This is a genomic window from Helicobacter pullorum NCTC 12824, from assembly GCF_017979475.1.
Lineage (GTDB): Bacteria > Campylobacterota > Campylobacteria > Campylobacterales > Helicobacteraceae > Helicobacter_D > Helicobacter_D pullorum.
On record NZ_JAERIT010000005.1, the window covers coordinates 114284 to 171954 of the forward strand.

Genomic DNA, 57671 nt, shown 5'->3' on the forward strand with positions numbered 1-57671 from the left:
AGGTGCTACAATTAATGCTCTTTGTCCTTTGCCAATAGGTGCAAAGAGATCTAACATGCGTCCTGTTATTTTTAAGCCATTGTATTCTAATTTAATTTGCTCTGTTGGAAAAAGAGGGGTGAGATTATCAAAAAGAGGGCGATTTTTCATTTCATCGGGAGATTGATAGTTGATTGCTTCAACCTTTAGTAGTGCATAATATCTTTCTTGATCTTTTGGAGAACGCACTTGTCCTGTTACAATATCCCCATTGCGAAGTGCAAATCTGCGAATTTGTGTGCTACTTACATACGCATCATTTTGTGAGCCAGAGAAATTTTCATCAATCGCACGCAAAAAGCCATAGCCTTCACTTGTAATTTCTAAAATGCCAGTAAAAAGAATAAAGCCACCTTGGCTAACTTGTGTTTTTAAAATTTCAAAAATCAAATCTTGCCGTAAAAATTCTTGAGGATTTTCAATCCCTAGAGATTTTGCAATATCGGCTAATTTATTGATAGATTTTGAACGTAAATCTTCAATAGTATAGCCTTCTACTGGGGTATGGGTACGCATTTTTTCTTTTTTGTTTTGAGACATTTTAAACCTTTAAAAGCAAAAACTTTGCAAATCAAAAAATAAAATCAAAAAGAATGGGGGATTTATCAATCTAGGGTTCCCTTAAAGCAGTTTTCAAAGTTTTGCAGAAATTAAAAGAGAATTTTATTCTAAAAGCTAAAAGTTGTCAAGTCAAAATAATATTAAAAACCTATATTAATGCTGTAAAAAAGCCTTTTAAGCCCAAATAAAACAACCAAGACCCAAATCCTAAGAAGATTATGCTGCAAACTTTATCGATTTTATCAAAAAGGCTGTTGTTGATAAAGCGTCTAAAAAAAGTCGCCAAAAAAATAACAAAAATAAATGCCAAAGATAGAGAGCTAAGCAAAACCAAAAAACTATTTTCTAGGTTATCTTGCATAAAAGGTGAAATGATTGTAGCAAAAAATAGTATTGCTTTGGGGTTTGAAAGATTGATAAATAAGCCTTTAAAATAGAGGAGAATATTTTTTTGCTTTTTTTGTGTGAAATTGATTTGATTTTTCTTTTTTCTAAAAAGCTCATAGCTAATATAAATAAGATAAATTCCCCCAATAAAGCTTAAAGAAGCTTGGATAATATCCCCTTGAATAAAGCTTGAAAAACCAAAATAAATAAGGCTTAAAAAAACTAACCAGCCACTAAAGATTCCAAGGAATCCTAAGAATCCTTGTTTGAAACCAAGACTTAGAGTGTTTCTTAATACAAATAAAATATCAGGACCCGGGATTAGTGCAGTAGTAAATCCCAAAAGAAAAAGCATTCCTAATTCCATAGTTGTTGCCTAAAAATAGGGAAAATTTTGATAGTTTTTGGGAATATTTTGTGTAATAAGAGTTTCTAATACTGCCATTCTTATGGCTACTCCATTGGTAACTTGTTCTAATACTTTAGAGCGAGAATCTCTTAGCATTTCATCGCTAATATCGATATTTCTATGAACAGGACCGGGGTGCAATAAAATAATATTGCGTTCTTGCAACATTTCTTTGGTGATACAATAATCGCTTGCATAATCTTTAAGGCTAGAATAAATGGGGGAATTATGCCTTTCTGTTTGAGTTCTTAGACTCATGATTGCATCGACTTCATCAAGCACCTCTTTGAGATATAGGCAATGCCTTAGCGAAGTTTTGGGGATAAAATGAGGGGGACCTACCAAAATCACTTCCATTCCAAAACGACTTAAAAGCTCCATATTGCTATTAGCCACTCGAGAGTTTTTAATATCTCCTACAATGGCAATTTTTTTCCCTTCTAAATTCCCTAAATGCTTTTTTAGTGTCAATAAATCTAAAAGGGCTTGAGTAGGGTGTGCGTGCGCTCCATCTCCACCATTGACAATAGAGCAAGAAACATAATGTGAGAGAATATTTGGCACTCCTGCGCTTTTATGTCGCACTATAATGGCACTTGGTTGCATAGCATTAAGATTTGCTGCGGTATCAAAAAGTGTTTCGCCTTTGGAAGTAGAGCTTCTTGAAACATCAAGCCTAACAACATTGCCACCAAGCCTTTTTGTGGCAACTTCAAAACTAGAAAGTGTGCGAGTGGAATTTTCAAAAAAGATTGTTATGATAGTGTGATTTTTGAGGGAATTGCGTGGTTTTCCATCAAGAAACTGCTCTGCTAATTCAAGCAGTCTTTCTATCTCTTGTTTGCTAAAATCTTGCGTCTCAATCAAGTGTCTTGGCATAGTGTTTCCTTGAGTGGCTTTAATTGAGTTTAAATTATAATTTTAATTTCCTTTAAGCTTGCTTTTGTTTTGTATAAAGTTTTATGATAGAATCTCAAATTAAATTGATATTGATTGTAGAGAGTAGTAAAATATGAATATTGCAGTTATTGGGACAGGCTATGTAGGTTTAGTGAGTGGGACTTGCTTTGCGGAAATGGGGAATGAGGTTTATTGTGTAGATGTAATTCAATCTAAGATTGATGCTCTTAAAAATGGGCAAATTCCTATTTATGAACCGGGATTAGAAGAGCTTGTGAGTAAAAATTATAAAAGTGGGAATTTGCATTTTACTACTTCTTTAGAAGAAGCATTGAAAAAAAGCGAGATTGCTTTTATCGCTGTTGGGACACCTATGGGTGAAGATGGCAGTGCAGATTTACAATATGTTTTGGCGGTTGCTAAAGAGATTGGAGCAAAAATGCAGAATCCTCTTATTGTGGTTGATAAATCCACCGTTCCAGTGGGTACTGCCCAAAAAGTAAAAGAGGTAATTTTGCAAGAATTGCAAAAAAGAAATAAAGAGATTCAATTTAGCGTAGCAAGTAATCCAGAATTTCTAAAAGAGGGCGATGCAGTTAATGATTTTTTGAAGCCAGATAGAGTGGTTATTGGTGCAGAAGATGAATGGAGCAAAGATAAACTAAAAGAGCTTTATTCCCCTTTTAGTCGTAATCATGATAGGCTTATTATCATGGATATCAAAAGTGCAGAAATGACGAAATATGCTGCAAATGCAATGCTTGCAACTAAAATTAGTTTTATGAATGAAATTGCAAATATTTGTGAAGCAGTGGGAGCAAATGTCAATGATGTGAGAGTAGGAATAGGGAGTGATAAACGCATTGGATATAGTTTTATTTATCCGGGTTGTGGTTATGGTGGAAGTTGTTTTCCAAAAGATGTGAAGGCATTGAGCAAGATTGCTTATGATGCAGGGGTGAATCCAAAAATTATTAATGCTGTAGAACAAGTGAATTTGGAGCAAAAAAAGATTCTAGGTAAGAAAATTGTCCAGCATTTTGGGGAGGATTTAAGCGATAAAAGCTTTGGTATTTGGGGACTTAGTTTCAAGCCAGAGACTGATGATATGAGAGAGGCAACCTCTCTTGTTTTGGTTAATGAATTAATAGCGCGTGGTGCAATTATCAAAGTTTATGACCCAAAAGCAATGGAAGAAGCAAAAAGGTTTTATTTCAAAGAAACGCCAAATATTATTTATTGTAAAAGCAAATATGAAGCTTTAGAAGATTGTGATGCTTTGGTATTGGTAACAGAGTGGAAAGAATTTAGAAGCCCAGATTTTTTGGAAATTAAAGAAAGATTGAAAAATCCAGTGATTTTTGATGGTAGAAATCAATACAATGCAAAAAAATTGCAAGAGATAGGCTTTGTTTATTATGAAATTGGAGTTGGAAAATGTTAAAACAAATCTTGCTTTTTTTGGCTGTTTTTATGATTTTTGGTTGCCAAAAAATGTCCAGTGGTCTTGCGCCATTAAAAACTGATGAATCTTATTTGCAAGCCACAAGAAAAACCGAATTGATTGTGCAGGGAAATACACAAATTGTCGTTATTGCAACCCATCTTAATGAATTTGATTGGATTAAATTCCCTAGAGAAGAGGGGGAGATTTTCTTTCTTGATGTGTATCAAACCCGTAAAAATAGCAAAGGGTTTTTGAAAAATGGCTATGAGATAAGATTGGCAAATGGCACAAAACCAAGCAAAATAACTCGACTTAAAAAAGAAGATTTAGAAGGAATGATTGCTCAAAATGCAACACAATGGGGAGAATATTATTGGGTAGAATTTCCTAAGCAAGATAAACGCACACAAGATAGAATGATTTTGGTATTATCGCATAAAGATTTTGGTGAAAATACCCTAGAATTTGGTTTTAAGAAAATTAAAAAATATTAATGCGTTTAGATTTGTTTTGTGTGGTACAAGGATTGTTTGATTCTAGAAATAAAGCTCAAGAATCTATTCAAAAAGGCTTTGTTTATGTAGATGAAAAACAGATTCTCAAACCCGCTTATGAAGTATCTTTGGATTGCACTATTGCTTTAAAAGAGAGGCAAATATTTGTAAGTCGTGCAGGAGAGAAGCTTTGGAATTTTTTGGAAAAAAATCCCATTGATATACAAAATGCAAAAGCGTTAGATATTGGCTCTAGCACGGGTGGCTTCACGCAAGTGTTATTGCAAAAGGGGGCTAGGGATATTTATTGTGTTGATGTTGGCACAAACCAACTCCACAAGAGCTTAAGAGAGAATCCTAAAATTCATCTTTTTGAAAAAACAGATATTAGAGATTTTATCTCTAAAGTATCTAAAATAGAATTTGATATAATTGTCTGTGATGTATCTTTTATTAAGATTGAGCAGATTTTTTATGCCTTTAATCCATTGATTAAAAAGTGGTTAATTTTGCTTTTTAAGCCACAATATGAAGTGGGTAGAGAAGCCAAACGCAATAAAAAAGGTGTGGTGCTTGATGAAAAAAAGATTCAAGCATCACTCCAAGAGCTATTAGAGTTTTTAGAAAATCAGGGCTTAAAAGTTCTAATACAAGAAGAATCTTCAATCAGAGGAAAAGAAGGGAATGCAGAGTTTTTTATCGCTTGTCAAAGAAGCTAAAAAGGCTAATAGTTTTACTAGTATTGCTTTGGGAAAATTTGATGGAATGCATATTGCGCATCAAGAAATTTTTAAGGCTTTGGATTCTAATGGAATGGTTTTGTGTATTGAATCTAATAGAGGAGAATTGCTGCCTAAGCCTTATCGGGATTTTTATTGTGAGTTTCCTATTTATCATTTGGCACTAGATATTATCAAAGAGAAAAGTGGTGAAGATTTTGTGCGGTTTATTTGTGGGATTTTGCCTAATCTTAAGCGGATTGTTGTGGGGTATGATTTTCGCTTTGGCAAAGATAGGAATTGCTATACTTTTGATTTGCAGAAATATTTTCAAGGCGAGGTTGTTGTTATTGAAGAAGTGTTTTGTAAAAAACTCTCTGTGCATAGTGGCTTAATTAAAGAATTGCTTATCAATGGGAATCTCAAAGAAGCTAATAAGCTGTTGGGAAGAAATTTTGAGATTCATGGCAATATTATTAAAGGGCAGGGGATAGGCAAAAGCAAATTGTATGCAACTATTAATATTGAAAATGATGGTTTTATTTTGCCTCAAGAAGGCGTATATGCAGGATATATTCAACTAGGCAAACAAAGCCACATAACACCAAAATACCCTGCGGTGATTTTTGTTGGAAATCGTCTAAGTACCGATAAGGCTTTTGCGATTGAGGGGCATTTATTGGGAGTGGAAATAGAAGTCAAAGATAAAGAAGCTGGATTTTATTTTTATAGAAAAATTAGGGAAAATTATTATTTTGATAATCTTGAATCTCTCAAAATGCAAATCAAGCAGGATATTCAAAAAGCTTATAAAATACTCAAAATAGAAATTCCAAAAGAGGTGGAGAATGGATAAGATTTTTATGGAATCGCCCCAAAAGCAATTTGAATTTGATGAAAAAGTGGCTGGCGTTTTTGATGATATGGTAAATCGTTCTATTCCGCATTATAAAGAAGTGTTGGGGCTTATTGCAGATTTTGCTTTGAAATTTACCAAAGAAGATTCTAATATCTTAGATTTAGGGACTTCCACAGGCTCTATGTTGATAGAAATCGCCTCAAAAGCGAGTTTTAAGGTCAATCTTTTTGGGATTGATAATTCTAGCTTTATGTTAAAATCTGCTAAAAACAAACTAGAAGCCTATGGAATGGAGGCTAAGCTCATTTGTGGAGATATTTTAGAAGAATCTTTTATGCAGTGTGATTGCATTATTGCTAATTATACTTTGCAGTTTATCCGTCCATTACAAAGGGAAAAATTGGCAAAAAAGATCTTTGATTCGCTTAATCCAGAGGGTGTATTTATTTTTTCTGAAAAGGTGATTTGCGAAAACAAAAAACTTGATTTTGAAATGATTGATTATTATTTGCAAAGCAAAAAAAAGCAAGGTTATAGCGAGTTTGAAATCACCAAAAAAAGAGAAGCATTAGAAAATGTACTCATTCCTTATAGCGAACAAGAAAATAAAAAAATGCTAAAAGATTGTGGTTTTTCACATATTGAAACGCTTTTTAGGTGGGTCAATTTCGCAACCTTTATCGCAATGAAATAACTTTATTAATATACTTTTTTGGGGATATTGCTATAAAATTTATTTTTGCAAATACAATATTAAGAAGAATCCATCATGCTAAATTATAAATTTGTTATCACAGGGGAAATGGCTTGAGAAATTGAGTGATTTTAGAGGCTTGTTATCCTTGTGTTATGAGCGTTTGATGGATTTGAGAAGTTTTTGTAGTGGGCTAGGGTGCATGGAGATTATTATATTTTGCAAGGTTGCAAAATCAAAATTTTATATTTGACTTTGCTTATTCCATTCCTTTTTTAATATTGCAAATTGCATTGTGTTTTCATATAAAGGTGTGCCATCAGGATTGTTAATAAATGAAATAAACTCTCTAAATAAGCCTTCTTGTCGCATACCTAATTTTTCACAAAGACGCTGTGAGCTTATATTGTAATCTTCAACATAGACATAAATGCGTCTTGCATTCATATGATTAAAAAGATAATCCAAATATGCCTTAGCAGATTCATAGGCATAACCTTTTCCGCAGTAATTTGGCAAAAAATTCCAGCAAACACTAAAGGTATCTTTTTCCCAAAGCCCAAATAAATTGCCGATAAATTCGTTGGTATGTTTTAGACATACAGCCAATTCTCAAACCATCATTCTTATCTTTTTTGACGAAGATTTCATTGCGCGCTTCCTCAAGATTTTCTATTTTATCTTGTTTGAAACAGTGCACTTTTGGGTTATTGAGAAGTTTGAAATATGCTTCAAGATTAGTTTGCACAATTACCCAATGATTAATCTTTTTACCTAAAATTCAATTTTTCCCATTTTGATTCTGCTTTCAATTAATATAGCTTCAATCATATAAATACAAAATTATTTTTGGTATGGCTCACTCCCATTCTATCGTGCCCGGTGGTTTTGAGGTGATGTCATAGACTACGCGATTTATGCCCTCAACCTCGTTTATGATTCTATTTGAGACAGATTCTAAAAACTCGTGTGGCAGATGAGAAAAGCTTGCTGTCATGCCATCTAGTGCCTCCACTGCTCGTACGCAAATCGTATTATCATAAGTGCGGTTATCGCCCATTACTCCGACACTCCTCACATTAAGTAGCACACAAAATGCCTGCCATACGCTATCATATAGCCCCCACTTGTGTAATTCCTCGATAAATATAGAATCTGCCTCGCGTAACAAATCCAAATCCTCTTTTGTAACCTCGCCCATTATACGTATAGCTAGTCCGGGTCCGGGGAATGGGTGTCGCATAAGCATAGATTCTGGCATTCCTAATTCTCGCCCCAATGCCCTCACTTCATCTTTGAAAAGCTCCCTTAGCGGCTCGATAAGCTCAAACTTCATCCATTCTGGTAGTCCGCCTACATTGTGATGAGATTTTATCGTCTTAGAAGGTCCTTTTACGCTCACAGATTCTATCACATCAGGGTAGAGTGTGCCTTGTGCTAGGAATTTTATCTCGCCATTTGTGTTGTGCTTTTTTGCTTCCCTTTCAAAAACCTTGATAAAGGTCTCGCCGATGATTTTGCGTTTAGTCTCTGGGTCTCTCACGCCTTTGAGTAGCCCCAAAAACTCCTCACTCGCATCTACTGTTATTAAAGGCACTTTGAGATTGTCTCTAAACATCTTCTCTACCGCCTCTCTCTCGCCCTTACGAAGTAATCCGGTATCGACAAAAATCGGGATAAGATTCTCCCCGATAGCTCGGTAAAGCAAGGTCGCCACTACACTAGAATCCACCCCACCACTCACGGCACAAAGTACCTTGCTTGGGGTCGGCTTTTGAGTGCTTGTTGTTTTAGTAGAGGGCGTTGTCTCTTTTAAATTTGATAGTATTTCTTGCATTCTTAGTCCTTAAATGAAATTTGATATTGTATCGTTTTGCTTGTTGTTTGCATAGTTTTATATGCTTTCATAACTGCTCCTTTAATAACTTGTGAATCTTTGTATCATCACTTCTTTATCTTGAGTTACCTACTTCTATCTTGTTTTGTTTGTGGGATTTTATAAGGTTTATACATTAAGCACGCATTGTTTATAGATTCTCTATTCTCAACAAACTCTGTGGCTTTGCATTCAAAGATATAATGCATTAAGTCTTTGCCCTTATAGTTTTTGATATTTTCGCCAATTATGCGTCCGCCAAGCTTTCTAGCCACACGCATAGAGGCGAAATTATCCTCCTTGATGAGGCAATACAATCGCTCTAAGCCCAAAACCTTAAAGGCATACTCTTGCACAGCCCTTGCTGCCTCTGTGCCTAGCCCTTGTCCCCAAAATCTTTTTGCCACGATATAGCCTATCTCGACAATTTCTTGTTTTACTATGCTCTTTTGATTTGTGAGATTAATGCTCACTCTATCTAGCCCTGCATTGCCAATGATTGTCCCACTAGCCTTATCAATGATAGCCCAAATCCCAAAGCCATTTTCTTTATAGCCTCTTAACTGCTTCTCTAGCCATTCTTTGCTTTCATCAATGCTAAAGCCATGCCCCCAAGCATACATTGTCTCTTTATCGCTTAGAATCGTATGCAAGGCAGGCAAATCCTCTAGCGTGTATTCTCGCAACTTCAAGCGGTTAGTCTCCAAGATATAGGGAGTCTTTGCGCTATTTTGCGTGATTCGCTCATCTTTTTTGGAAGTATTGCGTTGGGCATTTTCTCTATGAAACGCACAAGTAATCAAGTGGTCGCACACTAGCCCGATAGATTGCATATACGCATACATTCCCACACTTCCCACAAAGCTAAAGCCACGCTTTTTTAAATCCTTTGCTATTTTGTCTGAAAGAGGCGTGCGGGTGGGAATCTGAGCTAGATTCTTAAAAGCATTCACGATAGGCTCACCTCCCACATAACTCCAAATAAACCTATCAAAGCTACCAAACTCCTCTTGCACTTCCAAAAACCGCTTGGCATTGTTAATTGCAGATTCTATCTTGGCACGATTGCGGATAATCTTAATATTTGCCATAAGCTCGGCTATTTTCATAGAATCATACTTTGCCACTTTTATTGGGTCAAAATCATCAAATGCCTCTCTAAAAGCCTCCCGCTTCTTTAGTATCGTAATCCACGAAAGCCCCGCTTGCATACCCTCTAGCACAAGCTGCTCAAAAAGTCGCTTTTCATGGTGTTGCGGTACTCCCCATTCAAAATCGTGATAGTCTTGATAGAGTTTTTGTGTATCTTTATCGGCAGTGTTGTAGCCCTGATAAATCCAATCACAACGTTGCATAGGCGTTGGCTTTTGGGTAAAAGGCTTGTCTTTTAACGATAAATCGTGGATTACTTCGGTTTGGCTTTGGTCATTTATGTCTAATAAACTCCCTCGCCTCGCCTTGTTTCTGCTTACAGTGATGTGAAGCGAAGCGGAACGAAAAAACCCCGATTTCTCATCTAAAATACTTCGCCCACTAGGGTTACCATTTTCACAATCTCCGCAAATTCCTACTACCTGCGAATTTTTAGAATCTGCAGATTCTGTATTTTTAGAATCTCTCAAAATCACCCCTCTTGTGAATTTGTAGATTCTAACCCTGTGATTTTGCGAATCTTTTCTATCTCATAGGCGATGAAATTTTTCATATTCCAATCGGTATTAGCGTGGCAGATTTTCACTGCAAAATTCTTTAAGATTTCTCCGCCGCACTCGCTATGCACGACTTCTGGGTGAAACTGCAAGGCATAAATTTGGCGATTAAAATCAGCCATAACGCAATAATGCGTGTTGCCAGACTTTGCCAACTCGTTAAAGCCAGACGGTATTTGCTCGACTTTATCAGCGTGGCTCATCCACACGATAGAATCTTGCTTGACATTGGCAAATAAGGGCGTTGAATCTTTGGCTAAAATTTCTAACCTCGCTTTGCCAAATTCCTGCTCCTTTGCCCTTATTACCTTACCGCCGAAGTGATAAGCGATGTATTGCATACCATAGCAGATTCCAAGCACTGGCACTTTTAAATCAAAGATCTTAGAATCTGGCTTATAAGAATCCTTTTCATACACAGAAGCAGGACCTCCGCTTAATATTATGCCCTTAGGATTTTTTGCTTTTATTGATTCTATTTTTTCAAAATACGGCACGATTTCGGTATAAACTCCAAATTCACGCAGTCGCCTAGCGATAAGCTGTGTGTATTGACTCCCAAAGTCTAGGACTAAAATTTGGACTTGATTCATAGATTCTCACTTTTTGTATAATTTTGGCATTTAAGTTTTGTAATTATAGCTAATATTGCCTTAAGTTAAGGCTGTGGCTATAAATGCTTAATAAGAATTTATCAAGTTTAAAATATAAAGCATATGGGATTGAAAAATTATTATTAATGTATGGAAACAAAGGATTTAATGAAGCTAGAGATATTTGCAAGGATTAATTAAAAAAATAATAGAATGCGATTTTGGTTTGTATTATTTTAAATTTTTAAGTAAGAATCTTTGCACTCACCCATAATCCAAAAAGTGCAGCACACAGCACACAAAGCGTAATGATACAAGCAAAGCTTAGGTAGGCTAGTAGTGAGATTTGCACACCAGAGATTTTAAGCTTTAGTAGAAAGAGTAGGGTAGCAAGCGAGCCTATGGGTGTGAGTTTTGAGCCGATATTGCAACCAAGCAAATGGGCAAGGGCAAGGGTGGTTTGGTGCAGTGAATCTAGCTCAAAAGATTGCAAAGTGAGATTACCCAAAAGCACCATAGGAAGGTTGTTTGCTATGCTAGAACCCAGACTTGAAAACAGCCCAATGCTAAAAATCTGCACAAACAGCGGTGCGGATTCTATGCTCCCAAAAATAGCACGCATAGATTCTATAAATCCTGCATTTTTCACACCAAAAACTACTACAAACAACCCAAAGCTAAAAATTATGACCGAAATGGGTGTTTCTTTGAGTAAAGTAGAGATCTTAATAAGGCTGAAAGTTGCTCCATAGCATAGAGCTATCGCACTTGTAAAAAACAAAACAACATACAAAGGCACACCGAATTTTTGTCCGATAGCTATGCTCATTAAAAGAAAAATAATAAGGGTATAGCATAGAGCTAGTGTCGTTTTGGAGGGGGGTTTAGGATTGTGGGTAGTTGTGGATTGTGGGCTAAAGTGTAGCGTGCGTGGGAGAAATTTCCTAAAACACAGCCATGTGATACCCACAAAGGCAAGCAAACCAAAGACTTGAGGCAATGCCATCATCAATGCAAAATAAGTAAAATCCATACTAAACATTTGTGCAGTGATGATATTAGTGAGGTTAGAAATCACAAGGGCATTGGAAGCAAAATCGCTTACAAAACTCACAAGGAGCAAAAATACTATGAGTGGCGAGAGGGAGAATTTGGGCATTGAAGATAAGTGAGAGTGCAAGTGTATGGGGGAATCTAAGGGGGGTTGTGTGAGATTTTGTTTTGGAGTGTGAAGTTGGGCATTATGAGGGGCGGGGGTTTGGGTGGAAGTGAGATTGTGTGTTGTGAGATTCTTGCCAAAAAGAGCTAGCACAAGTGGGGTTAGCACCAAAATTGCCCCATCATTAGCAAAAACCACACTCACCACACTTCCCAACATCACAAGAAACACAAAAAACTTCCAAGTGCTAATGGGGTGTGTGCGGGGCGTGATGAGTGAAGCAAGGTGTGTGAAAAATCCAAGCTTTTCAAAGGAGAGGCTAAGCAGGATAAGCCCGATGAGTGCAAGCGTGCTTGGCTTAGTAATCTCCCATACAAGTAATATATTATCCAGATTTACCGCACCAAAAATATAAGTACAAGCTGCCCCAAGTGTGCTAAAAATCCAAAGTGGTAGCCCAAATGGACGCACATAAATGCAAAGCATAGTTACAATAAAGATAAAATAAGCCATTTAGATTTTTATTTCTTTTGGTATAAAATTGTTTTTTTAAGATATAAAATAATATTTTGTTTTGGAATTGTCTAAAATTATATCAAATTTTTGTGATTTTTTAGCTAGAAAGATAGATGAAAGCTCTAAAAAAGCATAATTTAAAGCCAAAAAAATAATTGATTTGGGATTAGGAGAGAGCCTTTGTGTGCATCTAAAATTAATTTTGCAAGATTAATTTTATGAATATTTATGGATTTAACCTGCATAAAGTATAGGATATTATGGCTTTTATTATGTGTAATTAATAGCAAAGGGTTAATTTTGGTATAATTGTGTGCTTTAAGCTTTATTTATGGGGAAAATATGCAATCAATAGAGATTTTGAAAAAACTGATAAGTTATCCAACTATCACGCCTAAAGAATGTGGGATTTATGATTATATCCAAGAATTGTTGCCAAATTTTAAAGTTTTGGAATTTGAAAAAGAGGGAATAAAGAATCTCTTTTTATACAAAGAATTTGGGGACAAAGATTTGGCTAAAACACATTTATGCTTTGCAGGACATATTGATGTAGTGCCGCCGGGAGAAGGGTGGGAGAGTGATCCATTTACTCCAACGCAAAAGGGAGAATATCTCTATGGGAGAGGCACTCAAGATATGAAAGGTGGAGTGGCTGCATTTCTTTGTGCGGTGATGGAGTTTGAAAAACAATCTAACTCTCAAAATGCTTTTAATGGGATTCTTTCTATCTTGCTAACAAGCGATGAGGAAGGCGAGGCAATTTATGGCACAAAATATGTTTTAGAGGAGCTAGACAAACTCAATTTGCTTCCAGAATTTGCTATTGTAGCAGAGCCTACAAGTGCGGAGAGATTTGGCGATATGATTAAAATTGGCAGACGAGGTTCTATCAATGGAAAACTTACTATTTTTGGGAAACAAGGGCATGTAGCATATCCAAGCAAATGTATTAATCCCGTGGAATTAATTGCGCCCTTGCTTTCAAAGATTGCGGGTTTTAATATGGATAATGGAAATGAAGATTTTGAGCCAAGCAAGATTGTTATAACCGATATTCGTGGAGGAATGGAAGTTGTCAATGTTACCCCTAATGATTTAAGGATTATGTTTAATATTCGCAATTCAACACAAACGAGCTTGGAGGATTTGCAGAGCTATTTAGAAAGCATTTTAAAAGAGATTCCACATTCTTTGGAGCTTAGACAAAGTTCTAAACCATTTTTGACAAACACTCAAAATTTTATTGTTCAAAAACTTGTTGAATCTTTGCAAAAAAATACAGGTTTTACCCCGATTTTAAGCACAAGTGGTGGGACAAGTGATGCAAGATATTTTGCAGAATATGGAGTAAATGTTGTAGAATGTGGAGTTTGCAATGATAGTATTCATTCTATCAATGAGAAAGTCAAAATCAGTGAAGTAGAATCACTTAGTCAAGTATTTTTGTATTTGTTGCAAAATTTTGCATTGAAAAACTAATATTTCTTTATGCGATTTATTGCAAATATTGAGAATTAAAGAAAGATTTTAATACAAAAAAAGTAGAATATTATAATTTATTTGTATGTTTTAAGGGTTTTAATGAAAAAAGATGTTCGAGCTTTATTTTTGGAATTTTTTGAGAGTAAGGGGCATAAAGTTTATGAATCTATGCCATTAGTGCCAGATGATCCTAGTTTGCTTTTTACTAATGCTGGAATGGTGCAGTTTAAGGATATTTTTACAGGCAAGATTCCTATTCCAAGCCCAAATATTGCAACAAGTGCGCAGCTTTGTATTCGTGCAGGTGGCAAGCACAATGATTTGGAAAATGTAGGATACACTTCAAGGCATCATACACTTTTTGAAATGCTTGGGAATTTTAGCTTTGGTGCATATTTCAAAAAAGATGCAATTGCTTATGCGTGGGAATTCGTTACAGAGGTTTTGGGGTTTAGCAAAGAAGTGCTTTATGTAACAGTCCATGAAAATGATGATGAAGCTTTTGAATTATGGACAAAACACATTGATCCTAGTCGCATTAAGAGAATGGGTGATAAAGATAATTTTTGGCAAATGGGGGATACCGGTCCTTGTGGTCCTTGTAGTGAAATTTTTGTAGATCAAGGGGAAGAAAATTTCAATGGTCCAGAAGATTATTTTGGGGGCGATGGAGATAGGTTTTTAGAGATTTGGAATCTTGTTTTTATGCAGTATGAAAGGGATATTTCTGGGAATCTCAAACCACTTCCTAAACCAAGCATTGATACAGGAATGGGGCTAGAGAGGGTAATGGCACTTTTAGAGGGCAAAAAAAGCAATTTTGATTCTTCGCTTTTTATGCCTTTGATTGCCAAAGTAGAACAAATTGTAGGGCAAAAATATATTTATGAAAGTGGAGCGAGTTTTAGGGTGATTGCAGACCATGCGAGGGCTGTGGCATTTTTGCTTGCACAGGGCGTGAATTTTGATAAAGAGGGCAGGGGCTATGTGCTAAGAAGAATCTTGCGTCGTGCCATTAGACACGGATATTTGCTAGGAATGCGGAAACCTTTTGTTTATGAGGTAATAGATAGTGTATGTGAAAATATGGGCAATCACTATCGTTATTTAAGAGAAAAGCAAGAAGCTATCAAAATGCAGTGTAAAGCAGAAGAAGAGAGATTCTTTGAAACCATTGAAAATGGTATGAATCTTTTTAATAAAGAATTAGAAAATCTAAAAAAAGAAAAGCCAAATCAGCTTTTTAGTGGAGAAGTGGCATTTAGGCTGTATGATACTTATGGATTCCCTCTTGATTTAACGCAAGATATGCTTAGAGAAAATGGTTTTGGCGTAGATATGGATAGTTTTGAAGTGTGTATGCAAAAACAAAAAGAGCAAGCAAAAGCAAATTGGAAAGGCAGCGGTGATAATATCAAAGAAGGGGATTTTAAAACCTTACTATCTAAGTTTGGAGAAAATGAGTTTGTGGGTTATACCACAATGCAATTTAAGAGCAAAATTTCAGCTTTGCTTGATGAAAATTTCAAGGAAGTTGCCAAACTACAAGGCGAAGGCTATGTAATGCTAGATAAAACTCCATTTTATCCGCAATCAGGAGGTCCTATTGGAGATAAAGGAGTGATTTTGGATTCTAACTCCAAAGTACTTGCAGAAGTCATAGATACAAGAAAGTATTTTGGATTAAATATTTCACAAATCAAAGCTTTAGAATCTCTTGTGGTAGGGCAAGAGGTTGTAGCACAAGTAAGCCAAGAGCGGCTAGAAATAGCTAAGCACCATAGTGCTACACATTTGTTACACAAAGCTTTGCGGGAAGTTTTGGGAGAGCATATCGCACAAGCTGGGAGTTTGGTAGAATCTAATCGTTTGCGGTTTGATTTTTCTCACCCAAAAGCTTTAAGTTATGAGGAAATAGAAAAAATTGAAATTTTGGTAAATGAAAAAATTTGTCTTTCAAATCCTCAAATTTGCGAAACAATGGATATTGATTCTGCAAAAGCAAAAGGTGCTATGGCACTTTTTGGCGAAAAATATGGGAAAAATGTCAGGGTAATTACTTTTGGGGATTCTATTGAATTGTGTGGCGGAATCCATGTCGAAAATACCGCAAATATTGGAAGTTTTTATATCATCAAAGAAAGTGGAGTAAGCAGTGGCGTAAGGAGAATTGAAGCGGTATGTGGAAAAGCAGCATACGAATATGGTAAAAAAGCATTAGTAGAAATTGCAAAAGCCAAAGAAGAATTAAAAACACAAGATTTGTTAGAGGGAATCAAAAAGCAAAAAGAGCAAATCAAATCCCTAAAATCTCAAAGCACCACAAAAGCAACAACGCAAAATTTGCAAATAGAAGATATTAATGGCGTTTGTGTGATTATTCAAAGTGTTGATGATGTGGAAATGAAAACTCTTGTAGATAACGCAAAAAATAAATATGAAAAAGTGGCGATTTTGCTGATTGATACTCAAGGCAAAATTGTTGCAGGAGTCAAAAATACAACAATAAAAGCTGGAAGTTGGGTAAAAGAAGTCGCACAAGTAATGGGTGGAAATGGAGGAGGTAGAGATGACTTTGCTACTGCTGGTGGAAAAGATATACAAAAAATAAAAGAAGCATTGCAAAGGGCAAGGGAAATTGTGCTAGAATCTATATAAAGGAGGGGAATATGCAAATTAAAAACACAAGTTTTTATCAATTCGCAAATTCTGATCTTTGGAATACAAAAACTCAATCCAATCAAAATGCCAAAGAATTGAGTAGCACTCAAGAATCCCAAGAAGATTCTACAAAGGAAACAACAGAAGAAAAACGCAATACTCAAATGGTCAATGGCAAAGAGCTTGAACCTGATGAAGTCCAATATGTAAGAGAATTAGAACGCATTGATAGAAATGTCAAAGCTCACGAAGCTGCACATATAGCAGCAGGTGGTGGAGTAGTTAGCGGTGGGGCAAGCTATGGATACACAAGAGGACCTGATGGCAAGATGTATGCTGTTTCTGGTGAAGTGCCTATTTCTATGAAAAAGGGCAAAACTCCAGAAGAAACTATCCAAAATGCAAGACAAATCGTCGCAGCTGCAATGGCTCCAGCAGATCCTAGCCCACAAGATTATAAAGTTGCTGCAAGTGCGATGCAAATGGAATCTCAAGCTAGAGTGGAGCAATCTCAAGAAAAAATACAAGAAAATGAAGAGGGCTTAAAAGAAGAAGAACAAAAAAGGCAAGAGCAAGAGCAGGAAAAACCTTTTTTTGAAGATTCTAAGAGACAATATGCCTTGCAAATTTACACCCAAAACCAAACTTCCTACCAACCCAAAATTGAGATTGCAGGCTAACTTAAGTCAGTTGTGCTTTGGAATTGCCACAGGTAGAATCATATGGTAATTAAGTAGCATTTAAGAATTTACAAAAATTTAAGCAATTACATAAACACCTCCAAATCAAAGAAAACAAAGCTTAGAAGTTACAAATTAGCCTTTTTATCTTGGGCTTTGCCTTGCTGTATCCTTCACTAAGCTAGATACAAAGAAAGAATCTATATAATCTATGAAATTTTAATTTTTGACTTTAAATTTTGGGAGCGATTTAGATGATAAAAATCACGGAAAATAGCCTAAGAGATGGACATCAATCTTTGCTTGCAACAAGAATGCGAACAGAAGATATGATAGAGGCAGCAAGAATCTTTGAGCAAATTGGTTTTTATAGCGTAGAAGTATGGGGTGGGGCAACTTATGATACTTGTTTGCGTTATCTCAAAGAGGATCCTTTTGAGAGATTGGCAATTTTTAAAGAAATTTTCAAAAAAACCCCTATACAAATGCTTCTAAGGGGGCAAAATTTGATTGGTTATCGCCATTATGCGGATGATATTGTGAGAGAATTTATCAAATTAAGTGCGCAAAATGGCGTTGATATTTTCAGAATTTTTGATGCATTAAATGATATAAGAAATCTTGAAGTTTCCATAGAGGAAGTTAAAAAACACAATAAACACGCACAAGGTGCAATCTGCTATACGACTTCTCCGGTGCATACAATAAAAAGTTTTGTAGAATATGGGAAAGAGTTGGCAAAACGAGGCTGTGATTCTTTGGCAATCAAAGATATGGCGGGATTAATTACCCCAAATGCAGCCTATGAGCTTACAAAGGCGTTGAAAGCAGAAATCGGACTTCCTTTGGCATTGCACACTCACTCTACTGCCGGATTTGCTTTTGGTTCTCATCTCAAAGCCATTGAGGCAGGGATTGACATTATTGATTTGGCAAATTCTGCATTAGCAGAAGGGACAAGCCACCCTTGCACGCAATCTATGGTAGCGACGCTAAAAGATACACAATGGGATAGCAAACTTGATTTATCATTGATGGAAAAAGCAGCAGAGATTCTAAAACGCAATCGCAAAAAATATAAAAAATTTGAATCCTCTTATAATCAAATTGACACGCGTGTATTAGTTAATCAAATCCCTGGAGGTATGATTTCTAATATGGCAAATCAGCTTAGAGAGCAAAATGCTTTGGATAAAATGGATGAAGTATTAGCCGAAATTCCAAATGTAAGAAAAGATTTTGGTTATCCTCCACTTGTAACGCCATCTAGTCAAATTGTTGGGACACAAGCGGTTTTGAATATCCTCACTCAAACAAGATACAAGACGCTTACCACAGAATCCAAAAATCTCATTAAAGGATACTATGGTAAGACTCCAGCACCAATTGCAAAGGAATTGATACAAAAAATTCAAGCAGAAGGTGAGGAAATCATCACAGAGCGTCCCGCGGATAAATTGCAACCCGAGCTACAAAAGGCGATTGAAGAATCCAGAGATTTTGCCAAAAGTCCAACTGATATAATTTCTTATGCTATTTTTGGAAGTATTGCAAAAACTTTTTTGATAGAACGCAATGAAAATCGTCTAACTCCCGAGGCATTGACGACTTTTGAAGATGATCATAGACCTATGCCAAAAGATTTTATGATTAATCTTCATGGGGAGAGTTATCATATCAAAGTAGAGGGAAGTGGTGCAAAAGATGAGGAAATACGACCATTCTTTGTGCGTATCAATGGGGATTTAAGAGAAGTATTTGTAGTTTCTAATGAAGATAACACAAAAAAAGAGAGCATAAAAAATGGAGATTCACTGCCACAAGCAAGTTTGCCTGGACACATTATCTCGCCAATGCCCGGAAATCTAACAAAGCTAAAAGTGAAAGTTGGGGATAATATCAAAGAAGGCGATGTTGTAGCGATTGTGGAAGCTATGAAAATGGAAAATCAAGTTTTAGCCACAAAAGGTGGTGAAGTAAAAGAGATTTATGCAAGAGAAGGGCAGCAAATTAGTGCTAATCTTGCGATTATGCTTGTAGAATAATGCAAACCCTTAGTGTTAGTGAATTGAACTTGCAAATTAAAAGTTTGCTAGAAGCGACTTTTTTGCAAGTTAGCGTGTGTGGGGAAGTGAGCAATTGCACCTATCATTCAAGCGGACATATTTATTTTTCTATCAAAGATAAAGATTCTGCACTTAAATGCGTAATGTTTAGGGGTAATGCAAGGAATCTCAAATTCAAAATTGAAGATGGTATGGATTTAACACTGAGTGGAGGCATTACGCTTTATACTCCACGAGGAGAATACCAGCTTAATTGTTTGAGTGCTATTCCTAGCGGTATTGGGGAGCTAACTCTTGCTTTTGAGCAACTCAAAAAAGACTATGAAGCAAAGGGATATTTTAACAATAAAAAATCTATCCCAAGATTCCCCTACAAAATCGCATTAATTACTTCCAAAAGTGGAGCGGTTTTGCAAGATATGTTGAGGATTGCAAAAAGGCGGTGGAATCTCATAGAATTTACACTAATGGACACTTTGGTGCAAGGGGAGGGGGCAAAGGAAAATATTGCTAGAAATATCCAATATGCAGATTCTTTGGGCTTTGATTGCATTGTGATTGCTAGAGGGGGCGGAAGCTTAGAAGATTTATGGGCTTTTAATGAGCCGTTGGTGATTGAAGCAATTTATCAAGCCAAAACTCCAATTATTTCAGCTATTGGGCATGAGCCAGATTTTGTTTTGAGTGATTTTGTCGCTGATTTACGCGCTCCAACACCAAGTGCTGCTATGGAAATGTTGCTTCCAGATAAATTAGAATGGCTGATGAATCTTGATTTGCTACAAAAAAATCTTGATAACAAAATCCAAATGATTTTATACCAAAAGCACAAAAAATTAGAACATTTGGAGATTTTATTGCAGAAAAATTCATTTTTTACGAAATTAGAAAACTACAAACAGCAACTTTCATTGTGCTATAAACTTCTTACTCAAAATTTTTCCTCAAAGTGGATAAAATACAACTATCTTTTAGAATCATTGCCTTCACTTTTGGAGCAAAAAATGCTAAAGATTCTACACAAAAAGCTTAATGAACTCTCGCTCTTAAAAGCAAAACTAGAAGCCAAAAATCCAAAAAATAATCAAAAAAAAGGCTATGTTTATGCAAGTTTTCAAAATAAGCCCATTAGAACACTTGACGAAATTCCTTTAGATTCTGTTTTGATGCTAGAGGATTTGACGACAAAATTAAAAGTTATCACAAAAGAAAAAATAACCCGCAATTAAAGATTATCTTCAAACCAAGCAGCTATTTCACTTCTAATTGTTTGTTTGAGGGTAATCCCTGCTAAAAAATCTTCATTTTTGGCTTTGTTGAGTAGCGTGACTAATCCATTGCGATATTTACTTAAATAAGGGTGGTCAATTTGTGCAGGATCGCCTAAAAAGACAATTTTAGAATCTTCTCCCATCCTTGTGCCAACTAATTTAATAGTGGCGTTAGAGGCATTTTGTGCTTCATCAAAAATTACAAACTTTTTTGCAATGCTTGTGCCTCTTAAATGGGCAATATCCATGACTTCGATATTGTGCTTTTGAATAAAATATTCTGTTGCTTCTTTGTTGAAAATGCTATTAGCTTCGCCTCTGTATTCGATTCTTTTTGCCAAAGATTCTTTTTGCATTTTGGTAATCATAAAATTAATTGCACTAAAAAGCGGATACATAAAATAATTTAGCTTTTGACTTTCATCGCCTTTGCGGAATCCAAGCTCTGCTTCTTTGTCATTTGCTGTTATGGTATTACGCATATAAACAATGCCATTAACTTCGCCTTTTTTTAACAAATGCAATCCCGCTTGCAATGCTATCAATGTCTTGCCACTACCTGTAGCACCGCTGCAAATGGTAATTTTGTTTTTAGGATGAGTTAAGATAGAATAAAGGAATTTTTGTTCTAAATTAATCGGATTGATATAAAGCTTATCTTCGGCAATCAAATCAAAGTTAAGCTCCACAAATTCATTATTTAATTTTATTCCATAATGCCTTTTGCCCGTTTCATAAAGCGAATTTTCAGTGTTATCTTGTTCGGTAATTTCAAGCAAACTCCAATTTTTGAGGGCGATAAAATCGCTATTGGCTTCTATGGAATCCTTAATATGATTCTTGTGTGCTTTAAAATGGTGCAAAAAATTAATATCTTGAGGGTTATCTATTTTGTCACGCATAAGAGATTGAGAAATAAGGCTATTTGAAATAGCATAAACCTTTAAAGAAATATCATTAGTCAGCAAAATAAGATTGTAATCCTTAGCTACTTCTAATATTCTTGCATCATTTAGCCCGTAATCTAAAGAATGGGTTTGATATTTTGGGCGATGGATAATTTGCAAGGGTATTTTAACATTGTGGGATAGAAAATAAATTTGATGAATTTTGTCGCTATTTTTGGGAGGAAATTCAGAGAGATTTGATTCATCACTTAAAATATTGCGGAAAAATTCTCTTGCAAAAAAACCAGTTTGATTGTTTAAATCTTTCTTTTTGTCTAGCTCACTTAAGGTAACATCACAAATAAAAATGTGATTTTCGCCATTTTGATGCAGAAAATAAAGATTCTCCACATCATCTAAAATAATTGAAGTATCAATCAAATAAGCCTTATTCACTTATTGGCAACCCTCGCATTCTATACTTCTATCCATTGTCGAGTTTTCTGCCTCTACGCTTTGAGAACGCAAATAATAAGTGGATTTAAGCCCTAATCTCCAAGCTAAGCTATAAATATCATTGAGATATTTTCCGCTTGCTTTATCTAACGAGATAAAAATATTTGTACTTTGCCCTTGATCAATCCATTTTTGGCGAATGGCAGCTGCTTTGATAATAAGCGTTTGATCGATTTCGTAAGCAGAAGTGTAATAATTCCAGTTCTCCAAACTCAAATTTGGGGCGACAACAGGGATTAACCCACTTAAATTTTCTTCAAACCATTTGCGTTTGTAGATTGGTTCAATAGTTTGTGTTGTCCCTACAAGAATAGAAATAGAGCTTGTAGGTGCAATAGCCATTAAATAGCCATTGCGAATGCCTTTTGTTTTGACTTCTTCTCTTAAAGAATCCCAATCATAGATAAAGCCAAAAAGCCCGCCTCTATCTACTAAGGCTTTGGCTTCATTATTTGCCTTGTCAATTGGAAAGATTCCTTGAGACCATAAAGAACCAGCAAAATCGTTATAAACGCCCTTTTCTTGAGCTAATTTACAACTTGCATTAATAGCATTGTAGCTTATCATCTCCATAATCTCATCAATTTTTTCTAAATGTTTTTGGCTGCCCCATTCAATCTTGTTTTCAGCAAGCATTTGAGCCTCTCCCATTACACCAAGACCGATTGCGCGTGTATCAAGATTAGTGACTTTCACTTTGCGATTGGGATAGAAATTTAAATCAATCACATTATCCAACATTCTAATAGCAATAGGCACCACTCTTTCTATATCTTCTTTTGTATTGATTTTGGAAAGATTAATGGAGGCTAGGTTGCAAACCGCTGTTTTTCCATCCACTGATTCTCTTTGGGAGATAAACACTTTTTTGCCATTAATGCTATCTGTTGAAGTGATTTTGTTGGAAGATTTAAGGATGCCACAATCCGTTAGCACTTCTTGATATTCCTCGTAATCTTGAATAGTGCCATCTTCAAATTCTACACGAATAAAGCATTTATTGGGTTCTGTATTTTGGAATATTTCTGTGCAAAGATTAGAGCTTCTAATGATTCCTGAATGGTAATTTGGATTTGCTCTATTTGCATTATCTTTGAAACACAAAAAGGGAGAGCCAACTTCAAAATAATTAGTCAAGATTCTTTTCCATAAATCCTTAGCCTTAATGGTTTCTTTTGGGATAGATTCATCGGCTTCATATTCTTTGTATCTCTTTTCAAAAGCTTCCCCATAGAGATTAGTCAAATCCGCACAAGTAAGGGCATCAAATAAATTCCACAATCCATCTTCTGCTACTCTTTTCATAAACAAATCAGGAATCCATAATGCAGGGAACAAATCATGCGTTCTGCGTCTTTCTTCTCCACTATTTTTTTTGATATCAACAAAATCAAAAATATCACTATGCCAAGGTTCTAAATACACAGCAATAGCACCTTTTCTAGTCCCTAATTGATCTACAGCAATTGCAATATCATTAGTGATTTTTAAAAATGGGACAACCCCACCTGCTGCATTTTTGTGTCCATCAATGAAGCTTCCCAAACCTCGAATCTTAGAAAAATCCCAACCAATTCCACCGCCATATTTGCTTAGAAGTGCCATTTCTTTGTAAGAATCAAAAATCCCTTCAATATTATCAGGAGTGCTTCCTATATAACAAGAGCTAAGTTGATGGCGAGGGGTTCTAGCATTTGAGAGGGTAGGGGTAGCTGCCATTACTTCAAATTTAGAAAGTAAATCATAAAATTGTTCAGCCCAATAAGTTGGATCATCTTCATTTTGTGCCAAAAACATTGCAATGCCCATAAACATATGTTGAGGCAGCTCAATAGGATTGCCTTTTTTATCTTTTAGAAGATAGCGATCATAAAGCGTTTTGATGCCCAAATAAGTGAATTGTAAATCTCTTTTTGGGTCAATCTTTAAATTCAACTTCTCAAGATTAAATTTTTCCTTCATGCCTTTAATGATACGATTCTCTTTTTCTCCTATTTCTAAATATTCCTTTAGTGTTTTATAGCCGTTGAATCCATTTACTTTGTGGTATAAATCATACAAAAATAATCTTGCTGCAACAAATGTCCAATTAGGACAATCAATATCTATTTTATCCACAGCGGTTTTAATCAGTGTTTGTTGAATCTCTTGAGTGGTAATTCTATCCCTAAAATGCAATTTTGCATCTACTTCTAATTCACTTTGTGAAACCCCCTCTAATCCTACCACCGAATCATGTGTGTATTTTTGGATTTTGGTGACATCAAGCGGCTCAATTCTCCCATCTCTTTTAATGACTGTTAGCATTTCTCACCCCCTCCCTTTATTTGCTTTTTCTTTTTCTTTGTGTTGGATCAAGCACCTTTTTGCGAATTCTAATATTTTTTGGAGTAACTTCCAAGATTTCATCTTCTTCTATCCACTCTAATGCTCTCTCCAAATTTAAATCCCTAGGAGGAGTTAGCTTAATAGCATCATCACTGCCACTTGCACGCATATTTGTGAGATGTTTTGCTTTGATAGGATTAACATCCAAATCATTTTCTCTTGAATGCTCCCCAATAATCATTCCTACATAAACCTTTGTTTGTGGTGGAATAAACAATACTCCTCTTTCTTGAATATTTCCCAAAGAAAATGGAGTAGCCTCTCCATTTTCCATAGAAATTAATGCTCCATTGTTGCGAGTTTCTACATTACCGCTAAAGGGGCGGAATTCCAAAAAGCTATTATTCATCACGCCTTCGCCTTTGGTATCGGTTAAAAACTCGCTACGATAGCCAATAAGCCCTCGTGCTGGAATCTCAAATTCCAATCTTGTATAACCTTCTCCCATAGGATTCATTGCCTTTAGCTCTGCTTTGCGTCTGCCTAATTTTTCTATTACACTTCCAGAATAATCTTGTGGAGTGTCAATAACTAGAGATTCAAAAGGTTCGCACTTTTGCCCATCAATCTCTTTGACAATGACTTCAGGACGCGAAATGCTAAACTCAAAGTCTTCTCTTCTTAGATTTTCTGCCAAAATTGTAATTTGCAATTCACCTCTACCACTTACTTTAAACTTTCCTTCGCCAAGCTCTTCTATTTTCATAGCAATGTTGGTTTGCATTTCTTTTTCTAAACGCTCTTTAAGCTTATTAGCTGTTACATGCTTGCCTTCTAATCCGGCTAATGGAGAATCATTGACTGCGAAATTTACACTCATTGTTGGCTCTTCTAAGTGCATAGGATCAAGCGGAATAGGGTTGTTTGGATCTACAATAGAATCCCCTACATTAATAGAATGGAATCCTGCCAAAGCGACAATATCTCCCGCTTGTGCTTCATCAATTTCTGTGCGAGCTAAGCCATAAAAGCCAATAAGTTTTGTGATTTTCCCGGTGATTTTTTCTCCATTGCTCTTTGCAAGCATTACATTTTCGCCTTTTTTGACTTTACCATTAAAGATTCTAGCAATTCCAATTTTTCCTACATAATTATCATAATCAAGAGTGAAAATTTGAATTTGCAAAGGATTTTCTTTATTTCCACTTGGCAATGGCACATATTCCAAAATTGCTTCAAAGAGTGGTCCTAGGTCTTTTTTTTCATCTTCTAAATTTTTAATTGCATAACCATCTCTTGCAGCAGCATATACGACAGGAAAGTCCAATTGCTCTTCATTAGCACCCATTGCAGCAAACAAATCAAAAACTTCATCAATCACTCTATCAGGCTGTGCAGCAGGCTTATCAATTTTATTTACCACAACAATAGGGCGAATCCCTAAAGCCAAAGCCTTTTTTACAACAAATTTTGTTTGTGGCATTACCCCTTCTTGTGCATCAACCAAAAGCAAAACTCCATCAACCATTTTCAAAACTCGCTCGACTTCACCTCCAAAATCTGCGTGTCCGGGAGTATCGATAATGTTGATTTTTGTATTTTTATAGCGGATAGCTGTATTTTTTGAAAGAATAGTAATTCCTCTCTCTTTTTCTATATCGTTGCTATCCATTACACGCTCATCAATTTGTTCGTGGCTTGCAAAAGTCCCCGATTGCTTTAACAACCCATCAACTAAAGTGGTTTTTCCGTGATCAACGTGTGCAATAACTGCAATATTTCTAATTTCTTGCATAAACTTCCTTGTAAAAATAAAAATAAAAAAGTTTTGGAATTCTACTCAAGAAAGGATTATAAAATTCTTTAAAAAATTAGTAGAAAATTTGATAATTAAATATGGAATACTATTTGCTTTATATTCCATATAGAAATTTTATTTTAAGAGTTTAATTCAAAAATGATACCTTTTTTAGATGTAGAAAAAATTAACCATAAAAGTGCGATAAAGTCCGATATTTCTAGCATTCAAGAAGAAAAAAGTGATTTTGCAGAAATTTTCAATCTTTTAAGTAATCAAACTTCAAAAAAAGAATCCAATATAAAAGTGGAGAAAAAAGATTCTAAAGATTCTTTGGCTCAAGAAGGCGACAAAAAACAAACCTCAAAAAAACCTCAAGAAAAAGAAGCAGACGCTCTTTTGTCATCAAAAGAAAACAAAAATACATTCACAAAAGAAGAAACTTCCAAAAAAGAAGTTGTGGCAGAAAATTTTGTAGCAATTAAGCAAAACCAAAATCAAACATTGCAATCTCTAAACCAAAACAACAACAACACACAAAAAGCAATCAAAACCAAGCAAGAAACTATCCCTCAAAGTCCTCAGAATCCTAAAGAATTATTAGAATTTACCAAAGCTCAAAATACTCCAAAAACACTCAAAGATATTGTGGAATTGTCCAATAAAATGCAATTAAATTTACAAAAAATTACAATAGTGGAGGAAAAAGCCATAGAGGACAAACTTCCTTTAAAAGAGATTATCCCTCAAGCTTCTTTAGTTTCTACAAAAAAGCAATCAAAAGTTAAACAAAACAAAACTGACAATATCTTTAATGCCATTTTGCAAGATAAAGATTTTATACAACAAAAAGTCAAAAAACAAAACCCTCAACAAGCAACCATACAAGAAAAAAATAACAAAAAAGAGACAATAACCCAAAGTCCAACCAATGAAATTTTATCCAACAATCTAAAAACCACTACCAAAAAAGATTCTAAAAATACCCTTGATTCTAAGGAAACCAAGGAATTAAACATCAATCCCAAAGAAGTCAAGAGTGAAAATCCCCAATTTGAAATAAAATCGGTTGAAATAAAATCAAAAGATAAAAAAGTAGAAAAACAAGAAAATCATTCAATTGCCACCAAAACACCAAAAGAAGAAACAAAAAATCAAAGCACAATAAAACAAGCCTCAATAGAAATCCAAGCAGAAAAAATCAAATCAAACAAGCCTGATTCTACTAATATTAATGCTGAAACAAAAAATACTGCAAACTCAATACAAGAAAACAAAGAATTGCCCAAAGAAGCTTTATTGAATCCAGAAGAAGTAGAAACCAAAATTCAATCCAGCAAAAATAATGAAATAGAACCTAAAAACAGCAAAAACACAAAACCAACAGAATCTCAAACAATCACTAATCCAATAACAATCAAAGAAGATAAAGAAAGCAAAGAGGATAAGAACAAAAACTCTTCAAAAATTACCAAACAAGAAGACAAATACACCTCAATCAAGCAAGATGCCAAAGAAGAAATGATACAAAAATATTCTGATAATCAGATTCAAACAAAAGAGGAAATGCAAAAGAGTGATGAACAGCGTTTTTTGGATAATTTGCTCAAAATAGAAACCCCTCAAAAAAGCAAACAAGCTCCGCAAATAACTAAAATTGAAGAGGGCAAAGACCACAAAGAAAAAAACAATAAAATACACCAAGAAATTTATCAAACTAGCATTCAAAATCAAAGCTTTGAATCTTTTAATCCAAAAAACACTTTCTTGCATTTTAGTGACAAGCTTAGAGACGCACTTCAAAACTACAAGCCACCCATTACCAAAATTTCTTTGGAGCTAAATCCTGAAAATTTGGGCAGTGTAGAGCTTACTATTACCAAAATGGGAGATAAAGTCAATATACAAATCGGTTCTAATCAAACAGCTTTGCAACTTTTTATGCAAAATGCCCAAGAATTTAAAATTCAACTCAATAATGTAGGCTTTAATGAGGTAACAATGGATTTTAAGGACACTAGTGGAAATAGTTTTTCCCAAAATAATGGAGGAAATTTTGGAAATTCTCAACAACAAAATCCTAATCAACACCAAAAGAGGAACGAAAATGGCTTGTATATTTACAAACAAGCTGAAGAATCTAATTTGGAAATCTCACATTTAGATTTAAGCTTTTCTTATTATGCCTAAAAAGGAGTAAAAGATGACAATATCAAGTAGCAACAATTATCTTAACTATACAGCAGATGCAACAGCTAGAACAGCACAATCTCGAACAGGAGAGAGTGATACAAGCAGCGATTCAACACAAAACAACACCGATACTTCCACAGATAATTCCACTAATACAGATAATAGCACAGGAGGCACAACTGGCAATTCTGGAAGTGGCTCGACAGATAATTCAAGTGGTTCTTCTGGGAATTCTGGTAGCAGCTCTGGAGATTCTAGCACAGATGGCACTGATAGTATATTTCCCGGAGATACACCGATTATAAAAGACGAGGAAGAGGATAACAATGGCTTAGGGACAGAAGCTTTTATGCGATTATTTTTAGAGCAACTAAAAAATCAAGATCCCACAGCTCCTATGGAAACACAAGAAATTTTAACCCAAACTGCTCAGCTAACACAAGTAGAAGCACAAACCCAAATGAAAAATGCTATGGAGCAAATGACAACGACTATGCAATCGATGCAAGAAACTAATGAAAAAACCATAGAAGCACAACAAAAATTAATTAAAACACAAGAAAAAATGTTAGAAACTATGGGGGTTTTAGCTGGAAGTATCCAAGATAGTAGTATTATTGGTGGATACAACACTGTGGGTATGATAGGAAATATCGCAGAAACTCCTTATACAGCTTTAAAGGTAGAGAAAAATGAAGCCATTGATTTTGAGCTTTATTTTGATGAGCCTATTGATCCAACCAAAGGGCAACCAAAGATTACAATCACCGATAAAGACAATAATGTTATTCGCGAAATTGACTTAGCTGCCCAAGATGAGGAAGGAAATTATATCTACCTTAACAAAGAAGGTTATGTGGAGTTTGAATGGGATACAAGGGATAGTAAAGGCAAATTTGTGGCAAATGGAGATTATACTGTGAAAGCTGAGTATAACTTAGATTCTACTACTAATCAATACAAAGAAACGCAGCTTGGTAGAGGAGAAGTGCAAAGTATTTTGTTTGATGCGGGAGTGCCTTATGTTAAATTAGGGGATCATTTAACCGTGCCAATTATTTATGTAACTTCTTATTATAAGAAAACCGGAGAAGGCATTCAATTGCCTGATAGTTCCAATTAAAGGAGATTGAAATGGTAGGCTCACTTTATAGCGGTATTAGCGGTATTAAGACTCATCAAGTTGGAATTGATGTAACTTCAAATAATATCGCAAACATTAACACAACCGGTTTTAGAGCAAATACTCCAGAATTTAAAAGTTTATTTTCAACGAATTTAAATTATGTTAATTCTAATTCCCCCGTTGCAAATGACTATAATTATGGTGTTACGCTTGGCTCAAATGCTATTAATACTAATGATGGAACTTATGTAAGTGCAGATGGGGATTTCAATGTTGCTTATAGCGGCAAGGGTTGGTTTGTAGTTGGATTAAACAAAAATGGTGAATTTGACATCAACAATCCAAACTACAATGTCAAACAAAACTATTTTACTCGCGATGGTTCTTTTAGTTTGGATGGAGAAGGATATTTGGTCAATTCAAGTGGATATTATATGTATGGAATCAATCTTGGAAAAATTGCAGCAGATGGCACACTCACGGGCACAAACAATCTACAACAAGATTATGCTAATCTTGGAGGATCTGTGCTAGAGCCTATCCAAATACCAAAAGAATTGCATTATCAGCCTACACTTACAACAGAAGTAAATCTCGCAGTCAATCTCAATCGCACACAAAATGCAAAAGGAATTACTGCCTTGCAAGATATAAATGGTAATTTTAGTATGGAAAAATTCCTTGCACAAGATATTAATTCCCTCATGGATTCTAGTGGAAAGTTGCTAGATGCAAAAAACTACAAAGATATTACTTTTAGCATTGAGCAAAATGGCGTTACGACAAACCATACTTTTACTTATGGGGATACGGGTGCAAATGGCTTTAAGAGTGTAGGGGAGCTTATTGATTTGATTAAAGAGCAAACTGGGCTTGATTTGGCTTTAAAGCTTGATGAAAATGGAAATCCAAGCGATTGCTCTTTGTATCTTAGCAATAATTCTATGCAAAATATGAATGTAAGCATTAGCGGGAGATTAGCAGAAAAATTAGGATTAAGCACAAATAATGAAATATTAGATAGTGCTTTTACTTCCCAAATTAAGACTTTTGAAGAAAATGCAGTTTATCAAAATGGAGATTATGTTAATTATCAAGGAATGATTTTCCAAAAAAATGGGGAAGGGGAGGCTCTTGGCAATCCAATTGACAATCCAGAATCATGGAATCTTGTAGATTCTACTAAAGTCCCCACTTACCAAGAAAATCAAGAATATTTAGAGGGTGATTTCATTGTTTATGAAGGAAGAGTTTATCAAAGAAGTGCAGAAGAAATCACTATGGTAGAAGACCCAGAGACAGGGGAGCTTGTGCCACAAAATCCAGCTGAAGACACACAAGCATGGATAGAAGTTGGGGAAAACACCAAAGGAATGATAGCGGAATATCAAGCAGGGAATAATTATCAAGAAAATGCTATGGTAACTTTAAATGGTATTTTGTATCAAAAAGTGAATGGGGCAGGGAATACCAATCCTTCAGAAGATTCAAGTGGTTGGCGTATCTTGATGTCTGATTCTTTGGATAGCACTCAACTTAATGTCCCCGCTTATGAAACTAACACAGAAGTATATAGCGATACAGGCGAGAAATTTATCCTAAAAAATCAATACATTCTTATTGAGCAAGGCGACCAAACAGCTACTCCACCGATTAATGAAAGATGGGAAGTAAGAAGTGCGATTTATGACAGCACAGGCAAGACGATGATTAGTCAAAATCCAGTGCTTAGCGAAATATCTTTCAATGCTGATGGAAGTGCAAATGCTACACCTTTTGCAGTGGAGTTTCAAGGTGGAAGCATTCAGGTAAATCTAGCCCAAAGCGATGATGGCAAAAGCTCTAGCAATTTTGCCTATACAGATTCTGCACTCAAATCCGCAACACAAGATGGCACAGAATCTGGAATTATGGATGATATTGTTATTAATGAAGATGGTATTATTTTGGTAAATTTCACTAATGGCAAAGTTGAACCTATCGGGAGAATAGGGATTGCTGCTTTTGTCAATGATCAAGGTTTAAGCAAAGTGGGTGGGAATCTCTTTGAGATGAATGCAATGACTATTAATGGTGAAACATCAGTTGTGAGCGGACCGCCACTTCTTGCATGGGAAGAGACAGGCACTGCAAGTTTGAAATATGGGCAAGTGCTAGATCATATGCTTGAAACTAGCAATGTAGATACAGGGACTGCTTTAACAGATTTGATTGTTTATCAAAGAGGTTATCAAATGAGTGCAAAATCTATCACCACAGCAGATCAACTTATGCAAGAAGCAATCCAGCTCAAACGCAGCTAAAGAGGGTAAATCACATTTAGAGCTTTGATTAAAGATAGGCTATAAATCACCCTTGTGATTCCACATTTGCAAAGAGTTTGGGATTGCAAGAGGTAAGGGGAGGGGCAATTCTTACTCCAAATACTCCCCAATCTCTTTTTTAGAAGTTTTCCATTCTCCTATACTACGCCATTTTGCAACATTGCAATAACGACAAAATGGAATAGGTTTAGCCAAAAATTGTAAAATCTCTGTATAATCTTTGGCTTTGTAAATATCAATAAAATCAGAATCTATAACTTGTAAATTTTGATTAAATTTTTGGTTAAAAAATTCAATGTTTGCAGCAATATTGCAGGGATAAAGTTTCCCATCTCTTAATTGCACACAATTATTTGCCATACCACAATTTATAAAGCTATTGTAAGCATCAATATTGCCTTTTGGTTCTAAAATAAACTTCATTGAAGTTTTGACTACATTTTCATTATTAAAAAACTTTAGAGGAATCCCATAGCTTTCACACTTTGCTTTAATCAAATCCCAATCTACTTTAATGGGATATTTAGTAGGGTGAATTTCAATTCTATTATTTTTACAAGATTCCCAAAAACTTGTTTCTTGTTTGGGCAATAAGATTCCATTAGTTACAAGCCAAATAGCACTATTTGGAAAATATTTGCGTGTAATAGCAAAAAAATCTTTGCAATTAGGATTCAAAAGTGGTTCGCCACCCATAAGGTGGAATCTACCCACCAAACCATTAGTAATTTCACTCAATCTTTTTATCTCTTTTTCATAGGATTGAATATTTGGCATTTCATTAGGAGCTAATTGCGAGAAATGACTGCAGCTAAAACAGTTTAAATTGCAAGATTCAGCTAAGTGGATTTCAATTAATTGTAAAAATGGTTGTGGAGTAAGCTTTCGCAAATGTCTTGCAGTTTGATCATTACTGCGTTTGATAGCCTCATTTGTATTTTTTAAATCCGTGTTTTGTTGGGTTAAGTTTTGAATCTTAGATTCTGCATTTTGCAAAGTATTTTGTAAAATCTGTATTGTTTGCAGGTTTTGTTTAGAAACTTGCTTGAGGCTTTCGAGAGATTTTTCAAGTGCTGTGGTTTTAGTTTCTGCATTCTGTAGTGCTTTTTTAAGTTTTTCATGTTGTTTTCTATTTTTAGCCAAAGAAAGCAACCAACGCTTTTTGTTATCTAAAAAGGTGCTAAATGCCCCCCCCCCCCGCTTATTAGAAGAGTTTTGTTGTACCACAAATATCCTTTAAATCTGAAGTTTTAAGATGAAATTATAATATATTTTACATTATTTCTGTGGTTGCTTTGAGTTTTTGCTTGTCAAAATGCGTATAGATTCTTGAGGTATCTAGACTTGCATGCCCTAGGGCTTCTTGGACTAGCACCAAATCTTGACTTTTTTGATAGAGCAGGGTAGCAAAGGAATGTCGCAACATATGCGCGCCATTTTTTTCTTTGCGGATTCCATTAGTAAGCAAGACTTGTTCTACAATGCGGCTAACATAAGCTTGTGTGAGTTTTTTGGCTTTGTGATTGCAAAACAATAATTCATTTTCTACTTCCAAAGGACGAGAGTTAATCCAAGCCCCAAAATCACTATGAATATTTTTCGCCTTTATCATCACTACGCGGGGCTTATTGCCTTTGCCTTTCACTTGAATCACATAAAATTCTCCATCTAACATAATATCTTTGATTTTGAGATTCAAAGCCTCTCCCACGCGTATCCCGGTATAAATGATGGTTTTTAATAATAATCGATTTCTAGCACCCAAATCTTGATGTTTAAAGGGATAAGTTTCAATTCCATTTAAAAATCTCTGCACTTCCTCTTCATTCATGTAAGAAGGCAATTTTTGACCACTTTTCCCACGCAATCCACCCCAATTTTTTAGCTCGATTCTAAAAATATAAGAAGTGCTATCATCATCTTCGTTTTGCTTGTCAATAAAGCCAAAAAAGTTAATTAATGCAATGCGGTAATTTTTCTTTGTTGCATCAGAAAGTGAGCTTGTGTGAATTGTCAAAAACTCTTTTAACATTTCCTCATCGACTTCCTTTAAAGAAGCCAAACCAAGATAATTCAAATATTCATAGAGTTTCATCAAAGGAGTAAAATAAGTATTAATGCCGATTAATCCAGCATTCCTGCATTGTTTGCAAATTTCTTGCAGTTCTTGAATGCTCTTTGCACCTTTACGCAAGGCATTCAAAGCCAAAATAATATCTTTTTTGTTTTGCACTTGATGATTGGAAAGACTATTGAGTTTGCTATAAACAAATCGCTCAATCCAAAATAAGAGATTTTGTGCAAAATCATCTTTAAAATCAATTGGATAACGCATTATCGGTTCCTTAAATAAAATTAAGTTTTATTAATTTTTAAACTTTGGTTGCAATTATAGCAAAAAACTCTATATTTTGTATTGAAAACTATAATTTTCAAACTTTTTTTGTGAGTGTAGAAATAAGAAACGTTCTTGGTAGTTTTAAGTAAAATGTAAGGATAAAGAAGTCTTGCAATCTAACCTATAAAAAGGAACCATATGAAAAATTATCTTTCTACAATTAAAGACAATATTGTCTATCACCCAAATTCAATAGAAAGGAGAAAAATTGAAGCTAAATAAGATACTCACAAGCATCTTGTGCATTATTATACTGCTTTGCATTTTAATTAGCAAGTGCTACTAGGAATTTTAAATTTTCCTAGTCCTTTTTTGTTTTTAGTCTCTTTCCAATCTCAAAAACTGCTTACAAACTCATCAATATTAATGCGATAACCAAACTCTACTAGGAAATTAGCTTCACCAATACAATTATAAATAAACCTAACTCTATATTAAAAACTACAATAACCTACTCCACGATATTACAAGCATTTTTTAAACTTTATTTTTGCAAAAAATCTTTTTGAAAGATATTTTTATATTTGATATTTATTTGATTATTATTTAGTTAATTTTTATTATAAATAAATATTATCTTTACAATATTTTAAAAAAAATGCTATAATTTTATATAACAAAAATAAATTTTTAAAAAAGGAAAGAAAATGAAAAGTATTAAAACTTTGGCATTAGCTGGATTGTCAATTTTATTTGTGGCGTGTGGTGGAAATAATTTGGTAGAAATGAAAAACGATAGAGGTTGGAATCAAGAGCTTTATGAATTCGGATTAAGTGAAATACAAAAGAAATACCTTGATTATAAGCCCTACCACTATGAATCTTTAAAAACAGCCTCCTTTTTGCAAACAGGAGTAGAATCTTATAGATTTGCACAAGATTTTATAAATAGACTTGAAAGCAATGCAGTGCTTTATCCAAAAGACGCCTCATATAATGATATGGTTTTCCTCTATAAAGATGATAAAGATTTTAGATTAGTGTGGATTTCTTGCAACATTCAAACGATAGGCAAAAACAAAGGACAAAAATATTGCAGGTTTAATGATAAATCAGAAGGTATTTATTAATAAATGGCTATACTAAATAGCCACTTATTCTATTTATCCTAAAGCCAAAAATTGAACCCCTCCCTTTTTTTCGATAAGTATCTCCCTCTTAGTATTAAACCTTATTTATTTACTTTCCTTTAGTTTTTCATCTATTCTTTGTTTTTATAAATCGCAAAAATACCCAATTTATTGTTATTTTAGAAGTTCTCTTAAGGTTATTTGTTGTATAATTTAAGTGGATTTAAGGTTAGTCGGCTTTCTTGAAAAAAGGAGGTTGATATGGCAGAAATGATTCTTGTTTTAATTGTTTTGTTGTTGCTTATCCTAGCAGTGAAGTGCTAAGATAAATCAATTAAATATTCAAACAAAGTTATTTTATGCCACTTCCGCTAAAAGTAACCTTAAATCTATAAAATCTAAAAGCCATTTTAGCGGAGTGGCTTTTAGAAAACTCCACCAACTTTTTAACTATTATTTTGCAAGATAATCAACTAAACTCATTTCATAGTTTGAATTAAATAAAAAAACATATTTAGTAATTACAAAAAAGTTGATATTGCTTGCAGCCTTTTGCAGAATCTACGCAATTGCTGTTATCATTGGGAAAATTTATTGAAAGTTAGAGTAACAGAGAGTCCCCCCCCCCCTTAAAATATCAATATTTTTTATCTATATTTCCATTGATTTACTTTATTATGCTAAGATTTTATCTATTTTTAGAAGGAAGGTAAAATGCAAAATAAAACAAAAAAGATGCTTTTTGCGGCTTTAATGGCTCCGCTTTGTATGTTTGGCAAAGAAGTCGATATTTATAGTAGCCCATTTTGTGGTTGTTGTATCAAATGGGGAGATTATTTGCAAAATAATGGCTATAAAGTCACTCACCACAAAAACGATGATTTTATGGCTATCAAAGAAAAGTATAAAATTGCTCCACAAAATCAAAGTTGTCACACAGGAGTAATTGAAGGCTATGCGGTAGAAGGACATGTGCCACTTAGTGCGATTAACTGGCTTTTGGAAAATAAGCCCAAAGATGTAGTTGGAATCTCAACTCCGGGAATGCCAATAGGAAGTCCGGGAATGGAACAAGGAAACACCAAAGAAGAATATCCGGTTGTTTTGCTTTATAAAAACGGAGATTCTAAGACTTTTGCTATTTACAAAGGCGATGAGCTGATTAAACAAGTTTTTTAATTTTAATCGCTAGAATGAGAGGTTTTGATTTTTGGCTTATAGAGATTGATTAGATAGGTTGCAATAATAGCAAGAATGCCTCCAAAAATTGTCAAAACACTAGGAATCTCTCCCAAAATCACAAAACTGCTTCCAAGAGCAGTTGCAGGAACCAAAAGCTGGAATGAACTAGCTTTGGTTGCCCCAAGTTTTGAAATTCCCACATAATAGATGCTTGTCCCAATTGCAGTAGATAGCACTGCAGCTACAAATAGCATTGACCAAAATCTCCCATCATAGCTAAACACTTCAAGCATATTAGAGTGAAATAAAAACAATGGCGAATATAAAATGATTGTAAAAAGCGTGATATAAAAATTAATTGCCAATGGGTGTATGCGAAGTCTTTGGCACACTAGCGTTAAAATAGCCCAATCTAATGCACACAATAAGAAAAGAGTATTAAATTTCCCAAATAGCTCTGCTACACTCCCCAAATTTAGCAAACAAATCCCAGAACAAATTCCAAGTGCTAATCCCAAAATTTCATTGCCTTTCATCTTTCTTTGGGAATCTTTTTTGTATATCCTATAAGCAATTAAATAAGTAAATATAGGAATCAAAACAGTTACAAGAACTCCGCCCTTCCCTGCACTCCCATAATTTAAACCGATAAAAAACAAGATTGAATAAACTCCATTTAAAACCGCGGCAATAGCAAGTATTTTTAGAGCTTTAGTATCTATCCTCAAAGAAATTTTTAAAAACAAGATAAGAGGAATAGAAGCCAAAAATGCAAAAAAGAATCTCCAAAACGCCACAATATCTGCACTTGTATATTGAATAAGTATTTTTCCACTCGGCCAAGAGCTTCCCCAAAATATCATTGCAATAACCATCAAAATAGAAAAAATAATTTGCTTTTGCATTTTAAAACACTATAGTTTTATTTTGATAAACAAAGATTCTTTCTTCTAATGCGAGATTCAAGGCTTTAGATAAGACAATCTTTTCTACATCTCTACCATGTTTTTGCATTTCCTTCCAATCCATTGCGTGATGAATTTTTGTAATATCTTGATAAATAATAGGGCCTTCATCAAGCTCATTATTGACAAAATGTGCTGTTGCTCCAATAATTTTCACGCCTCTTTGATAAGCCTGTTTATAGGGATTTGCACCTACAAAGGCGGGTAAAAAGCTATGGTGAATATTAATAATTTTGCCTTCAAACATTCCTACAAAATGGGGAGTAAGAATCCGCATATACTTTGCTAACACAATATAATCGCAAGAAAATTGCTTAATTGCTTCAATAACTTTGTTTTCGTGAGTTTCTCTATCTAGATTCTCATGGCTAATAAAAATAAAAGGCAAATCAAACTTTTGGCACAAAGGCTTTAAGGTATCATAATTAGAAATAACGGCTAAAATATCCGCATTTAATTCTCCACTATCATAGCGTATTAGCAAATCCCCCAAACAATGGCTTTCTTTTGTGCAAAGAATGATGATTTTCTTTTTTGTGCATTGTGTGATTTCAATTTGCGCTTCCTCTCCCAAAATCTCTTGAATAGCTTTGTGCAACTCCCCTATTTCACACTCACCCTCCACTTCACTACGCATAAAAAATACATTGTATTCTTTATCTACAAATTCATCATTTTTCAAAATATTTAAATCAAATTGAAAAATAACTTGAGTGATTTTTGCAATTAAACCCTTTTTATCTGGAGTTTGAATCTTTAAAACAAACCGCATTAATTCCCCTTTAGTATTTCTACATACAATCCATAAATAGCTCTTTGAATGCCAAGTGAAACATTTTCACCGATGATTCTTTCAAGGTATAAATCCATTTTGTCTTTTTTTAGCCACATAGGTTCTTCAATCTTAGCAAGCTCAAAAAGTGTATTTTGTGCTTCATAAATCCCCCCTACACTATCGATTAATCCAAGCTTTAGAGCACTATTAGCACTCAATATTTTCCCTTGTGCAAAATCCTTTTCTTTTTTGATATCCAATTTTCTTGCTTCTGCCACTTCCTTGACAAATAGCCAATATTGCTCATTGATTAGATTTCTTAACATTTCTTCTTCTTGCTTATTCCAAGGACGCATAAAAGTCCCTGCTTCTTTGTAGATTCCAGCTTTTAAAATCTGTGTTTTAATGCCTAGTTTTTCAGCTAATTCACTAACATCAACACCATTAAGAATAACTCCAATAGAGCCAATCATTGAGCCACTATTTGCAACAATCTTATTTGCCCACATACCTGCCATATAACTACCACTAGCCATAGAACCTTGTGCATAAGCAACAATTGGCTTTTTATTTTTTATGCGTTTAATGGTTTGGGATATTTCTACACTTGGAGCAATTGCACCACCTGGAGAATCAATTACAAGCAAGATTCCTTTGATATTAGGATTATTTTCCAATTCTGTAATTTCTTCCAAAAAACTATCGCTTTGCAAAATTGCACCTTTTAAATCAATCCTTGCCACATTTGCAGGATTCTCGCTTTCTTTAAAACTGGGTGCAAAAATTAAAAATACAATAAGCAATAAAACTAATGCCTTAAAATACTTCATAATAAAATCAAATGGCGCTAAAAAGATTTTTACTATTTTCAAAATAATCCTTTCTTAAACAATTTTGAATAATAAAATTGTTGCAATTATAGCCTTATTTAGCAAACTTTTGATAGAATTTTCAAATTAATTTTTAATTTTAAAGGTATGTTTTGGAAAATCCACTCTCAAAGATTCGTAATTTTTCAATTATCGCTCATATTGATCATGGAAAATCTACTCTTGCAGATTGCCTCATTCAAGCTTGTGGAGCAATTTCTGAACGCGAAATGAGCTCTCAAGTAATGGATACTATGGATATCGAAAAAGAAAGAGGAATCACAATAAAAGCACAAAGTGTCCGATTAAATTATGTTTATAAAGGTGAAAAATATATTTTAAACCTCATTGATACGCCCGGGCATGTAGATTTTAGCTATGAAGTTTCACGCTCTCTTGCTTCTTGTGAAGGTGCTTTGTTGGTTGTTGATGCTTCTCAAGGAGTGGAAGCACAAACTATTGCAAATGTTTATATCGCCTTAGAAAATAATCTTGAAATTATCCCTGTGTTAAATAAAATCGATTTGCCTGCTGCAAATGCAGGGCGTGTAAAGTCAGAAATAGAGCAAACCATTGGGCTTGATTGCACTCAAGCTTTGGAGGTGAGTGCTAAGGCAAATATCGGCATTTCTGAATTATTAAATAAAATTGTCGAGCTAATTCCCCCTCCAAGTGGAGATATAAATGCTCCAACAAAAGCCTTAATTTATGATTCTTGGTTTGATAATTATTTGGGTGCATTAGCATTAGTTAGGGTTTTTGATGGTTCAATCAAAGTTGGGCAGAATATTTATATTATGGGAAGTGGCAAGAATCACGAAGTTTTAGGACTATTCTACCCTCACCCACTCAAGCAAGAAAAAACAAAAGAGATTCGATGCGGTGAAGTAGGAATTGTAATTTTGGGATTAAAAAATGTAACAGATATCGCTGTTGGGGATACCATCACTGATTTCAAAAACAAAACCAAAGAACCCATTGCTGGTTTTGAACCTGCCAAACCTTTTGTTTTTGCTGGAATCTATCCTATTGACACAGATAGATTTGAAGATTTACGCGATGCTTTAGAAAAACTCAAACTCAATGATTCAAGTCTTAATTTTGAACCTGAAACCTCTGTGGCTTTAGGATTTGGATTCCGCGTTGGATTTTTGGGGCTTTTGCATATGGAAGTAATCAAAGAGCGTTTGGAGCGAGAGTTTGGATTGGATTTGATAGCCACAGCTCCTACGGTAATTTATGAAGTAACGCAAACTGATGGGGAAGTAGTGATGATACAAAATCCAAGCGAACTTCCTCCAGAGCAAAAAATAGCCCAAATCAAAGAACCTTATGTTAGGGCTACTATCATCGTTCCTAGCGAGTATTTGGGAAATATTATTACATTAGTAAGCAAAAGGCGTGGAATCCAAAAGAAAATGGAATATCTTCAAGAAACGCGAGTATTGTTAGAATACCACATTCCAACTAATGAAATTGTAATGGATTTTTATGATAAGCTAAAATCTTGCACCAAAGGCTATGCAAGTTTTGATTATGAGCCTATTGGCTATCAAGAGGGGGATTTAGTTAAGCTTGATATTAGAGTGGCTGGAGATATTGTTGATGCACTAAGCATTATTGTCCCCAAAAGCAAAGCCTATGAAAAGGGTAAAGAGCTTGTAGAGGCAATGAAAGAGATTATTCCAAGACAGCTTTTTGAAGTAGCAATTCAAGCAAGTGTTGGGAATAAAATCATCGCTAGAGAAACCGTCAAATCTATGGGTAAAAATGTAACTGCAAAGTGTTATGGTGGGGATATCACTCGAAAACGCAAATTGCTTGAAAAACAAAAAGAAGGCAAAAAGCGTATGAAAGCTATCGGCAAAGTAAATCTCCCTCAAGAGGCATTTTTGGCAGTGTTAAAAATCGATTAATTGTATTAATTTTTATTTTACAAAAAAGCGAGGATTAGAAATTGAATTTATATTTCTCTTTTAAGCGAGTTTTGTCCATAGCTTCTATTTTCTTCTTATGTGCTTGTTCCTCCACTCTTTACACTGACCGCACTCAACTTATGCTTTTAGATCAACAACAAGAAGTAGCTCTAGGCGAACAAAGTGCTAATGAAATTTTACAAAGCTCTAAACTTAGTAATAATGCAAAACAAAAAGCAATGGTTAATCGCGTTGGACAAAAAATCGCAGCAGTAGCAGACCGCCCTGATTTTAAATGGGAATTTTATCTTTTGGAAGATAACCAGCAAAATGCCTTTTGCTTGCCGGGAGGAAAAGTTTTTGTATATTCTGGAATCATGGAGCTAATTGAGAATGATGATGAGCTTGCAGTCGTCATCTCCCATGAGGTTGGACATACAATCTTAAGACATGGTGCTGAGAGAATGAGTATGCAAATGTTGCAGCAACTAGGAGGAAGCCTTCTAGGCGCATTGCTTGGCAATCAATATTCTGAATACAGCGGTTTATTTAATAAAGCTTATAATATCGGAAGTAATGTTGGTATTATGTTGCCCTTTAGTCGTTCCCATGAATTAGAGGCAGATAAAGTAGGAATTATTTTAATGCAAAAAGCGGGATATAATCCAAAGGCTGCTTTGAATTTTTGGCAAAAAATGTCTGCTGGCAAACAAAGTTCTTCTGATTTCTTCTCAACACATCCAAGCGATTCTACTAGAATCCAAGAAATACAAAAAATACTTCAAAACTAAATAAGATAAATTAATGATTTAAAAAGCAAGGATTGCTCTTCCCTCAAAAATTGAAGGAAGAGAATCTATTAAAATAATGAAGCTGCCAAGAATCCAAGTGCAACGCTAAATGCAATAGCTAAGATTCCCGGAACCAAGAAAGCGTGATTGAAAATATATTTTCCAATTCTTGTAGAACCTGTATCGTCCATTTGCACAGCACCTAGAAGTGTTGGATAAGTTGGAAGCACGAAAAGTGCAGAAACTGCTGCAAATGAAGCAACAAGCATATAAGAATCTCCCGGATTTGCCGCAGTGATTCCAAGTGCTGCTACAACTACTGGAGTAATTGCTTTTGCTGTTGCTGCTTGAGAATACAAAAGCATACTTGCAAAGAAATAAGCAACTGCCAAAAGTGCTGGGATTTTTGAAACTAACTCTGCAGATAAATCTCCAATTTCTTTTGTATAACCACCTACAAAAGTATTTCCAAGCCAAGCTACACCCAATACACACACACACGCAACCATACCGGATTTAAATACGCTTGTATCAGCAATTTTATCTGGTTTGATTTTGCAAAGCATAACAATTAAAGTTGCAATTCCAAGCATAAAGCTCATAATTGCTGCATCTCTACCTACAATTACATTTTCAATCAAAACTGGTTTTCCACCTATTTTTGAAATTGCAGTAGCATAAAGCACAACACAAAGCACCCCGATTACAAAAATAGCAACAGAAAGTTTTGCACCTTCTTTTAATTCCATATTTTGTGCGCCTACTGGAGCTTTTACCAAACCTTGTGCCAATCTTTCTTGATAAACTGGATCTTTGCTTAAATCTAAGTCATAGAACATTGTCATAATAAACGCAGTAATCATACAACCAACAAAAGTCGTAGGTATCCAGATTCCAAGCAATAGAGGATAACTCCAACCAAGTGGCTCTAGCACACCTGTCATATACACTACCGCTGCACTCACAGGGCTAGCAGTAATAGCAATTTGACTAGAAACAACTGCAATAGAAAGTGGAGCAGAAGGCTTGATATTTTGCTCTTTTGCTACCTCTACAATAACAGGAATCATAGAAAAAGCTGTATGTCCTGTCCCTGCTAGGATTGTTAAAAAATATGTAACTGTTGGTGCAAGATAGTTGATATATTTTGGATTAGAACGCAAAATTCTCTCTGCAATTTGAACCAAATAATCCAAACCACCTGCAAGTTGCATGGCAGAAATAGCAGCAATAACAGACATAATAATCAAAATAACATCCCAAGGAATTGCCCCCGGAGTCATTCCAAGACCAAGCCCTAGAATAATAACACCAATACCACCGGCATAACCAATACCGATTCCTCCAAGTCTAATACCTACAAAAATTGCCCCAAGTAGGACAATAATTTGTAAAATTAACATGATTGTTTCCATCTATTTACCCTTGTCTTTTAGTTTTCATTTGCGGATTAAGCATATTTTTTGGATCCAAAATTTTATCAATTTCTTCTTTTGGCAAATAACCTCTCTCCAAACAAATATCACCTACCGACTTTCCTGTCTCTAATGCTTCTTTTGCAATGCTAGCAGATTTTTCATAACCCAAAACCGGATTAAATGCAGTAACAATACCAATAGAATTTAAAACTGATTGTTTGCAAGCTTCTGGATTTGCGGTTAAATGCTTGATAGCTTTTTGAGCCAAAGTTCGCATTGCATTTTCTAAAACCACTACAGAATTAAAAAGTGCATAAGCGATCCCGGGTTCAAACGCATTAAGTTCAAACTCCCCTCTTTCAGAACATAACATAATAGTAACATCATTGCCAATCACTTCATAGCAAGCTTCTCCTACTGCTTCGCAAATAACAGGATTCACTTTACCCGGCATAATAGAGCTTCCCGGTTGCATTTTTGGTAAATTAATTTCTCCAAGCCCGCATCTAGGACCAGAATTCATTAATCTCAAATCATTTGCAATTTTAGAAAGTCTCACTGCAGCAGTTTTAAGGCAACCACTTACATATACAAAATCAGCTGTATCTTGAGTAGCAGCAATTAAATCCTCTGCAGGTCTAAAATTTACACCTGTGATTTCTTTTAATTTTTTTTCTACTATATTTTTATAATCTGGGTGGCAATTAATTCCTGTTCCAATCGCAGTTGCACCAAGATTTAAAGTTTCCATAACCTCTCTTGCTTTTTTTAATTTTTCAATATCACTTTTGATATAGCTTGCAAAAGCATTAAAGGTATTTCCCAATGTAGTTGGAACAGCGTCTTCTAATTCTGTCCTTCCCATTTTGATAAAATCTTTATATTCGCTAGCTTTCTTTAAAAGCTCTTCTTTAAGTTCTTCCATTGCTTCTAGCAAATGTCCCAATTTCTCATGAGTGGCAACCTTAATTGAGCTAGGATATGTATCATTTGTAGATTGTCCCAAGTTGGTATGATCATTTGGGTGCAAATATTGATATTCACCTTTTTTGTGTCCCATACTCTCTAAGGCGATATTAGTTAATACTTCATTAACATTCATGTTTGTAGAAGTTCCTGCACCACCTTGAATCATATCTACCACAAATTGATCGATAAACTCACCTGCAATCAATCTATCCGCAGCTTTTGCAAGTGCATCTGCCTTATCAGCATCCAAAACACCAACTTCTTTATTTGCTAAAGCAGCTGCTTTTTTGACTTGTGCAAATGCTTTGATAAAGAATGGATAATCCTTCAAATGACGACTTGTCATATGAAAATTTTCTACAGCACGATAGGTTTGCACTCCATAATACACATTATCAGGTATTTCAAGTTCCCCTATGAAATCATGTTCTTTTCTAGTTGCCATGACTTACCTCCTAAAAAATATATTCGAGATGCTAGAGTCAATATCTACTCTCGATAAATAAAATCTTATTCCAACTCTAATGAATAATATTTTAAATTTTATAATTAATTTTATATTTTTATTTTTTTATCAGGGAACTTAAAATTCCTCTTTTTGTCTCATAAACAATAATTACCACCGCTACGCAGCTTGCGCACAAAATACCCAAAGGATAAGAAATAATTACCCCATAAAAGCCATATATTTTTGGCAAAAATATTACAAAAAGCAACGCAAATAATAAAGTATAAGAAAAAGTGATAACAAAAGAACTCAAAGTTCTTTGTATGGATTGAAAGAAAATTGCACTAACAATGTTAATCCCCAAAAGAATATAACTCAAAAAATAAATATCCATAGCTTCTTTAATATCCAATGCCAATGCAGAATCTCTTAATATAATATCATCTTGCAAAAACCAAGGGATAATAAAAGGCGAGAGGAAATAAAAGATTCCATACAAGATTATTCCTCCAAAAAAGCTAACTCCCAACCCAAAATAAAAAATCCCCCTAACTCTCTCCATCAAATTTGCACCATAATTGAAACTTGCAATAGGTTGCACCCCTTGTGCCATTGATAGCAAAATCGTAAAAGGAATAATCCCAACATACATCAAAACACTATAAATCGCCAATCCCCTATCCCCAGCAATTCCTGCTATGGTGTGATTAAAAATCAACATCATCACACTTACACTAATTTCTGAACTACTTTGCGGGATTCCATTTTTGGTAGCCATTAAAATTGCATACAAATCAAAAGCTTTAATTAAATACAAATTGCCTTTTTTACGCAAAAAATGCTGCAACAAAATACACATTCCAATCCCATGCCCAAGCACAGTAGCCAAAGCACTAGAATGGATTCCAAGCTCTAACACAAACAAAAAGAGATAATTCAAAACAATATTCATTGCCGCACCAACAATCATAGCAATCATCGCTAAAAGCGGCTGTTTGTCATTGATGGCAAAAATATCCAACATAGGATGCAAAACAATAATAAATGCCCCAAGATAAATGATTTCTGTATATTCTTGCACCAAAGGCAATAATGTCTCACTTGCCCCCAAATACAAGGCAATAAAATCACTAAAGCAATAAAGAATAATTCCCCCAACAACGGAGGTTAAAAGGGCAAAATAAAACACTGAACTAAAAATAATCCTAGCTCTAAACGCCTTTCCCTTACCCAAAAAATAAGAGCTCATCGCTGCAGCCCCTACACTAAAAAGCAATTCAAATGCAATTAAAATAGGAAAAATAGGCCAAGCAATTCCAATTGCCGCCAAAGCATTTTCACCAAGTTTTTTGCCCACAAAGATTCCATCTATTGTAGAATAAGTCGATAAGGCAAGCATAGCCACCAAAGAAGGCAAAAAATAAGTAAAGAACAACTTTGAAATTTTGGCTGTCTTTAAATCAATTTTTGACATTGTATCCTCCAATTTCTTTTGCAAATTCCAATGATGATTCAATTTCTACTTTTGGCGAAAGCAGAATCTCTGCATTTTCTCCAAGTAGTTTTTTGGCTTCATTTTTGGTTGTTTTGCCAATACAAAGTGCGATATAATCATCCTCCCAAGAAAAATTTTTCAAAAACGCCTTTATGCTTGATGGAGCACTAAAAAATATAATAGAATCTTTTTTGGGCTTTAGAATCTCTCTTTGTTTCTGTGAAAGCTTGAGAATTTTATTTTGATACAAAATAGATTCTATGGCAAAAACCCCTTTGTTTCTTAAAATTTCTAGCAAATTAGAAGCAACCTTTTGCCCGCGAATAAAAAGTGGTTTTTTATTTGCCAAAAATTCCCCTAATTCCTCCCCAAAAGAAACTCCATAGGGATTTTTAGCTACAAATTCAGCTTTTATGCCAAAAGATTCTAATGCCTTTTTGCTCCCATTTCCTATCACACAACAAGGCAGTTTTTTCCAAATTTGAGGTACAAAATGCTCCAAAGCAAAAATTGCATTTTTGGAAGTAAAAATCAAACAATCACTTTTTTTAATCTTTTCTAAAAGACAATCATCTTGAATAAAACAAATTTCCAAAAGCTCCAAATACTGGATATCCTGCATTGTTTTATTGCTATTTTTTTTTGTGATATAATAAACTTTTTTCATTCAAAAAATTTTAGCTAATTTTTCAAAAGGAAGCAAATGTATCTCAAGCACAAAAGTCTTGCCACTCCATTTAATCCAGCTAAGGATAAGCAAGAAGAATTTATCATCATTGATTTACGCTCTAGAGGATATTTTCTTATTAGTCACATACAAAATGCTCTAAACATCGAATCTTTACAACGAATTAGCTACATTGCCCAAGAAAATCCAGACAAAAAGATTCTGCTTTATTGCCATAGCGGTGCAACTGCTGCGGAGTTTGGAGATAAACTTGCAGAAATGGGCTATCACAATATTTTTTATCTTGATGAAAATTTCTTCAATCTCCCAAAAATAGGCTTTAATATCCAATACAACACCTAACTTAACTGCTTATACATCTCAGCAATAGCGGTTTTTAGCATTGCAAAAATCTTTTCAAATCCTTCTAAATTTTTATAATAGTATGGGTCAGGAATCTCTTGACCTTCTAAACCAAAATCCCCTATAAACTTTACTTTGCTTTCATCAAATCCCATTTTCAATAAATCGTGATAATTTTGCTTATCCATTGCCACAATCCAATCAAATACATCATCGCCATATACGCTAACTTTTCTCCCTCTAAGGCTTGAAATATCAATTCCATATTTTCTAGCAATCGCGATAGAATTTGCACAAGGTGGCTCATCAATATGCCAACCACTCGTGCCAGCAGAATCAATTTTGAGCTCTAACCCCCTTTTTTGTGCCAAATCCCTTGCAATCCCCTCTGCCAAAGGTGAGCGACAAATATTCCCCAAACAAACAAAAAGAATAGATTCTATTTTTGACATTAAAACTACTTTTGCATTTTTATCCATTTTTCTGCAATTCTTACAGCATTCGTGGCAGCACCTACACGAATTTGATCTGCCACACACCAAAGGTGCAAAATATGCTTATCATAATTATCTACGCGGATTCTTCCTACATAAGTCTCATCAGTATCAGTTGCAAGGCTTGGCATAGGATAAGATTTTTCTTTTGGATTATCTACAAGCACTACCGATTCTGCTTTGCTTAATACATCTTTAGCGGCATCTGCGGTAATTTCTTGTTCAAAAGTGATTGTGATAGATTCACTATGACTTCGCAAAACAGGCACACGCACGCAAGTGGCACTTACTGCAAAATCACTATGCATAATTTTATTGGTTTCTTTAATCATTTTCATCTCTTCTTTTGTGTAATCATTATCCAAAAATACATCGATGTGCGGAATAAGATTTAAGGCAATTCTATGTGGAAAAGCTTTTGGCTCAACAGAATCTAATGAAAAATCAAAGAACTTTTGCATTTGCAACACTAGCTCTTCCATTCCTTTTTTGCCAGCTCCAGAAACCGCTTGATAAGTGCTAACATCAACCCTTTTGATTCCAAATGCCTTGTGCAAAGGTGCCAAAATATGCACCATTTGGATTGTAGAGCAATTAGGATTTGCAATAATGCCGGTTTTCTCCCACAATGCAATATCTTGTGGATTTACTTCAGGCACGACTAATGGGACATTCTCTTGCATTCTAAAATGACTTGTATTATCAATCACAACAGCACCAGCCTTAGCAGCACTAGGTGCAAATTCAGCACTAATACTTCCTCCAGCAGAGAAAAACGCAATTTCAATATCCTCTTCCTCAAAAACACTGTGCGTAAGCTCTTGCACTTTATAAGTTTCGCCTTTATAGCTAATCTCCCTGCCAACGCTTCTTGCACTTGCTAGAGGAACAAGTTTATTGATAGGAAAATTTCGCTCTTCTAAGATTCTAAAAATCTCTTCACCTACAGCTCCAGTAGCCCCAACAACTGCCACATTAAATTTTTTCATTTTTTTCTCCTTTTTAAAGTTTAATATTATAATGATTCATTTTGCTTTGCAAAATCTCTTTTTGCATACCAAGCATTTGTGCAGCATTATCAATATCCGAATCTGCAGCCTTTAATGCTTCATAAATCAATTCTTCTTCTAAGCTAGCAATTTTCTTAGCACCTCCACCTTCTCTTGAACTCAAAAACAAATCTTCTGGCATAATAGTATCATTCTCACACAATATTGCTGCCCTCTCAACTACTGACAAAAGCTCCCTAATATTGCCGGGCCACTTATAAGAAAGCAATTGCTCTTTAGCCCCCTTCCCCCATTTTTTCTTCCCTATTCCATATTGTTTATCCACTTCTTCAAGCTTCCATTCACAAAGCGGGATAATTTCCTCTAGCCTCTCCCTTAGTGCTGGAATATTGATTGGAATTGTTTGCAATCTAAAAAACAAATCCTCTCGAAATTCACCTTTTTTGATTTTCTTTTGAATATCTGCATTGGTTGCTGCTACAAAACGAATATCCACTTTAATAGGCTTATTACTTCCCAATCTTACAACCTCTTTTTCTTGCAATACACGCAAGAGTTTAGCTTGCAAGTTAGCGGGCATCTCCCCTATTTCATCTAAAAAATAGTCCCTCCATTGGCATTTTCAAATTTTCCCGCTCTTCCTTCTGTGGCATCTGTAAAAGCCCCTTTTTCATATCCAAAAAGTTCAGATTCTAGCAAATTTTCCGGAATAGCCGCCATATTAATAGCCACAAAAGGTGCTTTAACTCTTGGGGAGTTATTGTGAATATAATTAGCAAAAAGTTCTTTGCCTACTCCACTTTCACCCAAAAGCAAAACAGAAGCATCTGTTTTGGCTGCCTTATTAGCAAGATTGAGTGCCTTTTGTAATGCAGGTGAAGTAGCGATGAAACTATGCTTTTGTTCAATCATATTCTTTTTGGGTGTTTTGGTGATAATCTCTTTAGCCTTTTTGGCACGATGAATCGCTTCTACAAGCGTTTCAATATCAAAAGGTTTTGTCAAAAAATCCTTAACACCCAATCTAATTGAATCAATGGCTTTATTTAAAGTTGCATTTCCGGTAATAATAAGTGCTTCATAACGCCCATTAAGAGTGCGTAAAAATTCTATCCCGTCCATTTGAGGCATATTAATATCAGTAATCACCAAGTCAATGCTGTCATCTAATTTTTTCAGTGCATCTTTAGCGCTCTTGAAACTAACAACTTCAAATTCTTCATATTCTGCTAATGCAATCTCCAAAGATTTACGCATATTGATATCATCTTCAACAATCGCTATTTTCATCTTTGCTCCTTTGTGTTTGCCATAAGGTGATAGATTTTTGCAATCCCGCTTTCATATTCTATTTTAATTCTTGTTGCTGGAATAGACAAAAAACTAATATAAGCACCCTTATAATCACTTGCTGTGCTTCTATCTTCTAATTTCACTCCCCATTTAAAAAAACACTCCAAAATATCTTCTTTTGAATATCTCAAAAACTCTTTTTCACTTTTTGCATTATGGACTATTTCGCATTGTTTATAAGGATTCTTGACTTTATTTAGCGTTTCTGCATTTACCATAGCAGGAGAAAAATAGTATTTTTCGCTTAAAACAATTCCATTCTCTACTGCCACTCTATAAGAAAAAATATATTCTGATGCTTCTATGAAACTGCAAAGAAAAATCCCTATCAAAATTTTTTGCATCATTCCTCATTTTTCAAATCTAACAAACCATTTTCTTCTTCGATTACTTCTTCTTCTTTTTCCTCTTTTGGACACCTCGCTATAGAAACAACCTTATCATCATCGACATTAACAATAATAACTCCACTTGTAGCGCGTCCTGCTTTGCGGATTGTTTGCATATCTACGCGTATCATCTTTCCACTAGAAGTAAGCACCATTAAATCCATATTTTCATCTACATTGACTACGCCAACTAATTTTCCTGTTTTGCTAGTTAGCTTCATAGCAATAACGCCCTTACCACCACGATTTGTGATTCTATATTCATTGATTTCTGTGCGTTTTCCTATTCCTTTTTCACTTACGCTTAAAATTTCCTCATTTTCATTAGAAACCACTGTTGCACCAATTACATAGTCTTTTGGTATTTTAAATTTAATAGCAGTCACCCCTCGTGCCACTCTACCAATCTCACGCACATTATCAACGCTAAATCTTACACACATACCTTCATAAGTTACTACCAAAATTTGCTGGATTGCTGGAGAAATGATTTTTGCAGTTACAAGCTCATCATTTTCATCTAAATTAATTGCCCTAACTCCAACACTTCTAATATTTTTAAATTCACTTAAATTAGTGCGTTTGATAATACCATTTTTGGTGAAAAACGCGATAGATTTATCCTCATTAAAATCTTTTGTTGTGATGGTTGCCATAATCTTTTCATCAGGTGCTAGATTGATAAGATTCACAACAGCTTTCCCAATTGCTGTGCGACTAGCTTCTGGAATCTTATAAACTTTCAACCAATACAATTGCCCTTTATTAGTGATAAACATTATTGTATCGTGCGTATCAGATACAAAAAAGCTCTCTATAAAATCATCATCATGGGTGTTAGCAGAAATTTTTCCTTTGCCTCCCCTATTTTGTTTTTCATAGGTTCGAACCGGCACTCTCTTTACATATCCACGATGACTCATTGTTACAACTACCGCTTCATTAGGAATCAAATCTTCCATATCAATGCTTTCATAATCTTCTTCAATAGCAGTCAGTCGTTTTGTGCTAAACTTTTCTTTGACTTCTAATAATTCTTCTTTGATGATTTTATTAAGCAAATCCTCGCTTCTTAGAATTGAATTTAAATATTCAATTTCTTTGAGTAATTCTTGGTATTCATTTTCGATTTTTTCTCTCTCCAAACCTGTCAATCTTTGCAATCGCATATCTAAAATTGCTTGTGCTTGGATTTCACTTAGATTAAATTGAGAAATTAAGCCTTCTTTGGCTACCTTTGGATCGCTACTTGAGCGTATCAAAGAAACAATTTCATCAATATTTTCTAAGGCTATTCTTAATCCCTCCAAAATATGCGCTCTAGCCTTAGCTTTTTCTAATTCAAAAATTGTGCGTCTTATTACTACGCTTTTGCGATGAGAAATAAATAATCCCAACAACTCCAAAAGTGTAAATATTTTTGGCTCTTTGTTATAAATTGCAAGCAAAATAATACCAAAAGTACTTTCCATAGGGGTTGATTTAAAAAGGTGATTAAGCACAATCTCGCTCATTGCCTCTCGTTTTAGCTCAATAACAACTCTAATCCCCTCTCTATCGGATTCATCACGCACTTCAGAAATGCCTTCAATAACCTTCTCTTTGGCTAATTCAGCAATTTGCTCTACAAGTCTTGCTTTATTGACCTGATAGGGAATCTCATCAATTACAATAATATCTTTTGTTTTGGTTTTTTCAATATGTGTTTTGGCACGGACTTTAATGCGCCCTCTCCCTGTTTCATAAGCCTCTCTTATTCCATTTTTACCATAGATAATACCACCTGTTGGAAAATCTGGACCTTCAACAAATTGCAAAATTTCGTTTAATTCTGCTTTGGGATTATCAATCAAATACACCAAAGCATCAATAATTTCATCTACTCTGTGGGGTGGAATATTTGTCGCCATACCCACAGCAATCCCATTAGAGCCATTAATAAGCAAATTTGGCAAACGACTTGGAAGAATATCTGGCTCTTTTAGTGTATCATCATAATTAGGGAGAAAATCTACTGTATCTTTATCAATATCTCTCAAAACTTCTTCTGCCGCTTGTGTCATTTTGGCTTCTGTATAACGCATAGCAGCAGCACTATCTCCATCAATACTACCAAAGTTTCCTTGTCCATCAACAAGCTCTAAACGCATAGAAAAATCTTGTGCCATTCTAACAAGTGCATCATAAACAGCTGTATCTCCGTGAGGGTGATATTTACCTATTACATCACCCACGATTCTTGCAGACTTTTTATACTTAGCTTTTGAAGTTACACCAAGCTCATACATTGCATATAAAATTCTTCTATGCACAGGTTTTAGACCATCTCTTGCATCTGGCAATGCGCGTCCAACTATAACACTCATTGAATAATCAAGATAGCTTTCTTTAATAGAATCTTCAATATTGACATTTTGGATATCTTGGTTTAACAAATCAGACATTTATCCCCTTCATCGTGTGAGCTAACAATTTTTAATTATACTTTCATTTAACTTTATTCTTGCTAATATCGCGGCTAATTTTGATTAAATCACAAGTTTTTTTATAAGTAGGCATTGATTCTAAAATCGCTGTATTTTGATTGATTTTGCACAAAAATTCTAAAATTTCTTGATGTTTTAGAAGTGAAAGATGTTGTTTTTCTCTTTTTTGCACAAGGATTCCCAAAAAATCATTCCCCGCAAATAAAGGCATTCCAAGAAGATTTCTTTTATTTTCTTGCAGTATTGTTTGCAAATCTTGCCAACTTATTTTTTCTATACCAAAATTCAGCCATTCTTGCTCCAAAAAATAAGAAATCATTAAACCTTCTACATTAGAGATTTCCACAGGCTTTTTTAAAATATCAAAAAATTTACTCTTAAAATGCAAAAGTCGGAAATTAGGTTTAGGCAATACATTGCAATAAAAATCTGTAAAATTATACGCTTTTAATATCGCCAATCCCAAAGTATCATCTAATGCCAAAATTTGTGCATGGCTAAGGCAAGTTATGGGTTCTTCCAAAGATTCGCTATTATACAAAACAATCTCTTTTGCTCTATCTTTTTCATAAACCAAACTTGAACTTGTCAAAATTAATCCCTCATTAATAACAATCCCATAACCTTCTTTAAAATCCTGTGCTCCAAATGAAGCGACAATTTTCAAACCATCTTTAATCCAAGTTGGATATTGTGCATAGAGATTCCCTACCAAGAGCAAAAACAAAATCACTTTAGCCATTTTTCACTCCCATCTAATTATTGTTTTAAGCAATAAAATACTACAATAAAACTCTTTAATTGAAGTTTTACAAGGAAACAATATGGAACTAAAAGATTTTAATCTCTCAAAAGATGAACTTGCCACTTTGCAAAATGCCATAATCCACACAGAAAAAGGCGATATGAAAATCAAACTTTTTCCAGAAGCAGCACCAAATACTGTTGCAAATTTCGCCTCTTTGGCAAAAAGTGGATTTTATAATAATCTTAATTTTCATCGCGTTATTGCAGGATTTGTAGCACAAGGTGGTTGTCCAAATGGCGATGGTAGAGGGGGACCAGAATACAGAATCAAATGCGAATTACAAAACAATCCTCATAAACACTTACGCGGCACTTTATCTATGGCTCATGCAGGAAGAGATACGGGAGGAAGTCAGTTTTTCATCTGTTTTGCCCCACAACCGCACTTAGATGGAGAACACACCGTTTTTGGACAAATAGAAGATAAGGATAGCCTAAAAGTGTTAGATTCTATAAAGCAGGGAGATAAGATTCTCAATATTGAAATTTGCTAACAAGCCAAAAGCTTGTTAGAATCCACAGATTAAAACTCTAGTTTGGAGGTTTTATTTGCATATAAAGGAATTTGTGAGTGAATAATCAGTGGTTTTCTTAAAATAAACAATTTCCAAAAATAGCAATTTTCTCTCTTTTTTAAAATTTCTAATTTTAAATGGCATGCTTCTTAAATTTTCTACCAAATATTCTATTTCAAAATAAACATTTCAAACAGCATTTTATCCTATTAAAATTGCTCGATTGCAATTAAAAAATTAAAAAAGTTAAATTGACTTAAGACATTTTAGAGATAAAAACATAATTTAAGAGCAATTGCCAAATAATCAAAATTTTAATGAAGTATTTTACAAAGATTGAGATTACAATCTTTTGCAATCCCAATCTAGCTCTTAAATTAATTTAATTCCCAATTTTCCAAGAGATTAAAATTCAAATAACGATAGATTTGCTCCTCTTTGCCTTCTATTTTCTTAGGGATTAATTCTAAATATTCTTTTTTGGTTGGGATTCTGCCAAGCAAAGCACAGATTGCTGCTAATTCTGCACTTCCCAAATACACTTGCGCACCCTTACCCATTCGATTATCAAAATTTCTTGTAGAAGTTGAAAACACCACTGCATTATCTCTTACACGCGCTTGATTTCCCATACACAAGCTACATCCCGGTATCTCTATCCTAGCTCCTGCTGCACCAAAGAGCGAATAATAACCCTCTTCTACCAATTCTTTTGCGTCCATTTTGGTTGGTGGAGCAACCCATAATGTCGTTGGCACCATTCCCTCGCCTCTTAAAACTTCCCCTAAAGCACGATAATGCCCGATATTTGTCATACAACTTCCGACAAAAACTTCATCGATTTTATGCGGACGATTTGGATTTGCCAAAATTTCACTCAATGTCGCCACATCATCAGGATCATTTGGACAAGCAAGGATTGGTTCAGTAATTTCATCAAGATTAATCTCAATGATTGCCGCATATTCTGCATTAGAATCTGCCTTTAATAATACTGGATTATCAATCCATTCTTGCATTTTTTCCGCTCGCCTTTTAAGAGTTTTTGCATCTTGATACCCTGCTTGAATCATCGCTTCAATCAATGCAATATTAGATTTTAGATATTCAATAATCGGTTCTTTATTCAAAGCAATACTGCAAGCTGCAGCACTTCTTTCTGCACTCGCATCACTCAATTCAAAAGCTTGTTCAACTTTCAAATTTGGCAATCCTTCAATCTCCAAAATCCTTCCACTAAAAATATTTTTTTTGCCCTTTTTTTCCACCGTTAGCAAACCTTGCTTAATTGCATAATAAGGAATTGCATTCACCAAATCTCGCAAAGTAATACCCGGTTGCATTTTGCCTTTAAATCTCACAAGCACAGATTCTGGCATATCAAGAGGCATAGACCCCGTAACTGCCGCAAAAGCAACTAACCCACTTCCCGCAGGAAAACTAATACCTATTGGGAATCGAGTGTGCGAATCTCCTCCTGTCCCTACACTATCTGGCAATACCATGCGATTAAGCCAAGAGTGAATAACGCCATCACCGGGCTTCAATGCCACTCCACCGCGACTACTCATAAATTGAGGTAAAGTTGCGTGCAAATTTACATCTGCTGGTTTTGGATAAGCAGCAGTATGGCAGAAACTTTGCAACACAAAATCCGCACTAAATCCCAAAGAAGCAAGTTCTTTGATTTCATCTCTTGTCATTGCCCCTGTAGTATCTTGACTACCAACTGTGCTAACTCTAGGCTCACAATAAGTGCCGGGCAAAATTCCTTCTACCCCACAAGCTTTTCCAACCATTTTTTGAGCCAAAGTAAATCCTTTTGCCTCTCCTTGTGGCACTTGAGGTTTTGCAAAAATATCTTCTTTAGGAAGTTTTAAAGCCTCCCTCGCTTTTACAGTTAAACCTCTACCAATGATTAGATTAATCCTGCCACCTGCTCTTATTTCATCTGCTAAAGTATTAGGTTTTAGACTAAATTTTGAAACCACTGCCCCATTTTTGCAAATCTCGCCCTTATAAGGATAAATATCTATTACATCACCTTCGTTTAATTCTCCCACAGGAGCTACAATAGGCAAACAACCACTATCTTCACAGGTATTAAAGAAAATAGGAGCAATCACACCCCCTATCACCAAACCACCAGCCTTTTTATTTGGAATATAAGGAATATCCCTTCCCATATGCCATACAAGAGAATTACAAGCCGATTTTCTCGAGCTTCCTGTCCCTACAACATCGCCCACATAAACAAGTGGATAACCTTTTTTCTTTAGTTCTTCAATTCTACCAAATGCGTTTTGTGTGCGACTTTTTAGCATTGCTTGTGCGTGGAGTGGAATATCACTTCTTGTAAAGGCATCACCAGCTGGGCTTAAATCATCGGTATTAGTTTCCCCATCAACCTTAAAAACTACCGCTGTAATTTTTTCAGCTAATGGCTCTTTTGTCAAAAACCACTCTGCATTTGCCCAAGATTCTAAAACTTCTTTAGCATAAGCATTGTTTTTGCTTAACTCCACGACTTCACCAAATGAATCATAAACCAACAAAGTGTGTTTTAGGGCTTCTGCGGCGGACTTTGCAACCTCACTATCGTTTGATTTTAGTGCATTAATTAAAGGGGCAATGTTATAACCGCCAAGCATACTTCCTAGAAGTTTAATTGCTAGAGTTTTAGAGATTCCATTAATGCTAATTTTTCCCTCTACAATTTCATTCAAAAATGCTGCTTTTACTTTGGCAGCTTCATCAACACCCGGAGAAACACGATTTGAAATTAATTCAACCAATTCTTCTTGTCTTTCCCCCTTTTTTAACAAAGCAATCACTTCACTCACTTGTTCCTTTGTCAATGGAAGTGGGGGGACATTTTGTTTTGCACGCTGTTTAACTTGTTCTTGATATTCTTCAAAAAAGCTCATTGATCTCTCCTAATTTTTATCGATAAATTTCATAAATCATACAAAATTTTTTCTTAAAACAATAGATAAAAAAATTTTAAACTTTTATTTTTATTGCTTTATGTTTGCAAATGAAACATTTTTCACACAAAAGATACCAAAAATCTTGACAAAATATTTTCTCTTAGGCTAAATTTACTTTTTGATAAAAAAATATTGATTGATAAGGTTTTATTATGAAAGTAGCTCATTGCATTACAGAAATTATCGGAAATACTCCGCTTTTGTTTTTAAATCATCTCTCCAAAGAAAGTGGGGCAAATATCTATGCTAAATGCGAATTTTTAAATCCAAGTGGTTCAATCAAAGATAGAATCGCTCTTAATATGATTGAATCTGCCCTTAATGAAGGTAAAATCAACGCAAATACAACCCTCATAGAGCCCACCAGTGGCAATACAGGTATCGGACTAGCTTCAATTTGTGCTGCTAAAGGGATTAAGCTAATCCTCACAATGCCAGAATCTATGAGTATCGAGAGACGCAAACTGCTTAGTGCTTTTGGGGCAAAACTAGAGCTAACCCCTGCTTCACAAGGAATGAAAGGGGCAGTCAATCGTGCTTTGGAATTGCAAAAAGAAATCCCAAATTCACTTGTACTGCAACAATTCCAAAACCCAGCAAATCC

The 57671-nt window shown here is 34.9% G+C and carries 44 protein-coding genes and 3 pseudogenes (2 of these 47 running past the window's edge); 20 read left to right on the forward strand and 27 right to left on the reverse strand.

Translation table 11 applies throughout. The annotated features are described in order from the left end of the window. The 3 genes from rho to JJQ98_RS05305 form a co-directional block, all read right to left on the reverse strand. Positions 1-579, reverse strand: the beginning of a protein-coding gene (gene rho / locus JJQ98_RS05295) for a transcription termination factor Rho (protein WP_005021088.1). The gene continues 735 nt to the left of window position 1, outside the view; 579 of the gene's 1314 nt are visible here — the first part of the coding sequence; it begins with the start codon at positions 577-579; its stop codon lies off the left edge, out of view. A gap of 169 nt (positions 580-748) precedes the next feature. After that, complete coding sequence (locus JJQ98_RS05300; protein WP_054197754.1) at positions 749-1354, reverse strand: LysE family translocator; 606 nt, start codon at positions 1352-1354, stop codon at positions 749-751. Between the two features lie 9 nt (positions 1355-1363). After that, positions 1364-2275: an aspartate carbamoyltransferase catalytic subunit gene (locus JJQ98_RS05305; RefSeq protein WP_005021091.1), complete on the reverse strand. Its 912-nt coding sequence runs from the start codon at positions 2273-2275 to the stop codon at positions 1364-1366. A 133-nt stretch (positions 2276-2408) separates the two neighbouring features. Between JJQ98_RS05305 and JJQ98_RS05310 the strand changes: the two genes are divergently transcribed. The 5 genes from JJQ98_RS05310 to cmoA are packed head-to-tail and all read left to right on the forward strand — an operon-like array spanning position 2409 to position 6509. After that, positions 2409-3740, forward strand: coding sequence for a UDP-glucose dehydrogenase family protein (locus JJQ98_RS05310; RefSeq protein ID WP_151104597.1), 1332 nt, complete (start codon positions 2409-2411; stop codon positions 3738-3740). Next, complete coding sequence (locus tag JJQ98_RS05315; RefSeq protein ID WP_151104596.1) at positions 3734-4237, forward strand: hypothetical protein; 504 nt, start codon at positions 3734-3736, stop codon at positions 4235-4237. The genes JJQ98_RS05310 and JJQ98_RS05315 overlap by 7 nt, the downstream gene beginning before the upstream one ends. Then, positions 4237-4956 carry a 23S rRNA (cytidine-2'-O)-methyltransferase TlyA gene (gene tlyA / locus JJQ98_RS05320; protein ID WP_151104595.1) on the forward strand — a complete coding sequence of 240 codons (720 nt, stop codon included), beginning with the start codon at positions 4237-4239 and terminating at the stop codon, positions 4954-4956. Before JJQ98_RS05315 ends, tlyA begins: the two co-directional genes overlap by 1 nt. Continuing rightward, a complete protein-coding gene (locus JJQ98_RS05325) occupies positions 4922-5812 on the forward strand; it encodes a bifunctional riboflavin kinase/FAD synthetase (RefSeq protein WP_151104594.1) in 891 nt (296 codons plus the stop codon). Before tlyA ends, JJQ98_RS05325 begins: the two co-directional genes overlap by 35 nt. Then, a complete protein-coding gene (cmoA, locus tag JJQ98_RS05330; RefSeq protein WP_065827591.1) occupies positions 5805-6509 on the forward strand; it encodes a carboxy-S-adenosyl-L-methionine synthase CmoA in 705 nt (234 codons plus the stop codon). The genes JJQ98_RS05325 and cmoA overlap by 8 nt, the downstream gene beginning before the upstream one ends. 243 nt (positions 6510-6752) lie before the next feature. On the opposite strand, the gene JJQ98_RS05335 is transcribed toward cmoA, so the two are convergent. The 5 genes and pseudogenes from JJQ98_RS05335 to JJQ98_RS05355 form a co-directional block, all read right to left on the reverse strand. Further along, positions 6753-7118, reverse strand: a complete 366-nt coding sequence (locus tag JJQ98_RS05335) for a GNAT family N-acetyltransferase (RefSeq protein ID WP_151104593.1) — start codon at positions 7116-7118, stop codon at positions 6753-6755. Between the two features lie 250 nt (positions 7119-7368). Continuing rightward, a pseudogene (gene guaA / locus JJQ98_RS05340) lies at positions 7369-8268 on the reverse strand (glutamine-hydrolyzing GMP synthase); the annotation flags it as partial. 203 nt (positions 8269-8471) lie between these two features. After that, positions 8472-10007, reverse strand: a complete 1536-nt coding sequence (locus JJQ98_RS08955) for a GNAT family N-acetyltransferase (RefSeq protein ID WP_170252198.1) — start codon at positions 10005-10007, stop codon at positions 8472-8474. Positions 10008-10048: 41 nt separating this feature from the next. Next, positions 10049-10687: pseudogene (gene guaA / locus JJQ98_RS05350) on the reverse strand (glutamine-hydrolyzing GMP synthase); the annotation flags it as partial. 244 nt (positions 10688-10931) lie between these two features. Then, a complete protein-coding gene (locus JJQ98_RS05355) occupies positions 10932-12359 on the reverse strand; it encodes an ArsB/NhaD family transporter (RefSeq protein ID WP_151104592.1) in 1428 nt (475 codons plus the stop codon). 345 nt (positions 12360-12704) lie between these two features. Here JJQ98_RS05355 and dapE point away from each other — a divergent pair, with 345 nt between their 5' ends. The 5 genes from dapE (at position 12705) to xseA (ending at position 20483) form a co-directional block, all read left to right on the forward strand. Beyond that, positions 12705-13844: a succinyl-diaminopimelate desuccinylase gene (dapE, locus tag JJQ98_RS05360; RefSeq protein WP_151104591.1), complete on the forward strand. Its 1140-nt coding sequence runs from the start codon at positions 12705-12707 to the stop codon at positions 13842-13844. Positions 13845-13946: 102 nt separating this feature from the next. Then, a complete protein-coding gene (alaS, locus tag JJQ98_RS05365; RefSeq protein ID WP_151104590.1) occupies positions 13947-16505 on the forward strand; it encodes an alanine--tRNA ligase in 2559 nt (852 codons plus the stop codon). An 11-nt stretch (positions 16506-16516) separates the two neighbouring features. Continuing rightward, positions 16517-17188, forward strand: coding sequence for a putative metalloprotease CJM1_0395 family protein (locus tag JJQ98_RS05370; RefSeq protein WP_151104589.1), 672 nt, complete (start codon positions 16517-16519; stop codon positions 17186-17188). Positions 17189-17442: 254 nt separating this feature from the next. Further along, positions 17443-19233, forward strand: coding sequence for a sodium-extruding oxaloacetate decarboxylase subunit alpha (gene oadA / locus JJQ98_RS05375; RefSeq protein ID WP_005021123.1), 1791 nt, complete (start codon positions 17443-17445; stop codon positions 19231-19233). Beyond that, entirely contained in the window at positions 19233-20483 is a 1251-nt protein-coding gene (gene xseA, locus JJQ98_RS05380) for an exodeoxyribonuclease VII large subunit (RefSeq protein ID WP_151104588.1), read from the forward strand. Before oadA ends, xseA begins: the two co-directional genes overlap by 1 nt. On the opposite strand, the gene JJQ98_RS05385 is transcribed toward xseA, so the two are convergent. From JJQ98_RS05385 to typA, 3 genes are read right to left on the reverse strand one after another with little or no spacing between them, the layout of a single operon-like run. Then, positions 20480-21868, reverse strand: coding sequence for a PhoH family protein (locus JJQ98_RS05385; protein WP_151104587.1), 1389 nt, complete (start codon positions 21866-21868; stop codon positions 20480-20482). The genes xseA and JJQ98_RS05385 overlap by 4 nt on opposite strands. Then, complete coding sequence (locus tag JJQ98_RS05390; RefSeq protein ID WP_005021126.1) at positions 21869-24235, reverse strand: ribonucleoside-diphosphate reductase subunit alpha; 2367 nt, start codon at positions 24233-24235, stop codon at positions 21869-21871. Positions 24236-24251: 16 nt separating this feature from the next. Then, on the reverse strand, positions 24252-26051 hold the full coding sequence (gene typA, locus JJQ98_RS05395; protein WP_054195001.1) for a translational GTPase TypA: 1800 nt from the start codon (positions 26049-26051) through the stop codon (positions 24252-24254). 162 nt (positions 26052-26213) lie between these two features. Between typA and fliK the strand changes: the two genes are divergently transcribed. From fliK to JJQ98_RS05410, 3 genes are read left to right on the forward strand one after another with little or no spacing between them, the layout of a single operon-like run. Beyond that, positions 26214-28244: a flagellar hook-length control protein FliK gene (gene fliK / locus JJQ98_RS05400; protein ID WP_151104586.1), complete on the forward strand. Its 2031-nt coding sequence runs from the start codon at positions 26214-26216 to the stop codon at positions 28242-28244. A gap of 13 nt (positions 28245-28257) precedes the next feature. After that, positions 28258-29370 (forward strand): flagellar hook assembly protein FlgD, encoded by a 1113-nt coding sequence (gene flgD, locus JJQ98_RS05405; protein ID WP_151104585.1) that lies wholly within the window; start codon positions 28258-28260, stop codon positions 29368-29370. 11 nt (positions 29371-29381) lie between these two features. After that, positions 29382-31676 (forward strand): flagellar hook-basal body complex protein, encoded by a 2295-nt coding sequence (locus JJQ98_RS05410; RefSeq protein ID WP_151104584.1) that lies wholly within the window; start codon positions 29382-29384, stop codon positions 31674-31676. Between the two features lie 111 nt (positions 31677-31787). Here JJQ98_RS05410 and JJQ98_RS05415 read toward each other — a convergent pair whose 3' ends face one another. Both JJQ98_RS05415 and JJQ98_RS05420 read right to left on the reverse strand, forming a co-directional pair. Next, positions 31788-32924 carry a radical SAM protein gene (locus tag JJQ98_RS05415; RefSeq protein ID WP_210670786.1) on the reverse strand — a complete coding sequence of 379 codons (1137 nt, stop codon included), beginning with the start codon at positions 32922-32924 and terminating at the stop codon, positions 31788-31790. Positions 32925-32970: 46 nt separating this feature from the next. Then, positions 32971-34032: a tyrosine-type recombinase/integrase gene (locus JJQ98_RS05420; RefSeq protein WP_054197771.1), complete on the reverse strand. Its 1062-nt coding sequence runs from the start codon at positions 34030-34032 to the stop codon at positions 32971-32973. Positions 34033-34742: 710 nt separating this feature from the next. Between JJQ98_RS05420 and JJQ98_RS05425 the strand changes: the two genes are divergently transcribed. Continuing rightward, positions 34743-35165, forward strand: a complete 423-nt coding sequence (locus JJQ98_RS05425) for a hypothetical protein (RefSeq protein WP_151104582.1) — start codon at positions 34743-34745, stop codon at positions 35163-35165. 714 nt (positions 35166-35879) lie between these two features. Continuing rightward, the gene (locus JJQ98_RS05430) at positions 35880-36344 is read left to right on the forward strand and encodes a DUF411 domain-containing protein (RefSeq protein ID WP_115056750.1); all 465 of its coding nucleotides are present in this window, start codon (positions 35880-35882) and stop codon (positions 36342-36344) included. Positions 36345-36346: 2 nt separating this feature from the next. Here the strand turns inward: JJQ98_RS05430 and JJQ98_RS05435 are convergent, their stop codons facing one another. Genes JJQ98_RS05435 through sppA form a run of 3 tightly spaced genes read right to left on the reverse strand, consistent with a single transcriptional unit; the run spans position 36347 to position 38959 of the window. Further along, positions 36347-37252, reverse strand: a complete 906-nt coding sequence (locus JJQ98_RS05435) for a DMT family transporter (protein ID WP_065826326.1) — start codon at positions 37250-37252, stop codon at positions 36347-36349. Position 37253: 1 nt separating this feature from the next. Further along, a complete protein-coding gene (gene purU, locus JJQ98_RS05440) occupies positions 37254-38084 on the reverse strand; it encodes a formyltetrahydrofolate deformylase (protein ID WP_054195021.1) in 831 nt (276 codons plus the stop codon). After that, positions 38084-38959: a signal peptide peptidase SppA gene (gene sppA / locus JJQ98_RS05445; RefSeq protein WP_104719060.1), complete on the reverse strand. Its 876-nt coding sequence runs from the start codon at positions 38957-38959 to the stop codon at positions 38084-38086. Before sppA ends, purU begins: the two co-directional genes overlap by 1 nt. Positions 38960-39069: 110 nt before the next feature. Between sppA and lepA the strand changes: the two genes are divergently transcribed. Together lepA and JJQ98_RS05455 are read left to right on the forward strand one after the other, a co-directional pair. Beyond that, positions 39070-40872 (forward strand): translation elongation factor 4, encoded by a 1803-nt coding sequence (gene lepA / locus JJQ98_RS05450; protein ID WP_054195022.1) that lies wholly within the window; start codon positions 39070-39072, stop codon positions 40870-40872. Between the two features lie 41 nt (positions 40873-40913). Continuing rightward, positions 40914-41663, forward strand: coding sequence for a M48 family metallopeptidase (locus JJQ98_RS05455; RefSeq protein WP_210670787.1), 750 nt, complete (start codon positions 40914-40916; stop codon positions 41661-41663). 68 nt (positions 41664-41731) lie between these two features. Here JJQ98_RS05455 and JJQ98_RS05460 read toward each other — a convergent pair whose 3' ends face one another. From JJQ98_RS05460 to JJQ98_RS05475, 4 genes are all read right to left on the reverse strand, one after another. Further along, on the reverse strand, positions 41732-43078 hold the full coding sequence (locus JJQ98_RS05460; protein ID WP_054197777.1) for an anaerobic C4-dicarboxylate transporter: 1347 nt from the start codon (positions 43076-43078) through the stop codon (positions 41732-41734). Positions 43079-43082: 4 nt separating this feature from the next. Then, positions 43083-44495 carry an aspartate ammonia-lyase gene (locus JJQ98_RS05465; protein WP_060662734.1) on the reverse strand — a complete coding sequence of 471 codons (1413 nt, stop codon included), beginning with the start codon at positions 44493-44495 and terminating at the stop codon, positions 43083-43085. Positions 44496-44613: 118 nt separating this feature from the next. Further along, positions 44614-45972 (reverse strand): MATE family efflux transporter, encoded by a 1359-nt coding sequence (locus tag JJQ98_RS05470; RefSeq protein WP_151104581.1) that lies wholly within the window; start codon positions 45970-45972, stop codon positions 44614-44616. Next, entirely contained in the window at positions 45959-46660 is a 702-nt protein-coding gene (locus JJQ98_RS05475) for a uroporphyrinogen-III synthase (RefSeq protein ID WP_065830459.1), read from the reverse strand. Before JJQ98_RS05475 ends, JJQ98_RS05470 begins: the two co-directional genes overlap by 14 nt. A 36-nt stretch (positions 46661-46696) precedes the next feature. On the opposite strand from JJQ98_RS05475, the gene JJQ98_RS05480 reads away from it, so the two are divergent. Beyond that, positions 46697-47023, forward strand: a complete 327-nt coding sequence (locus tag JJQ98_RS05480) for a rhodanese-like domain-containing protein (RefSeq protein ID WP_054195026.1) — start codon at positions 46697-46699, stop codon at positions 47021-47023. Here the strand turns inward: JJQ98_RS05480 and JJQ98_RS05485 are convergent. From JJQ98_RS05485 to JJQ98_RS05510, 6 genes and pseudogenes are all read right to left on the reverse strand, one after another. Further along, positions 47020-47475 carry a low molecular weight protein-tyrosine-phosphatase gene (locus tag JJQ98_RS05485; RefSeq protein WP_005021179.1) on the reverse strand — a complete coding sequence of 152 codons (456 nt, stop codon included), beginning with the start codon at positions 47473-47475 and terminating at the stop codon, positions 47020-47022. The genes JJQ98_RS05480 and JJQ98_RS05485 overlap by 4 nt on opposite strands. 5 nt (positions 47476-47480) lie before the next feature. Continuing rightward, entirely contained in the window at positions 47481-48506 is a 1026-nt protein-coding gene (locus JJQ98_RS05490; protein ID WP_060662737.1) for an aspartate-semialdehyde dehydrogenase, read from the reverse strand. A 13-nt stretch (positions 48507-48519) separates the two neighbouring features. Then, positions 48520-49817, reverse strand: a pseudogene (locus JJQ98_RS05495) (sigma-54-dependent transcriptional regulator). Then, positions 49814-50224 carry a hypothetical protein gene (locus JJQ98_RS05500; RefSeq protein ID WP_104745246.1) on the reverse strand — a complete coding sequence of 137 codons (411 nt, stop codon included), beginning with the start codon at positions 50222-50224 and terminating at the stop codon, positions 49814-49816. The pseudogene JJQ98_RS05495 and the gene JJQ98_RS05500 overlap by 4 nt, the downstream one beginning before the upstream one ends. Next, the gene (gyrA, locus tag JJQ98_RS05505) at positions 50224-52713 is read right to left on the reverse strand and encodes a DNA topoisomerase (ATP-hydrolyzing) subunit A (protein WP_060662739.1); all 2490 of its coding nucleotides are present in this window, start codon (positions 52711-52713) and stop codon (positions 50224-50226) included. Before gyrA ends, JJQ98_RS05500 begins: the two co-directional genes overlap by 1 nt. Before the next feature lie 43 nt (positions 52714-52756). After that, positions 52757-53497 (reverse strand): hypothetical protein, encoded by a 741-nt coding sequence (locus JJQ98_RS05510; protein WP_210670788.1) that lies wholly within the window; start codon positions 53495-53497, stop codon positions 52757-52759. An 82-nt stretch (positions 53498-53579) separates the two neighbouring features. On the opposite strand from JJQ98_RS05510, the gene JJQ98_RS05515 reads away from it, so the two are divergent. Then, complete coding sequence (locus JJQ98_RS05515; protein WP_065828477.1) at positions 53580-54056, forward strand: peptidylprolyl isomerase; 477 nt, start codon at positions 53580-53582, stop codon at positions 54054-54056. A 398-nt stretch (positions 54057-54454) separates the two neighbouring features. Here the strand turns inward: JJQ98_RS05515 and acnB are convergent, their stop codons facing one another. Then, entirely contained in the window at positions 54455-57004 is a 2550-nt protein-coding gene (acnB, locus tag JJQ98_RS05520; protein ID WP_151104580.1) for a bifunctional aconitate hydratase 2/2-methylisocitrate dehydratase, read from the reverse strand. 215 nt (positions 57005-57219) lie between these two features. Between acnB and cysK the strand changes: the two genes are divergently transcribed. Further along, on the forward strand, positions 57220-57671 hold the beginning of the coding sequence (cysK, locus tag JJQ98_RS05525; RefSeq protein WP_151104579.1) for a cysteine synthase A. 472 nt of this gene lie beyond the right edge of the window; the window shows 452 of its 924 coding nt (coding positions 1-452); it begins with the start codon at positions 57220-57222; the stop codon falls past the right edge of the window.

What these genes read in the sequence shown, in the direction of transcription:
- JJQ98_RS05310 (WP_151104597.1), top strand. Translation starts at nt 2,409, where the DNA reads ATGAATATTGCAGTTATTGGGACAGGCTATGTAGGTTTAGTGAGTGGG.
- tlyA (WP_151104595.1), top strand. Translation starts at nt 4,237, where the DNA reads ATGCGTTTAGATTTGTTTTGTGTGGTACAAGGATTGTTTGATTCTAGA.
- gyrA (WP_060662739.1), bottom strand. Translation starts at nt 52,713, where the DNA reads ATGTCTGATTTGTTAAACCAAGATATCCAAAATGTCAATATTGAAGAT.
- JJQ98_RS05465 (WP_060662734.1), bottom strand. Translation starts at nt 44,495, where the DNA reads ATGGCAACTAGAAAAGAACATGATTTCATAGGGGAACTTGAAATACCT.
- JJQ98_RS05460 (WP_054197777.1), bottom strand. Translation starts at nt 43,078, where the DNA reads ATGGAAACAATCATGTTAATTTTACAAATTATTGTCCTACTTGGGGCA.
- JJQ98_RS05305 (WP_005021091.1), bottom strand. Translation starts at nt 2,275, where the DNA reads ATGCCAAGACACTTGATTGAGACGCAAGATTTTAGCAAACAAGAGATA.
- JJQ98_RS05420 (WP_054197771.1), bottom strand. Translation starts at nt 34,032, where the DNA reads ATGCGTTATCCAATTGATTTTAAAGATGATTTTGCACAAAATCTCTTA.
- fliK (WP_151104586.1), top strand. Translation starts at nt 26,214, where the DNA reads ATGATACCTTTTTTAGATGTAGAAAAAATTAACCATAAAAGTGCGATA.
- xseA (WP_151104588.1), top strand. Translation starts at nt 19,233, where the DNA reads ATGCAAACCCTTAGTGTTAGTGAATTGAACTTGCAAATTAAAAGTTTG.
- JJQ98_RS05475 (WP_065830459.1), bottom strand. Translation starts at nt 46,660, where the DNA reads ATGAAAAAAGTTTATTATATCACAAAAAAAAATAGCAATAAAACAATG.
- typA (WP_054195001.1), bottom strand. Translation starts at nt 26,051, where the DNA reads ATGCAAGAAATTAGAAATATTGCAGTTATTGCACACGTTGATCACGGA.
- JJQ98_RS05355 (WP_151104592.1), bottom strand. Translation starts at nt 12,359, where the DNA reads ATGGCTTATTTTATCTTTATTGTAACTATGCTTTGCATTTATGTGCGT.
- JJQ98_RS05515 (WP_065828477.1), top strand. Translation starts at nt 53,580, where the DNA reads ATGGAACTAAAAGATTTTAATCTCTCAAAAGATGAACTTGCCACTTTG.
- JJQ98_RS05510 (WP_210670788.1), bottom strand. Translation starts at nt 53,497, where the DNA reads ATGGCTAAAGTGATTTTGTTTTTGCTCTTGGTAGGGAATCTCTATGCA.
- JJQ98_RS05300 (WP_054197754.1), bottom strand. Translation starts at nt 1,354, where the DNA reads ATGGAATTAGGAATGCTTTTTCTTTTGGGATTTACTACTGCACTAATC.
- dapE (WP_151104591.1), top strand. Translation starts at nt 12,705, where the DNA reads ATGCAATCAATAGAGATTTTGAAAAAACTGATAAGTTATCCAACTATC.
- flgD (WP_151104585.1), top strand. Translation starts at nt 28,258, where the DNA reads ATGACAATATCAAGTAGCAACAATTATCTTAACTATACAGCAGATGCA.
- JJQ98_RS05480 (WP_054195026.1), top strand. Translation starts at nt 46,697, where the DNA reads ATGTATCTCAAGCACAAAAGTCTTGCCACTCCATTTAATCCAGCTAAG.
- JJQ98_RS05435 (WP_065826326.1), bottom strand. Translation starts at nt 37,252, where the DNA reads ATGCAAAAGCAAATTATTTTTTCTATTTTGATGGTTATTGCAATGATA.
- JJQ98_RS05410 (WP_151104584.1), top strand. Translation starts at nt 29,382, where the DNA reads ATGGTAGGCTCACTTTATAGCGGTATTAGCGGTATTAAGACTCATCAA.
- cmoA (WP_065827591.1), top strand. Translation starts at nt 5,805, where the DNA reads ATGGATAAGATTTTTATGGAATCGCCCCAAAAGCAATTTGAATTTGAT.
- JJQ98_RS05370 (WP_151104589.1), top strand. Translation starts at nt 16,517, where the DNA reads ATGCAAATTAAAAACACAAGTTTTTATCAATTCGCAAATTCTGATCTT.
- alaS (WP_151104590.1), top strand. Translation starts at nt 13,947, where the DNA reads ATGAAAAAAGATGTTCGAGCTTTATTTTTGGAATTTTTTGAGAGTAAG.
- purU (WP_054195021.1), bottom strand. Translation starts at nt 38,084, where the DNA reads ATGCGGTTTGTTTTAAAGATTCAAACTCCAGATAAAAAGGGTTTAATT.
- oadA (WP_005021123.1), top strand. Translation starts at nt 17,443, where the DNA reads ATGATAAAAATCACGGAAAATAGCCTAAGAGATGGACATCAATCTTTG.
- JJQ98_RS05325 (WP_151104594.1), top strand. Translation starts at nt 4,922, where the DNA reads ATGCAGAGTTTTTTATCGCTTGTCAAAGAAGCTAAAAAGGCTAATAGT.
- JJQ98_RS05490 (WP_060662737.1), bottom strand. Translation starts at nt 48,506, where the DNA reads ATGAAAAAATTTAATGTGGCAGTTGTTGGGGCTACTGGAGCTGTAGGT.
- JJQ98_RS05390 (WP_005021126.1), bottom strand. Translation starts at nt 24,235, where the DNA reads ATGCTAACAGTCATTAAAAGAGATGGGAGAATTGAGCCGCTTGATGTC.
- JJQ98_RS05430 (WP_115056750.1), top strand. Translation starts at nt 35,880, where the DNA reads ATGCAAAATAAAACAAAAAAGATGCTTTTTGCGGCTTTAATGGCTCCG.
- acnB (WP_151104580.1), bottom strand. Translation starts at nt 57,004, where the DNA reads ATGAGCTTTTTTGAAGAATATCAAGAACAAGTTAAACAGCGTGCAAAA.
- JJQ98_RS05485 (WP_005021179.1), bottom strand. Translation starts at nt 47,475, where the DNA reads ATGTCAAAAATAGAATCTATTCTTTTTGTTTGTTTGGGGAATATTTGT.
- JJQ98_RS05425 (WP_151104582.1), top strand. Translation starts at nt 34,743, where the DNA reads ATGAAAAGTATTAAAACTTTGGCATTAGCTGGATTGTCAATTTTATTT.
- JJQ98_RS05470 (WP_151104581.1), bottom strand. Translation starts at nt 45,972, where the DNA reads ATGTCAAAAATTGATTTAAAGACAGCCAAAATTTCAAAGTTGTTCTTT.
- JJQ98_RS05315 (WP_151104596.1), top strand. Translation starts at nt 3,734, where the DNA reads ATGTTAAAACAAATCTTGCTTTTTTTGGCTGTTTTTATGATTTTTGGT.
- JJQ98_RS05500 (WP_104745246.1), bottom strand. Translation starts at nt 50,224, where the DNA reads ATGCAAAAAATTTTGATAGGGATTTTTCTTTGCAGTTTCATAGAAGCA.